Raw genomic sequence first — 56217 nt, 5'->3', positions numbered from 1 at the left:
TCTCGGTGGTGTAGTCGTACAGCGCGCGGTCGGTCTGGACCAGGTGCCGGTCGGGATAGCGGCGCGCCAAGTGGTCGCCCAGCGTGCCGGCCGCCATCGCGGCGCGCACCTGGTCGAGCACGTTGGGCGGATAGCCGCCCAGGAATCGCATCGGGTCCTTGGCGCCCGGCCGCCAGTCCTGGTTCACGGCCGGGTCAGTGGTGGTGATGGTGGTGGTGCATCCAGCCGTTGTCCAGCGAGTTCACGAAGGAATCGACGGCGTCCTTGTCGCCGGTGGCGTGGCGCATCATCTCGCCACACTTGCAGAAGCCCTGGTACGGCGTGATGTGCGAGCAGGCGGACGTCTTCTGCAGGTACAGCGTGACGGGTTTGGTGCACTTCTTGCACTTGAACTTCAGGGTCAGGGCGGGTTTGCTCATGGGATTCGGCTGATAACGGCGCGCGAGGCGGAACCCGGCATTGTACCGGCGCCGCCCGGCCGGCGTGGGACGCCCCATCGCCCGCCGGCCCGTTTGCTACACTGCCGCCATTCCCCGAATCCCAACCGAATCCAAACCGAACAGGTCCTCATGGCACAGTACGTTTTCACCATGAACCGCGTGGGCAAGATCGTTCCGCCCAAGCGTCACATTCTCAAGGACATCTCGCTGTCGTTCTTCCCCGGCGCCAAGATCGGCGTGCTGGGCCTGAACGGCTCGGGCAAGTCCACGCTGCTGAAGATCATGGCCGGCCTCGACAAGGAGATCGAGGGCGAAGCCACGCCGATGCCGAACCTGAACATCGGCTACCTGCCGCAGGAGCCGCAGCTCGACCCCGAGCAGACCGTGCGCGAATCGGTCGAAGAGGCCCTGGGCGGCGTGTTCGAGGCGCGCAAGAAGCTCGACGAGATCTACGCGGCCTACGCCGAGCCGGACGCCGACTTTGACGCGCTGGCCGCCGACCAGGCCAAGTACGAGGCGATCCTGGCCGCCAGCGACGGCAACAACGCCGAGCTCCAGCTCGACATCGCCGCCGATGCGCTGCGCCTGCCGCCGTGGGACGCCAAGATCGGCCACCTGTCGGGCGGCGAGAAGCGCCGCGTGGCGCTGTGCCGCCTGCTGCTGTCGCGCCCCGACATGCTGCTGCTCGACGAACCCACCAACCACCTCGACGCCGAATCGGTGGACTGGCTCGAACAGTTCCTCACGCGCTTCCCCGGCACCGTGGTGGCCGTCACCCACGACCGCTACTTCCTGGACAACGCCGCCGAGTGGATCCTGGAACTGGACCGCGGCCACGGCATTCCGTGGAAGGGCAACTACAGCTCGTGGCTGGAGCAGAAGGAAAACCGCCTGAAGCAGGAAGAGGCCAGCGAATCGGCCCGCCAGAAGGCGCTGAACAAGGAACTGGAATGGGTGCGCCAGAACCCGAAGGGCCGCCAGGCCAAGTCCAAGGCGCGTCTGGCCCGCTTTGACGAGCTGAACAGCCAGGAATACCAGAAGCGCAACGAAACCCAGGAAATCTTCATCCCGGTGGGCGAGCGCCTGGGCAACGAGGTGATCGAGTTCGACAACGTCAGCAAGGGGTTTGGCGACCGCATGCTGATCGAGAACCTGAGCTTCAAGGTGCCGCCGGGCGCCATCGTCGGCATCATCGGCCCGAACGGCGCCGGCAAGTCCACCTTCTTCAAGATGCTGACCGGCAAGGAACAGCCGGATAGCGGCGAGATCAAGATCGGGCCGACGGTCAAGATGGCGTTCGTCGACCAGAGCCGCGACGCGCTGGACGGCAACAAGACCGTGTTCGAGGAAATCTCGGGCGGGTCGGACATCCTGACCGTGGGCAAGTACGAGACGCCGTCGCGCGCCTACATCGGCCGCTTCAACTTCAAGGGCGGCGACCAGCAGAAGACCGTGGGCACGCTGTCAGGCGGCGAGCGCGGCCGGCTGCACATGGCCAAGACGCTGATCGCGGGCGGCAACGTGCTGCTGCTGGATGAACCGTCGAACGACCTCGACGTGGAAACGCTGCGCGCGCTGGAAGACGCGCTGCTGGAGTTCGCCGGCTGCGTCATGGTGATCTCCCACGACCGCTGGTTCCTGGACCGTATCGCCACCCACATCCTGGCGTTCGAAGGCGATTCGCACGTGGAGTTCTTCCCGGGCAACTACCAGGAATACGAAGCCGACAAGAAGAAGCGCCTGGGCGAGGAAGCCGCCAAGCCGAAGCGCATCCGCTACAAGCCGATCTCGCGCTGATCGGCGAAACCGGCGTCTCCCGCCCTGCGGGAGCGGGAGACACCGGCACCGCCTTGCCCCTCCGCCTTACCCCTTCACCAGCCGTACCAGCGTGATCTCGGACGGCGCCCCGAACCGCTTCGGCGGACCCCAGTAGCCCGTTCCGCGGCTCACGTAGATCCACATGTTGTCGTGCCGGTTCAGCCCATGCACATAGGGCTGCTGCATCGGCACGAACAGGTTCCAGGGCCAGAACTGGCCGCCATGGGTGTGTCCCGACAACTGCAGGTCGAAGCCAGCCGCCGCCGCCGCCGGGGCCGAGCGCGGCTGGTGGGCAAACAGCACGCGGGCCGCGGCGCCGGCCGGGGCGCCGTCCAGCGCCTTTGCCGGGTCGCTGCGATGGCTCTCGATGAAGCCGCCCGCCGTGAAATCGGTCACGCCCCCGAGCACCAGCGACGCCTCGCCGCGCGCCACCACCACGTGCTCGTTCATCAGCACCCGCAGTCCCAGCCGCGTCAGTTCCTCGATCCACGACTCCGCGCCCGAGTAGTACTCATGGTTGCCGGTCACCACGTACGCGCCATGCGGGGCCGACAGCCGCGCGAACGGCGCCGTGTGGGGCGCCAGCTCGCGTACCGACCCGTCCACCAGGTCGCCGGTCACGGCGATGGCGTCGGGCTTGAGCCCGTTTACGGTGTCGACAATGCGGTCCAGGTAGGGCGCCTTGATCGTCGGCCCCACGTGGATGTCGCTGATCTGGGCAATCGTGAAGCCGTGGAACGCCTCGGGCAGCCCGGCGATCGGCACGTCCACCCGCTTGACCCGCGCCAGCCCGCGCGCGTTGAAGTAACCGATGACCGACACGGCGACGGACAGCCCGACCACGGCCGTGGCGCTGTAGAACGCCAGCCCGGCCGGCTGCCAGCCCGCCAGCATCGCCACCAGCAGGAACAGGTCGCGCGCAAAGGTCAGGACCAGCAGCGATGAGAAAAATCCCATCGCCAGCATGCCGGTCCAGCTCAGCTTGTCGGCCCAGCCGCCGGCCAGGCGCCGCGCCATCAGCGCGGCCGGGATCAACAGGGCCGACGCCACCAGCCACAGCACGGCCAGCGCGTGGACGGCCATCGGCAGTGGCAGGGCGGGCAGCAGCCGGGCGCCGATATAGGCGTGCAGCAGGCCAACAATGGCGGTGGGAACGAGCAGGGAACGGCGGGAGCGCCTGGTACTCATGGCAGGGGGGGGGCGGAGTCGGATTCGGGTGTAGGTGAGGCTGTGCCGGGCAGGCTTCAAGGGCCGGATGACGAATTCGCAACCTGGCCCCGGGACGATACCGGCGCTCCCCGCCCTCGGACAGCCCAAAAGTGATCTGTCCGTTTTACGGAAAGCTCCTGAATGTTTTCGTCCCACATTGTTCCGGCAACCCCACTAATTTAGATTGAGTTGTCGCCGATTGCCGGAGCTTCCATGTCTTTTGCCACGCCTCGCCCGCTTGGCCGGGTCCTGATTGCCGTCGCGCTGCTCGCGGCCGCCGCGCCGCCCACACTGGCCACGCGGCCGGCCTCCCAGGCCGGGGCCGCCCAGAAGCTGGCCCCGCTCACGTGGCCGCGCCACTTCGAGGCCGCCGGCGAACAGGTGGAGCTGTACCAGCCCGAGATCGAGAAATGGGAAGGCAACCGGCTCTCCGGCCGCGCCGCCGTGGCAATCGGGCCCCGCGAAGGCACGCCGGTCTACGGCGTGGCGCGGTTCTCGGCCCTGGCCGACATCGACAAGCCGTCGTCGCTGGTCCAGCTGTCGAACATCCGCATCGACAGCGTGGACGTGCCCACCCGCCCCCAAGCCGCCGACAAGCTGCGCCAGGCACTGATCGACCGCGTGGCCGCGCCCGGCCTGACCGTGCCGCTGGAAGAACTGCAGGCCAGCTACGCCGTCTCGCAGCAACTGGCCCGGGCGGCGCGCGTGCCGGTCAAGAACGACGCGCCGCAGATCCTGTTCGCCACCACGCCCACCCTGCTGGTGCATGTCGATGGCGATCCGGCCTGGCGCGACGTACCCGGCACCCCGTTCGAGCGCGCCATCAACAGCCGCGCGCTGCTGCTGCGCGACGGCGGCGGCGAGCTGTGGCTGCAGGCGGCCGGCTACTGGTACCGCTCGGAATCGGCCGGCGGCACGTGGGAATCGGTGCAGAACCCGCCCGCCCCGGTGCTGGGCGCCGCCAGCCGCATCAAGGCCGCCAAGGACGGGGCCCGGCCCGATCCGATGCTGCCCGCCGACGGCAAGACGCCGCCGCGCCCGCCCGCCGTGCTGATGGCCACGCGCCCGGCCGAGCTGATCCTGACCTCGGGCGAGCCGCAGATGACGCCGGTGGCCGGCACCGGGCTGCTGGCGATGTCGAACGCCGACCACGCGGTCTTCATCGACCCGTCGAGCAACCAGACCTACGTGCTGCTGTCGGGCCGCTGGTTCCGCGCGGCCATGCTCAACGGCCCGTGGGAATTCGTGCCGGGCGCCCAGTTGCCGGCCGAATTCGCGCGGATCTCGCCGCAGGACCCCAAGGCCAACGTGCTGGTGTCGGTGCCGGGCACGCCGCAGGCGCGCGAGGCCGAGATTGCCGCGACGATCCCGCAGACCGCGTCGGTCTCGCGCAGCAAGGCCGTGGCGGCCATCACCTACGACGGCACCCCCAGATTCGAGTCGATCCCGGGCACGTCGCTGCGCTACGCGGCCAACACCGGCACCCCGGTAATCGAGGTCGACCCGTCGCACTACTACGCCGTGGTCAACGGCGTCTGGTTCACCGCCAGCGTGCCCGGCGGCCCGTGGCAGGTGGCCACCGAGGTCCCGTCGGCCATCTACACGATCCCGCCCAGCTCGCCGCTGTACTACGTGACCTACGTGCGGATCTACTCGGTCACGCCCACGACCGTGGTGGTGGGCTACACGCCCGGCTACCTGGGCGTGGTGGTCAATCCCGACGGCACCGTGGTCTACGGCACCGGCTACGTCTACCCGCCCTACGTCGGCACCTATTACTACGGCTATCCGGTGACGTACGGCTATGGGGCCGGCTTTGGCATCGGCGTGGCCGAAGGGTTTGCGTTCGGCTTCGCGGCCGGCGCCATCTGGGGCACGGCAGTGCCGTACTGGGGTCCGTTCTGGTACGGCGGCGCCAGCTTCGTCAACATCAACCAGGCCAATTTCTATGGCCGATGGGGGCAGGGCACCGTGACCCATGCGGAAGGCTGGAACGCGTGGACGGGTACCCAGTGGCGCGGCACCGCCGGCGCCGGCTACAACGCCGCCACCGGCGCCCGCTTCCAGGGCAGCCAGGGCGCCGCCTTCAACCCGTACTCGGGCAACTACGCGGCGGGGCGCCAGGGGTCGTTCGCCAACCCGTCCACGGGCCGCGAGGGGGCGGCGCGCGGCGGCGTGGTGGGCAACGAATACACCGGCAACGTGGCGGCCGGCCGGCAGGCGGCGGGCTACAACGCGCAGACCGGCCGCGTGGCCGCCGGCGAGGCCGGCATCGCGGGCAATACGCAGACCGGCCAGTACGCGGCCGGCAGCCGTGGTTTCGTGGCCAATCCGAACAAGGACAACGCCGTGGTATGGAACAACGGCAATGTCTATGCTGGTCATGACGGCAACGTCTACCAGCACACCGACGACGGCTGGCAGAAGCACACCGGCAACGGCTGGGAGCCGGTGCAGCCCAACCAGGACATGCAGGGCCGGCTGGACCAGCAGCGGCAGGCGCGCCAGCTTGGCCAGCAGCGCTTTGGCAACGCGGCGGCGCAGCAATGGCAGGGCCGCTTCGCGGGCGGCGGGCGGTTTGGCGGAGGTGGCGGCCGGTTCCACGGGTTCCGGCGCTAGGCGGCAGGCGCGGAAGGCGCGGAAGGGGAGGGGGCGAAGACGGCGCCCGGGGCCGCGGCGGAATCGACGATTTCCCTTAACGTCCCGAATAAAAGATTCATTGGCCGCAGACTTTGTGCGGACATAACCTGCCGACTACACGGGCGCGGTCCGCGTGCCTGGTCCACAGGGGAGCGGCGGATGACTAGGGCAGTGCAGGCGGCGCGCGTGCGCCGGTTCGCGGGTCTGGTAACGACGATGGTCTTGCTGGCGGCGTGCGGCAAGTCCGAGCCGCCGCCCGCGGCGCAGCAGCCGGTGCCGGTGCAGGTCTTCCAGACCCGCGCGCAGGACCTGCCCGTGACGTTCGACTTCGTCGGCCAGACGCAGAGCGACCAGGCCGTCGACATCCGCGCCCGCGTGGCGGGCTTCCTGGTCAAGCGCAACTACACCGAAGGCTCGGTGGTCAAGGCCAACCAGCTGCTGTTCGAGATCGACCACAAGCCGTTCCAGGCCCAGCTCGACGCGGCCCGCGCGCAGTTGCAGCAGCAGAAGGCCCGGCTGGAGGTGGCGCGCGCCAACCTGTCGCGCGTGAAGCCGCTGGCCGAGCGCAACGCGCTGTCGCAGAAAGACCTGGACGACGCCACCGGCAACTTCCACGAGGCGTCGGCCGGCGTGGAGCAGGCCACCGCCGAGGTGGAGACCCAGCAGCTCAACCTGTCGTACACCTACGTGCGCTCGCCCGTGGACGGCGTGTCCAGCTTCGCGGTGCTGCCCGAAGGCGCCTACGTCAGCACCACCAACAGCCTGCTGACGACGGTATCGACGCTGCAGCCGATGCGGATCAACTTCAGCGTGTCGGAGCCGCAGACGCTGCAGTTCCGCGCCCAGCGCCAGGACAAGTCGCTGGTCGTGCCCGATGACCAGCACTACACCGTGACCGTGGTCATGGCCGACGGCAGCGCGTACCCGCACAAGGGCCGCATCACGTTTGCCGACGCCACCTACAACGAGAAGACCGGCACGTTCCTGGTGCGCGCGCTGATGCCCAACCCGGACGGCGTGCTGCGCCCCGGCCAGTTCGTGCGCGTGCTGGTGGAAGGCGCGCGGCGGCCCGGTGCCATCGTGGTGCCGCAGCGCGCGGTCATGCACGGGCCCAAGGGCGACGTCGTGTTCGTCGTCGACAAGGACAACAAGGCGTTGCCGCGCCCGGTGATGGTGGGCGAGCTGTCCGGGTCGATGTGGCGCATCGCCAAGGGCCTGCAGCCGGGCGAGGTGGTGGTGGTGGACGGCGCCGGCAAGCTGACCGAGGGCGCGCCGGTGCGCGTGACCGGCGAGGCGCCGCTGGCGGCCGTGGGCGAGGGCAGCCGGCCCGCGTCGGGCGCATCGGGTGCGTCGGGCGCGCCGGGCGTGCCCGGTGCGTCGGCGCCCGGTGCCGCCCCGGCCTCGGCGCCGGCCGCCAGGACCTGAGCCGGAGGCCGCCATGCTCTCAGCCTTCTGCGTCAACCGGCCCATCTTCGCGATGGTGGTGTCGCTGATCATCGTCATCGGCGGCGGGGTGGCGATGTTCGCGCTGCCCATCGCCCAGTACCCGGACATCACGCCGCCCCAGGTGACGGTCAGCGCCACCTACGCGGGCGCCGACTCCGACACCGTGGCCCAGACCGTGGCCGCGCCGATCGAGACCCAGGTCAACGGCGCGGACAACATGATCTACATGCAGTCCACGTCGTCGCCCACGGGGTCGATGACCCTAAACGTCTATTTCGACATCGGCACGGACCCGGACACCGCGCAGGTGCAGGTGCAGAACCGCGTGAACCTGGCGCTGCCGCAGTTGCCCGACACGGTGCAGAAGACCGGCATCAACGTGCAGAAGCGGTCGTCGAGCTTCCTGCTGCTGATCGCCGTGTACTCGCCGGACGGCCGCTTCGACCAGCAGTACATCAACAACTACGCCAACCTGTACGTGCTGGACGCCATCAAGCGCGTGAACGGCGCCAACCAGGCGCAGATCATGGGCTCGGCGGACCTGGCCATGCGGATCTGGCTGCGCCCGGACCGCATGGCCGCGCTGGGCATCACCGCGCAGGACGTGCAGCGCGCCGTGCAGAGCCAAAACGAGCAGTTCGGCGCCGGCAGCGTGGGGCAGGCGCCCAACGCGCGCCCGGTGGAGCTGTCGTTCCCGCTGGTCACGCCGGGGCGGCTGACCACGCCCGAGCAGTTCGACAACATCATCCTGCGCGCCGACAGCCAGGGCGCGGCCATCGTGCGGCTGCGCGATGTGGGCCACGCCGAGATCGGCCAGCAGCAGTACACGCTGCGCTCGTCGCTGAACAGCAAGGCGGCGACGATCATCGCGGTCTACCAGCAGCCCGGCTCCAACGCGATACAGGTGGCCAAGGACGTCAAGCAGACGCTCGACGAGATGTCGAAGACGTTCCCGGCCGGCATGGCCTACAAGGTGTCGCTGGATACCACGGAGTTCGTCAGCGCGTCGATCGAGGAAGTGGTCCACACGCTGGTGGAGGCCGTGATCCTGGTGGTGCTGGTGGTCTTCATCTTCCTGCAGAACTTCCGCGCCACGGTGATCCCGGTGCTGGCCGTGTTCGTGTCGATCATCGGCACCTTTGCCGGGCTGCTGGCGCTAGGTTTCTCGATCAACCTGCTCACGCTGTTCGCGCTGGTGCTGGCCATCGGCATCGTGGTGGACGACGCCATCGTGGTGGTCGAGAACGTCGAGCGCAACATGTCCGAATTCCACCTGTCGCCGCGCGACGCCACGCTGCGTGCGATGGAGGAGGTGACCGGCCCGGTCATCGCCATCGTGCTGGTGCTGTCGGCCGTGTTCATCCCGGTGGCGTTCGTTTCGGGCACCACGGGCCAGCTCTACCGGCAGTTCGCGCTGACGATCGTCGTGTCGGTGGTGATTTCGGGCTTCTGCGCGCTGACGCTGTCGCCGGCGCTGGCCGCCATGATCCTCAAGCCCGGCCACCACACGCCATGGCGCGGCTTCGTCTGGTTCAACACGAAATTCGACCGGCTGGTGCACCACTACGGCAACTGGGTGCGCGGGTTCATGCGCCGCGTGGTGCTGGCGCTGGTGCTGTTCGCGGTGATGATCGTCGCGGTCTGGCAGATGTTCTCGCGCATCCCCACCGCGTTCGTGCCGGCCGAGGACCAGGGCTACGTGCTGGTGGCCGTGATCATGCCGGACTCGGCCAGCCTGGACCGGACCGAGAAGGTGACCGAGCAGGTGGCGGCCATGTTCCGCGAGCACTCGGCCGTGGAGGACGCCTCGGCGCTGTCCGGCTACAGCTTCATCGACAGCCAGTACAAGACCAACGCCGGCACGGTCTTCGTCGGCATGAAGAGCTTCAGGCAGCGTGACACGGCCGACCTGGGCGTGCCGGCCATGCTGCAGGCCATGACGCCGAAGCTGCGGGCCATTCCCGAGGCCGTCATCATCCCGGTGAACCCGCCGTCGATCCCGGGGCTGGGCTCGCAGGGCGGGTTCGAGTTCTGGGTGCAGAGCCGGGGCACCGGCAACACGGCCGAGCTGGAAGCCGCGACGCGCAACTTCATCAAGGCGGCGGCCGGTCATCCGGAGCTGGGGCGCCTGACCAGCACCATCCAGTCGGCATCGCGCCAGATGCGCGTGGAGGTGGACAAGGAAAAGGCCGAGACCATGGGCGTGCCGATTGCCGATGTCTACGGCACGCTGCAGACGCAGTTCGGATCGCTCTACGTGAGCCAGTTCTCGCAGTACAGCCGCGTCTGGCAGGTGATCCTGCAGGCCGAGCCGCAGTTCCGCGGCACGCCGAACGACCTGGAGTACCTGTACGTGCGCGGCCGCGACGACAAGATGGTGCCGGTCTCCGGCCTGCTGCTGAACCGCTACGGCAGCGGGCCAGACCTGCTGTCGCGCTTCAACAACTTCCCGGCCGCCAAGATCACCGGCGACGCCGCGCCCGGCTACAGCTCGGGCCAGGCGCTGGCCGCCATGGAGGCCGTGGCGCGCGAGACGCTGCCGGCCGGCTACGGCTTTGCGTGGAGCGGCGAGGCGTTCGAGCAGAAGAAGTCGGGCAACACTACCACCATCGTGTTCGTGTTCGGCATCGTCATGGTGTTCCTGATCCTGGCCGCGCAGTACGAGTCGTGGTCGCTGCCGCTGTCGATCCTGACCGCCGTGCCGTTCGGCATCTTCGGCGCGCTGCTGGCCATCCTGCTGCGCGGGCTGTCGAACGACGTGTACTTCCAGATCGGGCTGGTCACGCTGATCGGGCTGGCGGCCAAGAACGCGATCCTGATCGTCGAGTTCGCGGTGATGAAGCACAAGGAAGGGCTGTCGCACGCCGACGCGGCCGTGGAGGCCGCCAAGCTGCGGCTGCGCCCGATCGTGATGACGTCGCTGGCGTTCATCCTGGGCGCGGTGCCGCTGTTCATCGCGTCGGGCGCGGGCTCGAACTCGCGCCATTCCATCGGCACCGGCATCATCGGCGGCATGATTGCGGCCACCACGCTGGCGCTGCTGTTCGTACCGTTGTTCTCGTGGCTCGTCGGCACCGCAGCGGACAAGTGGGCTGCCCGCAAGCGCCGGCGCACGCCGGAAGCCGCCACCACCCCCACCACGCCGCCCACGCCTCCCGCAGGAGAACCATCATGACCAACCGTACCTGCCGCTGCGTGGCGATGGCCCTGGGCGCGGGCCTGATGACGGGCTGCGCCATCGGGCCCGACTACGAACGCCCCGAGGTGGCGCAGCCGCCGGCCTACCGGCTCGACACCGGCCTGCTGACCGTGGCCGCCGACGGCGACTGGTGGAACGCGTTCAACGACCCGGTGCTGACCGCGATGGTCGAGACCGCGCTGCGCAACAACTACGACGCGCGCATCGCCTCGGCCCGCATCGACGAGTTCCGCGCCCGGCTGATGATCGCGCGCTCGGGCCTCTATCCGCAGCTCAACGCCACGGCATCGGCGGCACGACAGAAGAGCGGATCGTTCAACGGCACGCCGTTCCAGTCGTTCGGCGGCCCGCAGAACAGCTACGAGGCGCTGCTCAACGCGAGCTGGGAGATCGACCTGTGGGGCCGCATCCGCCGCCAGGCCGAGGCCGCGCAGGCGGACCTGTGGAACGCCGAATACGCGCGGCGCGGCGTGGTGCTGTCGCTGGCGGCGGCGGTGGTGCAGGGCTACGCCACGCTGCGCGGGCTCGATGCCCAGTTGGAGGTGGCCCAGCAGACGCTGACCACGCGCGGCCAGGCGCTGGACATCTTCCGGCAACGCTACGAAGGCGGCGTGATCTCGCAGGTGGAACTGGCGCAGTCCGAGAACGACTACTACTCGGCCGAGGCGACGATCCCGTCGCTGCGCGCGTCGATCGCCCAGACCGAGAACGCGCTGTCCTACCTGCTGGGCCGCGAGCCGGGCCCGGTGGAACGCGGCGCGACCATCACCGAACTCCAGGCTCCGGCCGTGGGGGCCGACCTGCCGGCGGCGCTGCTGGCCCGGCGGCCAGACATCCTGCAGGCCGAGCAGCAGGCCGTTTCCGCCAACGCCCAGGTGGGCGCCGCGCGGGCGCTGTTCCTGCCATCGGTCAACCTGTCGGGCTTCTTCGGCGCGCTGGCAACGTCGCCAGGCGCGCTCTGGCAGAGCGCATCGCAGATCTGGGGCTTCGGCGCGGGCCTGACCCAGCCGGTGTTCCAGGGCGGCGCCATCCGCGGCCAGGTGAACGCGGCCGAGGCCGTCAGCGCGCAGGCGATGCTCGGCTACCAGTCCAGCGTCATCAACGCACTGGCCGACGTGAACACATCGCTCGCCTCGGGCGTGGAAACCCGCAACCGGCTCACCAGCCTGCGCAAGCAGGAGCAAAGCCTGACGATCTACGCCGATCAGGCGAACGCGCGCTACGAGGGCGGCTATTCGAGCTATCTCGAAGTCACCGACGCGCGGCAGAAGCTATTTACGGTGCAACTGGCCGCCATCCAGGGCCAGGTCGACGTGCTGACCAGCGCCGCAGGGCTTTACAAGTCGCTAGGCGGCGGCTGGCCCGCCGTGCCGACCGACGTGCGCGATGCCGGGATGGTCGGCGACGCACGGGCAACGCTGCCACCGTCAGCGTCGGCATCGACGAGCCCGCCGGCTGCGCAGTGAGGCCGCTCAGCCCGAACGCCGCGTTCGGTTGTCTCCCCTCTCCCGCCATGGCGGGAGAGGGGCCGGGGAGAGGGCCAGCGGTGCAATTGCGACCAGTCGGCAAGCAGACCCTCAACGCCCTCTCCCCCAACCCCTCTCCCGCAGGCGGGAGAGGGGAGCAAAACCATCGGCAAGGTCTGAAGAGGGAAGCAAAAACCAGCGGTGAGCTTGAACGCCACCGCCTGTTGTCTCCCCTCTCCCGCCACGGCGGGAGAGGGGCCGGGGGTGAGGGCCAGCGGTGCAATTTGCGACCAGTCGGCAAGCAGACGCTCAACGCCCTCACCCCAGCCCCTCTCCCGCAGGCGGGAGAGGGGAGCAAGAAACCATCGGCAAAGTCTGAAGAGGGGAGCAAAAACCAGCGGTAGAGCTTGAACGCCACCGCCTGTTGTCTCTGTAGTGGTCCAATTTCCTCAGACAGGTCGATAGGTGGAAAATCACGATCGACGAGGAAAGGACGACATGACAAAGCAACGTCGCAAGTTCGACGCCAGCTTCAAGCTGGAGGTGGTCCGGATGATCCGGGACCAGGGGCTTTCGGTGGCCGAGGTCTGCCACACGATGGCCATTGGCGAGACGGCCGTGCGGCGCTGGCTGGCGCAGTACGACGCGGAACTGGCCGGCGGCAAGGGCATTGGCCGGCCGCTGACGCCCGAGCAGCAGCGCATCCGCCAGCTGGAGGAAGAGAACCGCCGCCTGAAGGAGGACAACCTGATCCTAAAAAAGGCATCGGCCTTCTTCGCCCGCGAGCTGAAGTGATCTATCACGCAGTCAGCGCGCTGGAGAAGGAGGCCGTGGCGGTCAGCCGTGCCTGTCGGGTACTGGGAGCGAGTCGCGCGGGTTACTACGCGCACCGGCGCGGCCGGCCGGTCAACGTGGAGCGCAACCGGCAGCAGATCCACGTACGGGCGGCATTCGAGGCGAGCGGGCGCACCTACGGCAGCCGGCGCGTAGCACGGGATCTGGGCAGACAAGGCGTGAAGATCGGGCGCTATCGGGCGCGCACGCTGATGCGCCAGGCCGATCTGCGTCCGGTCTGGAAGCGCAAGTTCGTGGCGACGACCAACAGCCGGCACGACCGGCCGGTGGCGCCGAACGTGCTGGGCCGGCAGTTCAGTCCGGTGCAGCCCAACCAGGCCTGGGCGGCGGATATTACCTACGTCCGCACGGCCGAGGGCTGGCTGTATGTGGCGGTGGTGCTGGACCTGTATTCGCGCAAGGTAGTGGGATGGGCCATGGCAGCGGCCATGCCTGCATCGCTGGTGGTCACGGCGTTGAGGATGGCGATCCAGCAGCGCAATCCGTCACCGGGCCTGATCGTGCATTCGGATCGGGGCAGCCAGTACGCGAGCGAGGAATACCGGGGCTTGCTGGGACGCCACGGCCTCATTTGCAGCATGAGCCGGCTGGGCGATTGTTGGGACAATGCGGTGGCCGAGCGCTTCTTCCTGAACCTGAAGATGGAGCGCATCTGGCAAAGGCGCTACGTCGACCGGGCTGAAGCCCGGCGCGACATTACGCAGTACATCGTCGGCTTCTATAACCCGGTGCGATTGCACTCGACACTGGGATATGAGTCGCCGCAGGAGTTTGAGGACAAGTTCAAACGCCAGACAACCTTAATACCTGTCTGAAAAAACTTGACCACTACAACCTGCTCCCCTCTCCCGCGCCGCGGGAGAGGGGCCGGGGGTGAGGGCCAGCGGTGCAAATTGCGACCAGTCGGCAAGCAGACGCTCAACGCCCTCACCCCCAGCCCCTCTCCCGCAGGCGGGAGAGGGGAGCAAAAACCATCGGCAAAGTCTGAAGAAGGGGAAGCAAAACCAGCGGTAGAGCCTGAACGCCACCGCCTGTTGTCTCCCCTCTCCCGCCATGGCGGGAGAGGGGCCGGGGAGAGGGCCAGCGGTGCAAATTGCGATCAGTCCGCAAGCAGACGCTCAACGCCCTCACCCCCAACCCCTCTCCCCGCAGGCGGGAGAGGGGGAGCAAAACCATCGGCAAGGTCTGAAGAGGGGAAGCAAAAACCAGCGGTAGAGCTTGAACGCCACCGCCTGTTGTCTCCCCTCTCCCGCCATGGCGGGAGAGGGGCCGGGGGAGAGGGCCAGCGGTGCAAATTGCGACCAGTCGGCAAGCAGACGCTCAACGCCCCTCACCCCCAGCCCCTCTCCCGCAGGCGGGAGAGGGGAGCAAAACCATCGGCAAGGTCTGAAGAGGGGAAGCAAAAAACCAGCGGTAGAGCCTGAACGCCACCGCCTGTTGTCTCCCCCTCTCCCGCCATGGCGGGGAGAGGGGCCGGGGGAGAGGGCCAGCGGTGCAAATTGCGACCAGTCGGCAAGCAGACGCTCAACGCCCTCTCCCCCAACCCCTCTCCCGCAGGCGGGAGAGGGGAGCAAAAACCAGCGGCAAGGTCTGAAGAGGGAAGCAAAAACCAGCGGGAGAGGGGAGCAAGAAACCATCGGCAAATTCACCGCGCCGACCAAACCGCCTGCCGCACGCCGATCGCCGTCACCAGTCCATAAGCCGTAATCCCCAGCGCCACGCCGAGGAAATGGCCGTCCAGGCCCATGCCGGCGACGTTGGCCAGCAGCCAGCCGCCGCCGGCGGCCAGGGCGATGCGGCTCAGGCCGGCCAGCACGGGCCAGCGCATGCGGGCCGCGCCCAGCGAGGCGAAGTAGAGCGCCATCCCCAGCCCGAAGCCGCCGAACGCCGGGCCGACCCATGACAGCGCGCGCGCGGCGATGGCGGCCACTTCGGCGTCCTGCGTGAACAGGGCGGCAAAGCGGGCCGGTGCCAGCCCCACGGCGGCGCCCACCGACCCGGCCAGCAGCAGCGCCAGCAGCGCGCCGACCCACGCGGTGCGGCGCGCGGTGTGCCAGTCGCCGGCGCCCACGGCGCGGCCGACCAGCGCGGTGAGGGCCGATCCCACGCCGAATGCCAGCGGGATCATCAGGAATTCCAGCCGTGCCGAGATGCCGTAGGCCGCCACGGCCGTCGTGCCGTAGTGGCGCAACTGCGCGGTCACCAGGATCGTGGTCAGGTTGGCCACCGACGCCAGCGCGCAGGCCACCAGTCCCACGGCCAGGATGCGATGGAACAGCGCGCGCGACAGCTTCACGCGCAGCGTCGGCACGAAGCCCGCGCCGCCGCACAGCACCACCCAGGCCATCATCAGCGCCGCCGCCCAAGACGCCGCCGCAAGCCCCGCGCCGATGCCGGCCAGCCCCATCCCCAGCCGCTCCGCGAACCACCACGCCAGCACCGGAAACGCGATCCACATGCCGGCCAGCACGCGCGCGGCCAGCGCGTGGCGGCCGCCGCCACGCAGCACCGACGCCAGCGTGTTCGCCAGCCACGCCGGGATGGCGCCGGCGCCAAACAGCCAGATCGCATAGGTGGCGGCGGCCTCGGCGGCCGTGGCGCCCGCCACCGCGCCGAATACCGCGTGCGGAAAGCCGGCCAGCGCCACCGCGAACGCCAGCCCGGCGGTGATGGCGATGATGACCGCGTGCATCACCAGCGTCGATGCCTCGTCGCGCCGCCCGGCACCGAGCGCGCGGGCGATGGCCGACACCACGCCGCCGCCCATCGCACCCGCCGACATCTGCTGCAACAGCAGCGCGAACGGCAGCACCACGGCCCAGCCGGCCAGCGCCGCCGTGCCCTGGCGCGCCGCCAGCCAGGTTTCGATCAGTTGCGACGCGGCCTGCAGGAACGCCACGAGGCTCGTCGGCGCGGCCAGCACGGCAATGCGCCGCGCGATCTCGCCCGACGATACCGGCTCGGCCGGGGCGGCAGCGCCGCCCAGCGTCATCGCGTCAGGCTTGCTCATGGGCGGCCTCCGCGGGGTCCAGGCCGGCAGCGGCGGCCGGATCGCCAAAGCGCTCGCGCAGGTAGCGTCCCGCGCCGGGGCCGGGCCGCACGCGCAGGTCGTCCACCGTGATCGTGCTGCCGTCGGCCCGGGTCAGGCACCCGGCCACGATCTCGGCGCCGTCGCGCCGGTCTTCCAGCACGGTCAGCGGGCCCTTGTCGTCGGCCAGCCAGCGGTCGGCCCACGCCTTGAGCGCCACGTAGACGGGAAAGAAGTCGCGCCCCATGTCGGTCAGCCGGTACACGTGCCGCGCGCCGCCGCCGGGCGCCGGCACCTTTTCCAGCAATCCATGGCCCACCAGCGTCTTGAGCCGGGCGCTGAGGATGTTGGGCGCGATGCCCAGGTGCTTTTCGAATTCGTCGAAGCGGCTGCTGCCGTAGTAGACCTCCCGCATCAGCAGGATCGCCCAGCGCTCGCCCAGCATGGCCATCGAACGGGCCACCGGGCACGGCATGTTGGCAAAGTCGGTAGGTGCCATCGTCTCCCCTTTTTACTTTTGATATGCAAGTCACATGGATTCGATCATAGCTTGCAATTTGAAAGTTGAAAGGGGTTTAGCGCCGGACCTGTGCGAATACCGGCGGGCCGGCGCCGCGCGCGGCGGGAACGACGCTACAGTGCACAGCCATCGAAGACGCCGTGCCCACGCGCCGGCCAGCCCAAGGAGACTTTCCATGCCCGCAGACCTCTGGTTCGAATCGTTGCATCGCCCCGGCGCCGAAGTGCTTGACCGTGGCACGCGGCTGGCCGGCGGCCTGCGGCGGCTGGGGTTGGAGGCGGGCGGCGTGGTGGCCGTGCTGCTGCGCAACGACCCCGTCTTCGCCGACGTCGTGTTCGCGTGCCGCACGGCCGGCGTCTACTACTGCCCGATCAACTGGCATTTCATGGCCGACGAGGTGCGCTACCTGCTGCAGGACAGCGGCGCGCGCGTGCTGATCGTCCATGCCGACCTGCTGGCCGGCGTGCAGGCGGCCGTGCCGGCCGGGGTGACGGTGCTGACGGTGGGCGGCCCGCACGCCGGCGCCACCGACTACGAGCCGTGGCTGGCCGCGCAGGCCCGGTACGATGGCCCGCGCGTGGCGCCGCGCGGGCATCTGGCGTACACGTCCGGCACCACGGGGCGGCCCAAGGGCGTGCTGCGCGCGCCGGTGCCGCTGGCCGAGGTCGATGACCAGCAGGCGCGGCTGCGCTCGCTGATCCGGCAGGCATACGGCATCGTGCCGGGCTGCCGCGCGCTGATGTCGGCGCCGCTCTATCACAGCGCGCCCAGCGTCTACGTGCAGAACGCGCTGCAGATGGCCGAGCGGCTGGTACTGACGCCGCGCTTCGATGCCGAGCAGGTGCTGGCGCTGGTCGCGCAGCATCGCATCGACGTGCTGTACCTGGTGCCGATCATGTACGTGCGGCTGCTGAAGCTGCCGCCCGAGGTGCGCGCGCGTCATGACCTGTCGTCGATCCGCTTCGTGGCGTCCACCGGATCGCCGTGCGCGCCCGAGGTCAAGCGGGCGATGCTCGACTGGCTCGGCCCGGTGATTCACGAAACCTACGCGTCGAGCGAAGCGGGGCTCGTGACCGTGGCCACGCCCGCCGACGCCATGGCGCGGCCCGGCACGGCAGGCAGGCCCGTCGATGCCGGCAGCGTGCGGATCCTCGACGAGACCGGCCGGCCCTGCGCGCCCGGCGAGGTGGGGCTGGTCTACGTGCGCCAGCCCGCGTACCCCGATTTCACGTACCTGAACAACGACGCCGCGCGGCGCGCCATCGACGTCGACGGCCGCGTCACGCTTGGCGACATGGGCTACCTGGATGCCGACGGCTACCTGTTCATCTGCGACCGGGCGTCGGACATGGTGATTTCCGGCGGGGTCAATATCTACCCGGCCGAGATCGAGCACGTGCTGGCTGGCCACCCCGGCGTGGCCGATTGCGTGGTGTTCGGCGTGCCCGACGACGAGTACGGCGAGCGCCTGCACGGCGTGGTGCAGCCCGTGGCCGGCGCGGCCGTGGAGCCGGCGGCGCTGGTCGACTGGCTGCGCGCGCGGCTGTCCGGCTTCAAGGTGCCGCGCACCATCGAGATCGTCGACCAGTTGCCGCGCGACGAAACCGGCAAGCTGGCCAAGCGCCGGCTGCGGGACCGCCACTGGGCCGGCCGGCAGCGCCGCGTCTGACGCCGCCTCGGGGGCCGATGGCCGGGCCCCGGGCCGCACAATGCAGCGTGGGCGGGGCGTATAGTGGAGGGCGTTTTGTTTCACGCCCCGCACGCCCCCGCATGCCTACCGCATCGACGCCATGACCGATCCTGTCGAGCCGCCCGAATCCAGCCAGTCCTCCCGCCCGCCTTCGGCCGCCGATGCCCGGCCGCCGGACGGCAACCCCGACGCTTCCGCCACAGCCCCGTCAGCCGCCGACGTTGCATCACGCCGTGACAGATTGCGCGCGCTGCAACTGCGCGCGCGCCGCACCGCGCATCGCAAGAGCCGGCAGGTCGGCCGCATCTCGCGCACGTCCATGCGCTACGCCGCGTTCATGTGCGGCGCCGGCTGCGTGGCGCTGTTCTCGATCGTGTTCGCCTATATCGCCGAGGTGGCGCTGCGCTGGAACACGCAGCTCACCAGCGCCACGCCGTGGCTGGCGTTCGTGATGCTGCCGTTCGGGCTGGCCGGGCTGCGCTGGATGACGATCCGGCTCGCGCCGCAGGCGCGCGGCAGCGGCATCCCGCAGGTGATCGCGGCGGTGACGCTGCCGCCGGCCGGCACCGCGCAGACCGTGCTGGTGTCGTTCCGGCAGTCGATGTGGAAGGTGCTGCTGACCACGGGCGCGCTGCTGGCCGGTGCGTCGGTGGGCCGCGAGGGGCCGTCGGTGCAGGTGGGGGCCGCCGCGATGCTGGCCTGGGGCCAGTGGTGCCAGCAGAAGCTGCGCTTCCGCATCGGCTTTCATCCCAACGCGCTGATCGCTGCCGGGGCTGCCGGCGGGCTGGCGGCGGCGTTCAACACGCCGCTGGCGGGCGTGGTCTTCGCCATCGAGGAACTGGGCCGGGGCACGGCCGTGCGGTGGGACAGGCTGGTGCTGTCGGGCGTGCTGACGGCCGGCTTCCTGTCGCTGGCGGTGCTTGGCAACAACCCGTACTTCAGCGTCAAGGTGCCGATGCTGGTGCTGCACGACGCCTGGGGCCCGGTCATGCTCTGCGCCGTGGTCAACGGCGTGCTGGGCGGGTTGTTCGCCAAGCTGCTGATCCGCGGCGTGCCGGGGCTGGTGCCATCGGCGTGGCGCGGCTGGACGTCGGCGCATCCGGTCTGGGTGGCGTTCTGCTGCGGGCTGGTGGTGGCCGTGCTGGGCTGGGCGACGGCCGGCGCCACGTTCGGCACCGGCTACGAGCAGGCGTCGGGGCTCATCAACGGCGAGCCGCACGGCACGCTGTGGTTCGGGCTGGCCAAGTTCGTGGCCACGGTGGTGTCGTACTTCGCGGGCATCCCGGGCGGGATCTTCACGCCGTCGCTGGCTATCGGGGCCGGCATCGGCGCCAACGTGGCAGACGTCGTCACGCACGTGCTGCACATCGGCATGGCCGAGCCGCGCGTGCTGGCGCTGGTGTCGATGGCGGCGTTCCTGGCCGCCGCCACGCAGGCGCCGATCACCGCCAGCGTCATCGTCATGGAGATGACCCGCACCCAGGACCTGACGATCTACCTGCTGGCGGCGTCGCTGCTGGCGTCGTTCCTGTCGCGCCAGTTCAACCCGCACCCGTTCTACCACCACATGGGCCACGCGTTCCGGCGCGAGGCGATGGCGATCGGCCGCAAGGCGGCGGCGTAGCGACCGCGGCCGGCTGGCGTTACAGCCAGTTACAAAGTCCTGCCCGCGCCACGGGCCGAAGTGTGGGTTTGGCAGCAAAAGTCCCGTGGCGGGCACTTGGACGATGCTCTACCATGTGCCGCGCACGGACCGATGGCGGCAGATCGATCGGCGTGCCTGTGTACCGGCGGCACAGCGACGCGCCGGGCGAACTGGCAGTGCTTTTCGGGGGAGCAGGACATGGCCACGCAACGACCGGGCGGCTCGCGCCCACAACCGTCTCAACGTACGTCCCAGAACCATCCGTCGCGCCCGGCGCCGCATCGTGCCGAACGGCCGGCGGCGCCGTGGGATGGCAGCCTCAGCGCCGACACCGCGATCTGGCATACGCGCGGCCTGCAGACAGAATCGCGCCTGCGCGCGCCGGTGGCGCGGCGCACCCCGTCGCGGCAGTTGCCGCCCAGCCCGGTACCCCGGCTGATCCTCTGGGCGGTGCTGATCGGCGCGGCGCTGGTATGCTTCCAGGCCGTGAAGCATCTGCTCTGACCGGCCCTGTCGGCCCGGCATCACTCCGGTGATGACCGAGCCGCCCGGCAGGAACCCCCGGTCCGGAGCGGGCTCCAACGCGGAGCCGTTTTCCAGGAGTGTGTTTTGAGATTTGCTCTCGCCGGGCTGGCTGCTGCCGCCCTGCTGGCGACGTCCGTCGCCCATGCCGCGCCGCCGGCCAAGCCTGCCGCGGCACCCGCCCAGCCGGCGCCGGCCCCCGCCGCCACGCCGAACCTAGAAGGCAAGGACCGGTTCTCGACGATGCTCGACACGCTGGAGATCGGCAGCCCGCTGCCAGCGCTGCCCGACTGCGCCGACCACCGGACGCCCGACGGCAAGGACGTGACCGCCTACTGCGTGGAACTACGCGGCGACGGCGTGATGCGCCAGGTGGGCGTGCCGCGCGACGTGCGCCCCGCGTTCATGGACGGCCCGCGCCTCGTGGCGCTGGTCGACGGCAACGCGCTGGTGGGCCTGATAGTGCCGACCGACGGCTTCCGCTCGCAGGACGCCGCCGCGCAGGCGCTGAACGCGCGCTACGGCAAGCCGTTCCGCCAGGAAATGGCCGACATGAAGGACAAGGCCGGCAAGGCCGTCCGCACGATCCACGCGGGCTGGCTGCGCAAGCCGCTGACCGTCGAGCTGTACGCGATTCCCGAGGACCCGTCCGAAGGCACCATCGAACTGCTGCTGCCGCAGGCGCGCGCGCTGATGGCCAATCGCGACGCCGAGGTGGCGAAGTCGCTGGCGCCGCCCGCGTCCGGCGCGGCGGCCAAGGGCGCCAAGCCGGAAAAAGCCGAGAAGGCCGCCGACAAGAAGGCGCCGCCCAAGCCCGTCAATCCCGGTAGCTGGTAAGCCACCTCCCCTCCGCCTCAGCCAGCCGCGCGGCGGCGGTCGATCTTGCGTGCCAGCACGATCGACGTCGTCGTGTGGTTGACCCCGTCGAGCATGCCGATTTCGTCGAGCAGCTTGTCCAGCCGCGCGTGCGTGTCGCAGCGGATCACGGCCATGTAGTCCACCGGGCCACTCACCGAATTCAGTTCCTCCACCTCGGGCAGCCGCTGCAGCGCCTTGACCACGGCCGGCGCGGCCTTGGGCTGCACCGACAGCCCGCAGAACGCCAGGATCGCGTGGTCCTCCATCTGGCTGCCCAGCCGCACCCCATAGCCGGCCACCACGCCGGTCCGCTCCAGCCGCGCGATGCGTGCCACCACGGTGGTGCGCGCAATGCCCAGCACGCGCGCCAGGTTGGCCGCGCTCTCTCGCGCGTTGGCCTGCAGCAGCGCCAGCAGGTGCCGGTCGGTCGGGTCGAGGTCAGCCATGGTCGTCGATGACGTTTCGTCAAATTACGATGTCGATGCGACCGATTATGCCGGGCTTTCGTCAATCTTGTGGCTACAAAACGTGCGCGGCGCTGCCCATACTGAAGCCATCCCAGACGAATTCCTGACGGAGACAGCCATGCAGCCATCCACGCTGGGTCCCGCCGCCGTGCGCGACCTGACCCTCGCCCCGCGCCCGCTTTCGGTGGTCGTGCTCGGCGCCGGCAAGATCGGCCGCGTCATCGCCACGATGCTGGCCGACACCGGCGACTACCGCGTCTGCCTGGTCGACCATGACGCCCACCGGCTGGACGGCCTGCCGCGCGGCATTGCGGTGCGCGCGGGCGATCCGACCGAGCCGGGCACCTGCGCCGCGCTGCTGGCCGGCGCCGACGCGGTGCTCAACGCGCTGCCGTTCCACGCGGCCATCCACGTGGCGACGGTGGCCGCGCGGCTGGGCGTGCACTACTTCGACCTGACCGAGGACGTGGCGGCCACCCACGCCATCCGCGCGCTGGCGGCCAACGCGCGGTCGGTGCTGATGCCGCAGTGCGGGCTGGCGCCGGGGTTCATCGGCGTGGTGGGGCATGACCTCGCGCAGCGCTTCCTGCAAGGCGGCGGCGAGCTGCTGGACCTGCGCATGCGCGTGGGCGCGCTGCCGCGCTATCCCAGCAACGCGCTCAAGTACAACCTGACGTGGAGTACCGAGGGGCTGATCAACGAGTACTGCAACCCGTGCGAGGCCATCGTCGACGGCCGCCGCGTGGAACTGCCCGCGCTGGAGGGGCAGGAGACGTTTGCGCTGGACGGCGTCGAGTACGAAGCCTTTAATACATCGGGCGGCCTGGGCACGTTGCCGGACACGCTGGCGGGCCGCGCGCGGCAGGTGGACTACAAGTCGATCCGCTACCCGGGCCACTGCGCGCAGATGAAGCTGCTGCTGAACGACCTGCGGCTGCGCGAGCGGCGCGACTGGCTGCGCGAGATCTTCGAGCACGCCATTCCCGTGACCGCGCAGGACGTGGTGGTCGTGTTCGCCAGCGCCACGGGCCACCCGCCCGGCGTGCGCGGCGAGGGCCGGCGCGGGCCGCTGACGCAGGCGTCGTTCTCGGCCCGGATTGGCGGCGTCGACAACTTTGCCGGCATCGGCCACGTGAACGCGATCCAGCTCACCACGGCGGCCGGCATCTGCACCGCGCTGGACCTCGTGGCCACCGGCGTGCTGCCGCAGGCCGGCTTTGTCCGCCAGGAAGCCATGCCGCTGGACCGCTTCCTGGCCAACCGCTTCGGCCAGCATTACGCCCGGCACCCGCTACAGGAGACGCTTGCATGAACGCGCAACCCTTTGCATCGACATTCGCCACCTGCTGGCAGGACCTGGGCCTGGCCGCGCCGCCATGGACCGCCGCCGCGCCGGGCGGGGCCGGCACACTGGCCGTGCGCTCGCCCATCGACGGCGAGGTCTTCGGCCAGTTGCCGGTCTGTTCGCCGGCCGATGCCGACGCGCGCATCGCCCGCGCCCACGCGGCGCAAAGCCTGTGGGCGCTGACGCCGGCGCCGGCGCGCGGCGAGCTGGTGCGCCGGCTTGGCGAGGCGCTGCGCACGCACAAGGCCGCGCTGGGGCGGCTGGTGTCGATGGAGGCCGGCAAGATCCTGCAGGAAGGGTTGGGCGAGGTGCAGGAGATGATCGACATCTGTGACTTCGCGGTGGGGCTGTCGCGGCAACTGCATGGGCTGACCATCGCGTCCGAGCGGCCGTCGCATGCGATGCGCGAGACCTGGCATCCGTACGGCCTGTGCGGCGTGATTTCCGCGTTCAACTTCCCGGTGGCCGTGTGGGCGTGGAACGCCGCGCTGGCGCTGGTCTGCGGCAATGGCGTGGTGTGGAAGCCGTCGGAGAAGACCCCGCTCTGCGCGCTGGCCGTGCAGGGCCTGCTTGATCGCGTGATCGCCGACCATGCGCCGCAGTTTGCCGGGCTGGCCTGCGTGCTGACCGGCGGGCGGCAACTGGGCCAGGCGCTGGTCCAGCATCCGTCAGTGCGGCTGGTCAGCGCCACCGGCTCCACGCGCATGGGCCGCGAGGTGGGCATGGCCTGCGCCGCGCATTTCAAGCGGACGATCCTGGAACTGGGCGGCAACAACGCGGCCATCGTGGCGCCGTCGGCCGACCTGGAGCTGACGATCCGCGCGATGACGTTCGCGGCGGCCGGCACGGCGGGCCAGCGCTGCACCACGCTGCGCCGCGCGTTCGTCCACGCGGACCGGATCGAGACCGTCGCGCAGCGGCTGCGGCAGGTGTATGCGCGGCTGCCGGTGGGCGATCCGCTGCAGGACGGCACGCTGGTCGGGCCGCTGATCGACGCGGCCGCCGGTGATGCCATGGCCAATGCGCTGGCCAGTTGCCGCGCGCAGGGCAACGTCGTGCACGGCGGCGAACGGCTGCTGGCCGACCGCTTTCCGCGCGCCTGCTACGTGCGGCCGGCGCTGGTGCTGACCGACACCCAGCACGACACGATGCTGACCGAAACCTTCGCGCCGATCCTCTACCTGATGCCGTACACGTCGCTGGACGAGGCCATCGCGCTGAACAACGCGGCGTCGCACGGGCTGTCGTCGTGCATCTTCACCGAATCGCTGCGCGAGGCCGAGCGGTTCCTGTCGGCGGCGGGCAGCGACTGCGGCATCGCCAACGTCAACATCGGCACCAGCGGCGCCGAGATCGGCGGCGCGTTCGGCGGGGAAAAGGCCACCGGCGGCGGGCGGGAATCGGGCTCCGATGCGTGGAAGGGCTACATGCGGCGCGCCACCAATACCGTCAACTACGGCGACACGCTGCCGCTGGCGCAGGGTATCCGTTTCGACGTCTGAGCGGCCGCCGGACTTACATCCACGCAGGCGTTGCGAATCGTAACAAGGGTTACAGCGCCTTGACGCTGTATTACCAGACCCGCCCGTATAACGTTCTCAAGAACAGTGCATTGCCATGCGTCAATGCCGAACAAGGAAACTGCAATGAGAACGAGATCGATTGTCCTGGGTCTGGCCGTGACCGGCGCCGCCATGCTGGGCGGCTGCGCGGTCTATCCCACGCCATACGGCCCCGCCGTGGCCCCCGCGCCCGTCGCCGTGGCCCCGGCCCCGGTCTACGTGCCGCCGCCCACCGTGGTGGTGCGGCCGGCGTACGGGTACTACGGCGGGTACTACGGCCGGCGGTATTACAGGCATTGGTGAGGGGGAGCGGGAGAGCCAAGGCGCGCAGCAAAGAGCCGCGGGGCAGCGCGCGCCCCAAACTGGCTCCCCTCTCCCGCTGGCGGGAGAGGGGAGCTTGCTGCTTGCCGCTCGCGCAAGCTCAGTTCCCACCCCCATTCAACCCCATCCACCCCGGCGCCAGCCGTTCGCCCACGTCGCGCAGGTCCACCAGGTCGAGCACGCGGCCGATCGTGTGGTCGACCAGTTCTTCGATGGTCTGTGGTTTCTGGTAGAAGCCCGGGACGGGCGGGAAGACGATGCCGCCCATCTCGGTGACGGCGGTCATGTTGCGCAGGTGGGCCAGGTTCAGCGGGGTTTCGCGGACCATCAGCACCAGCTTGCGGCGCTCCTTGAGCGTGACATCGGCGGCGCGCGTGATCAGGTTGTCCGAGAGGCCGTGGGCCACGGCGGCCAGCGTGCGCATGGAGCAGGGCGCCACGATCATTGCGTCGGCGCGGAATGACCCGCTGGCAATCGTCGCGCCGATGTCGCGCACGTTGTGCACCACGTCGGCCAGCGCTTCCACGTCCGCGCGGCCGATGTCGAGTTCGTGCTGCAGGTTCATGACGCCGGCGGGCGACATCAGCAGGTGGGTTTCCACCGTCGCCACGTCGCGCAGCACCTGCAGCAGCCGGACGCCGTAGATGGCGCCGGTGGCGCCCGTGATGGCGACGATCAGCCGTTGCGGCGCGCCGCCCTGGTTCACAGGCATGATGGGTCCGGCCGTGTTCAGGCCTTGAGCAGCGACTGCAGTTCGCCGTTCTGGTACATCTCCATCATGATGTCCGAGCCGCCGATGAACTCGCCGTTCACGTACAGCTGCGGAATCGTCGGCCAGTTGGCGTATTCCTTGATGCCCTGGCGGATGCCCTCGTCCTCGAGCACGTTGACCGTGGTCGGCGCGTCCACGCCGCAGGCCTTCAGGATCTGGATCGCGCGGCCCGAGAAACCGCACATCGGGAACTGCGCGGTGCCCTTCATGAACAGCACCACGGGGCTGCCCTTCACGATCTGGTCGATCTTCTGTTGTACGTCACTCATGATGAAAACGTTCCGGTTGCATGGGGATGGGCGGATTTTACCGGAATCGCGTCCCGGCATCAGGGTGCGGCTCGGGCCGGCAGCCGCCCGCCGCTGCACCGCTCGTTGCCGCCCAGGTCGCGTGCGGTAAAGACCTCGGCAAAGCCGGCCGACGTCAGCAGGTGCCGTGTGGCGTAGCCCTGGTCGTAGCCGTGCTCCATCAGCAACCAGCCGCCCGGCACCAGGTGCGCCGGGGCGCCGGCCACCAGGATGCGCAGGTCGGCCAGGCCGTCCTCGTGGTCGGTCAGCGCGTCGATGGGCTCGAAGCGCAGGTCGCCTTCGGCCAGATGGGGATCGCCCGCGGCGATGTACGGCGGGTTGCTGACGATCAGGTGGAAGTGCTGCGCCGGTGGCAGCCCCTGGTACCAGTCGGATACCAGGAAGCGGATGTTGTCGGCCTGCAGCGCGCGCGCGTTGTCCTGCGCCACCATCAGCGCGCCGCGCGAGATGTCGGTGGCCCAGACCTCGGCGTCGGGCCGCTCGCGGGCGATGGTCACGGCCAGCACGCCCGAGCCGGTGCCCATGTCCAGCACGCGCGGCGCCGGCACGCCGGCCAGCCGGGCCAGCGCGGCCTCGGCGGCCACCTCGGTGTCGGGGCGGGGAATCAGCACGTCGGGCGTCACGCGGAACGTGCGGCCGAAGAATTCGCGCTCGCCCAGCAGGTAGGCCATCGGCTCGCCCGACAGCCGCCGCGCCAGCAGCGTGGAGAATGCATCATGTTGTGCGTCATTGAGGTGCTCTGCGTCGCGCGTGATCAACTGCGTGCGCGTGTAGCCGGTGACGTGGGACAGCAGCATGCGGCCCTCCAGCATCGGCAGGCCGGCCATCGCAGCCAGCGACAGCGCCTCGCGCAGCGTGGGAGTGGAGGGGAGGGGCGGCGGGTCGCCCGGTGCATTCGAGGACATCGGCGGTACTGGCGGTACGTCTGGGATTTCCGGCCATTCGCAAAAAACCCCGCCGGGCGGGAGCCAGACGGGGTTCTTGCGCGGCGCTGCATTCAGGCGCCAGTGTAAGCCGTTTTCAGCGGCCGGCGCTGGCGCGCGAGCGATTACTTGTTGACGGCGTCCTTGGCCTTGTCGGCCGTGGTGTTGACGGCGTCCTTGGTCGCTTCCTTGGCGTTGGCCATGGCGTTGCCGGCATCGATGCGGGCCTTCTCGGCGGCGGCCGAGACGTCCGAGGCGACACCGCTGGCGGCGGCCTTGGCGGCGTCGGCGGCATTCGCGGCGGCGGCAGCGGCGTCGCTGGCGGCGGCCTTGGCCGATTCGGCGGCGCTTTGCATCGCGCTGTCGGCATTGGTTTGCGGAGCCTCTTCCTTCTTGCCGCAGGCGGCGACGGAAATGGCGGCGGTGAGCATCAGCACGGCGAGCAGCTTGTTCATGATTTCATCCTTAGTGTCTGTTGGAGGAGTGGACATCCAATCCAGACTTCGAGGCCCCCGGGCGTCCGACACCGGAAAGTGACGTATCGGGGTGGTCTGGTCGAAATCGATTATAGACAGCGCGTTATGACAGGCCAGTGCTGTTTCAAGCATTTACCTCGGTTACAAAGTCGCCCGTTCAGCCCTCGTCGCCCAGCGCGGCAAGCTGGTCGGCCTGGTGCTCGGCGGCCAGCGTCGACACCAGTTCGTCGAGGTCGCCGTCCATGATCATGTCGATCTTGTACAGCGTCAGGTTGATGCGATGGTCGGTCACGCGGCCCTGCGGGAAGTTGTACGTGCGGATGCGGTCGCTGCGGTCGCCCGAACCGATCAGGTTGCGCCGCGTGCTGGCCTCCTTGGCCTGCGCCGCGCGAAGCTGCCCGTCCTTGATGCGCGCGGCCAGCACCTTCATGGCCTTTTCCTTGTTGCGATGCTGGCTGCGGTCGTCCTGGCATTCGACGACGATGCCGGTCGGCAGGTGGGTCAGGCGCACGGCCGAATCGGTCTTGTTGACGTGCTGGCCGCCGGCACCGGACGCGCGAAAGGTGTCGACGCGCAGGTCCGACGGATTGATCTCCACCTCGCCCACCTCGTCGGCCTCGGGCATCACGGCCACGGTGCAGGCCGACGTGTGGATGCGGCCCTGCGCCTCGGTGGCCGGCACGCGCTGCACGCGGTGGCCACCCGATTCGAACTTGAGCTTCGAGAACGCGGCGGCGCCGGCAATGCGGACGATCACCTCCTTGTAGCCGCCCAGGTCCGAGCCCGATTCGCTCATGATTTCCACCTGCCAGCGCTGGCGTTCCGCATAGCGCGTGTACATGCGCAGCAGGTCGGCCGCGAACAGCGCGCTTTCCTCGCCGCCGGTGCCGGCGCGGATTTCCAGCAGCAGGTTGCGGTCGTCGTTGGGGTCTTTGGGCAGCAGCAGCGTCTGCAGCGACGTTTCCAGCGTCTCCAGCCGGGCGCGCGCGGCGCCGATCTCGTCGGCCGCGAAGTCTTTCATCTCGGGGTCATCCAGCAGCGCCTGCGCGGTGGCCAGGTCTTCCTGCGCCTGGCGATACTGGCCGTACTGCTCGGCCACCGGCGACAGCTCGGCATGCTCGCGCGACAGCCGGCGGTACTGGTCCATGTCCGACGCCGCCTTTTCGCTGGCGAGCAGGGCGCTGACTTCGTCGAGTCGCTCGGCCAACTGGTCGAGCTTGTGGAGCATGCTGGGTTTCATCGGTAGCGGAATCGGGATGCTGGGACGCCGGTGGCGGGGCCGGGGCGCTGGAAAGGGGGACGGGCGGAGACGACAGCCCGGCGCTGGCAGGCCAGCGCGGCAGGGACGGCGCGGCTAGCGCTCGGAGTGGCTGCTGTGGCGGAACAGACCGGGCACCAGGCGCAGCAGCGCCTCGCGGTCTTCGCCCTGGGTGTGGTTCAGCGCGTGCGTGGGGCCGTGCAGGAACTTGCGCGTCAGCGCGCCGGACAGCGCCTCCAGCACGGCGGCGGGGTCGTCGCCCCGGGCCAGCATTTTGCGTGCGCGTTCCAGCTCGGCCTGGCGGATGGCCTCGCCGCTGGACTGCAGTTCGCGGATCACCGGCACCACGCTGCGCGTTTCCAGCCAGTGCATGAAGTTCTGCACGCGCGATTCGATGATGGCCTCGGCCTGGGCCACGGCGGCCTGGCGCAGCGCGTTGCCCTCGCGGACCACGGCGCCGAGGTCGTCGACGGTGTACAGGAAGACGTCGTTCAGCCGGGCGACTTCGGGCTCCACGTCGCGCGGCACGGCCAGGTCGACCATCATGATCGGGCGGTGCTTGCGGCGCTTGACCGCGCGCTCCACGGCGCCCAGGCCGATGATCGGCAGCGAACTGGCCGTGCACGACACGACGATGTCGAACTCGTGCAGCCGCTCGCCCAGGTCCTGCAGGCGGATGGCCTGCGTGGTCAGGCCCTGCTCGGCCAGTTGTTCCGCCAGTTTCTCGCCGCGTTCGACGGTGCGGTTGGCCACCACTACCTGGCGCGGCTTCTGCGCGGCGAAATGCGTGGCGCACAGCTCGATCATCTCGCCGGCGCCGATGAACAGCACCCGCTGCGTGGACACGCTTTCGAAAATCCGCTGCGCCAGCCGGACCGCCGCGGCGGCCATCGACACCGAATGCGCGCCGATCTCGGTCTGGCCGCGCACTTCCTTGGCCACCGCGAACGTGCGCTGGAAGAGCTGGTTCAGGTACGTGCCCAGCGCGCCGGCCTCGCCAGCGGTGCGCACGGCGTCCTTCAACTGGCCGAGAATCTGGGTTTCGCCCAGCACCATCGAGTCAAGCCCGCTGGCTACGCGGAACGCATGGCGCACGGCTTCGGACTGGGGCAGGGCGTACAAATGCGGGGCCAGTTCACCGGCAGGCACGTTGTGATGCTGGGCCAGCCAGCGCAGCGTGTGCTCGAAACCGTCCTGGCCCGGCTGCAGCACGTCGGTGGCGCAGTAGATCTCGGTACGGTTGCAGGTGGACAGGATGGCGGCCTCGGTGCCGCTGCGGCCCGCCAGATGGGTACGCAGCGTACCCAGGGCCGGTTTGATCTGCTCAAGCGGAAACGCCACACGTTCGCGGAGCGAGACGGGTGCCGTGGTGTGATTGATACCGATCGCGAGCAGTTGCATTTGTGGGGTTGGGTTGCCATCCGGAACGGTGCCGGAAGCGATGGCCATTATACCGCCCCGTTACAAAGTTGCAGGGAACCGCGGCACCCGGAGCGCGGTGCAGTATCGTTACGACCGGTCCACATTTGCGGTGGATCAAACGACACGGGAGGAAGGATGTTCGGATTGGTTTTTGTCGGCGCCGTGGTGGGCCTGGCCGGCCGATGGTTGCACCCGGCCGGCCGCGTCGTGACCGTGCCGGCCGCGCTGGGCCTGGGGATCGGCGGCGCGCTGGTCGCGTTCTACGCCGGGCGCACGGCCCACCTGTTCACCGACGGCCAGATCGTCGGATGGGGCGCGGCCATTGCCGGCGCGGCGCTGGCCGTGGGCATCTACGGCGTTGTGCGGCCGCGACGGTAACGGCAAAACTACATAAAAATCAGCAATCTGCGATGCGCCGGCGCGCCTGATCGTCGAGGAATCGCGCCAGGATCGCGCTGGAATAGTGGCTGGCGATGTCCCGAAGGAAGGCCGGGAAATCCACATGTGCCGTATCGTCCGCCCGGTCGGACACGGTGCGCAGCAGCGCGTAAGGCACGCCGTATTCGTGGCAGATCTGCGCCAGCGCCGCGCCTTCCATTTCCACGGCCTGCACGCCGGGCAGCGCCTGCCGCAGCGCGGCCACCTCGGACGGGCAATCGATGAACTGGTCGCCGCTGGCGATCATCCCGACATGCAGCCGGGGCGTCTCGATGCCGAAGCGGGCCAGCACGCTGGCCGGCACCTCGGTGGCCAGGTCGTCACGCAGGAAATCGGACGCCGCTGTCCGCAGGGCGGCCGTCAGCGCCGGGTCGGCCGGAAACGTGGCGCGGCCCAGCAGCGGCACCTCGTGGCGCGGAAACAGCGGCCGGGCGTCCATGTCGTGCTGGATGGCCTGGTCGGCCACGACGATGTCGCCGACCCGCACGCCATCGCCGACGCCACCGGCCAGCCCGGTGAAGACGATCCCATCCACCCCGAACTCGCGGATCAGCGTCACCGTGGTCGCCGCCGCGGCCACCTTGCCCACGCGCGACAGCACCAGCACCACCGGCTGGCCGTGCAGCGTGCCGCGGTAGTAGTCGCGCATGCCGATGGTGGTGCAGGTGGCGCGGGCGTCTTCATGGCGCATGGCGGCGATCAGGCCGTCCACTTCGTCGTGCAGCGCGGCAAGGATGCCAAGGGTCATGGTGCTGGGGGGGCGGGATGCGGAAGGCCGCCAGCATACCGGCGCGCCGGGCGCGGCGAAAGTCGGCCGCCACTGTGGGAATCGCGCGACAAGATTGCTTACAACCGTGACCAATTGTGTTGTCAGCAATACAAGACGCTACAATCTCGCTCTTTATTGAAATGCGAGTCATTCGCATTCCCGTTTCCAAAAGCAAGAGAGAGAAGAGATCCATGTCTGTCCGCGCCCGGGGCCGCATCCGCCGCTCGCACGCCATTCCGTTGACCACGCTCGTCCTGAGCCTGCAAGCCGCCAGCCTGGCCAGCGCCCAGGAACAGCCGCCCGCCGGCGAGGCCGCCCACCACAGCCTGCCGGTGGTCACGGTCAGCGGCAGCAATGCGCCGGAATCGCCCACCGGGCCGGTCCATGGCTTTGTCGCCCGGCAGGCCGTGACGGCCACCAAGACCGACACGCCGATCGTCGAGACGCCGCAGTCCATCACGGTCATCACGCGCGACCGCATCGAGATGCTGGGCGCGCAGTCGGTGGCGCAGGCGTCCGGCTACACGGCTGGCGTGACGACGGCCGGGTTTGCCAACGACAACCGGACCGACACGATCAAGATTCGCGGCACCGATTCCACCCAGTACCTGGACGGCCTGCTCAACGCCGTGAGCTTCTACAACAACACGCGCCCGGACCCGTACTCGCTGGAGCGCATGGAAATCCTGAAGGGCCCGTCCGGCATGCTGTACGGGCAGGGCGCGGTGGGCGGCATCGTGAACCTCGTGTCCAAGCGCCCGCAGGCCGAGGCGGCGCGCGAGATCGGCGTGAGCTTTGGCAACTACAACCGCAAGCAGATCCAGGCCGACTTCACGGGCCCGATCGACGCCGACGGCAAGTGGCTGTACCGCTTCGTGGCGATGGCGCGCGACAGCGACACCTCGGTGGACTACGCCAAGGACAACCGCTACTTCATCGCCCCGTCGCTGACCTACCGGCCCAACGCCGACACGTCGTTCACGCTGCTGGCCAACTTCCAGAAGGACGACAGCAACACGATGATCGGCTTCTTTCCGTGGCGCGGCACGCTGCTGGGCAACCCGGCCGGGCAGATCCCGCAGAGCTTCTTCGTGAGCGAGCCGGGCTTTGACAAGTACACGGCCGAGCAGCACGCCATCGGCTACCAGTTCTCGCACCAGTTCAACGACACCTTCACGGTGCGCCAGAACCTGCGCTACTCGCACAGCAGCGTCGACTACCGCAGCATCTACACCACCGGCTTCACCGGCGCCACGCACGGCTGGGTGCCCGGCAGCGACACGCTGCTGCGCCGCGTGGTCTACCTGAACCAGCCGACGCTGAACCAGCTTGCCATCGATACCCAGGGCCAGGCCAAGTTCCGGACCGGCACGGTCGGCCACACGCTGCTGGCCGGCTTCGACTACCAGAACAACGAGATCACCGGCCGCACCGGCGTGGGCGGCGTGGCCGCGCCGATCAACGTGTTCAACCCGGTGTACGGCAACTACACGGCGCCCGCGTCCACGCGCGACCTGGACCCGGCCAAGCAGATCCAGACCGGCATCTACCTGCAGGACCAGCTCGAATGGAACAAGTGGCTGCTGATGCTGGGCCTGCGCTACGACTGGTCGCGCGCGTCGCAGGACAACCAGCCGCAGGGATCGCGCGACGACAACCAGCTCACCAAGCGCTTCGGGCTGATGTACCGCACGGACATGGGCCTGAACCCGTACGTCAGCTATGCCGAGTCGTTCCAGGGCCAGGCGGGCTTCAACAACGCCGGCCAGGCGTTCAAGCCGCTGGAAGGCAAGCAGTGGGAAGTGGGCGTCAAGTACCAGCCGCCCGGCAAGAACATGACGCTGACGGCCGCGCTGTTCGACATGCGCGAGCAGAACCGCAAGGTGGCCGGCGTGGTCAATGGCCGCCCGGACACCGTGCAGGCCGGTGAAGCCCGCACGCGCGGCGCCGAACTGGAGGCGCTGGTGTCGCTGGGCCGGCTGGACCTGATCGCCGCGTACACGTTCCTGAACGCCAAGGTGATCGAGGGCTCGCCGGCCGAGCAGGGCCAGCGGCTGGCCAGCATCCCGACCAACACGGCGTCGCTGTGGGCCAACTACCGCTTCAGCCTGTTCGAGATCCCCGGATTCCTGGCCGGCGCGGGCATGCGCTACAACGGCCCCAGCACCGACGGCACCGGCAACAACCGCGTGGGCGGCTTCACCGTGTTCGACGCCGTGCTGGCCTACGACCGCGGCCCGGTGCGCGTGTCGCTGAACGTCAACAACCTGTTCGGCAAGGAATACGTCTATAGCTGCATCGCGCGCGGCGACTGCTTCTTCGGCACGGCGCGGACGATCGTCGGCAACGTGACCTACCGCTTCTGACCGGCGCGATCTGGCCGGCGGATTCCCCGGGGAGACTTTGGCGCACCGGTTTGCTAGCATGCAGGCCATGCCGATTACCCGGGGGAACGCTGGTTGGACACCTTCACTTCTCGCCGCACCATCCAGCAGGCGCTGGCCGACTGGCGCAGCCGGGGCCGGCTCGGCGCCGACGACCTGCTGGCCGCCTGGGCCCCCACGCTGCCCGGGCGCGCGCACTGGCACCACTGGCTGGACCGCGCGCTGCTGATCCTCGGCACGGCGCTGCTCTGCGCCGGCGTGATCGTCTTCTTCGCCTTCAACTGGGCGGCCCTGCACAAGTTCACGAAATTCGGCCTCGTCGGCGGTCTGCTGACGGGGCTGGCGGCGCTGGCGCTGCTGCGGCCGGCGGGCGACCCCATCGGGCGCGCCGCGCTGGCCGGCGCGCAGATCGTGTCCGGCGTGCTGATGGCCGTGATCGGCCAGACCTACCAGACCGGCGCCGATGCGTGGCAGCTCTTCGCGCTGTGGACGCTGCTGGCGGTGCCCTGGGCGCTGGCGGCGCGCGCGGCGCCGCACTGGTGGATCGTGCTGGTCGTCGGCAACGTGGCGCTGCTGCGTTACTGCAGCGTGCAGCTTGGCATCGGCGGCATGCTGGACCTGCTGTTCTCGGGCCGGGATGCGCGCGCGACGGTGCTGTTCCTGCTGGCGATGTCGATCGTCCAGCTTGCGGCGTGGTATGTGCTGGCCGCGCGCGCGGGCCGCTGGGGCTTTGCCGGCGTGGCCGGGCCGCGGCTGATCGGCCTGATGGCCTGCGGCTACGCGGGCTGGCTGGGCGTGATGAGCGTGCTGACGTCGCAGCCCAGCGTGCCGGTGCTGCTGGCCAGTTGCGTGGCACTGGCGGGCCTGGGCGCGTGGTTCCGCTGGCGCGCGTTCGATATCGTGGTGCTGAGCCTGGCCTGCCTGACCGGCATTGGCGTCATCGTCACGGCGGCCGGGCGCTGGCTGGCTGACCTGCATGGGGACTTTGGCACCTTCCTGCTGCTGGCCCTGCTGACCATCGGGCTGGCCGTGGCGGCGGCCACCTGGCTGCTGCGCGCGTGGCGGTCGACGTCGGGGAGCGCGGCATGAATCCGGACCAGATCGAACGCTCGCTTTGGCAGCGGCTGGCCGCGCGCGGCGCGGTGCAGGGCGATTTCACGCCGACGCTGCGCACGCCGTGGCCCATCCGCCTGCTGATGGGCGGCGCGGGCTGGCTGGGCGCGCTGTTCTTCCAGATGTTCCTGATCGGCACCGTGTTCGCCGCCGCGCGCGGCAACGGGCCGGCCATGGCCATCACCGGGCTGGTGATGATCGGCATCGCCATCGTGCTGTACCGCCTGACCGCGCGCGACGGCGGCCGCATTGCGCTGGGACAGTTCGCGCTGGCGCTGAGCCTGGGCGGGCAGGGTCTGGCGATTGCCGGCGTGGGCGAGGCCATCGGCTTCCACAGCTTCCTGCAGGTGGCGCCGTTCTGGCTCGGCATCGCCGTGTTCGAGGCGGTGCTGTTCGCGGCCGTGCCGGACCGGCTGCACCGCTTTCTGGCCGCGCTGGGGGCCTGGGTGGCGCTGGCCGTGGCCGCGTGCATCGGGCTGGGCGACGTCGTCGCGCCGCGCTGGACGGCGGTGCCGATTGCGCTGGCGCCGCTGTCGGCCGCCGCGTTCGCGCTGGTGCTGGCGTTCGTGCTGCGCGAGGACGCCATCGCGGCGCGCGGCCGCCACGACCTCTGGGAACCGGCCGCCGACGCCACGCTGCTGGGCGCGCTGGCCGCCGCGCTGGTGGTCACCGGGCTCGCGCATCCGGCCGACCTGCTGTTCGGCACCAGCACGGTCTGGCGCGGCCACGGCGCGTGGCTGGCTGGCGCGCTGCTGGGCGCCGTGCTCGTGTCGCTGGTATTGATCGAATGCAAGCGGCTGGCCTGCGCGCCGCCGCTGTGCGCCGCGCTGCTGGGGCTGGCCATTGCGTTCAGCGCGCTGATGGTGTACGCGCCGGCCGTCACGGCCGGGGTGCTGGCGCTGGCCCTGGCGTTGCGGCGCGGGTCCCGGCCCTGGCTCGGTCTGGCCATCGCCACGGTGCTGATCGGCTTTGCCTGGTACTACGGCACGCTGCACTGGACGCTGCTGGCCAAGTCCATCACGCTGGCGGCGGCAGGGGCGCTGCCGCTGGCCGCCCGGGCCGTGCTTGCCCGCCTGCCGCGCAAGGAGACCGCCGCATGAAACGCTGGATCATCGTCGGATGGCTGCTGGCCATGGGCGTGGCGCTGGCTGGCATCGTCGGCAAGGAACGCCTGATCGCGCGCGGCGAGGTGGTCTACCTGCGGCTGGCGCCGGTGGACCCGCGCTCGCTGATGCAGGGCGACTACATGGCGCTCCACTTTTCGGTGGCCGACGCGGTGCGCGTGGCACACGGCTCCGAACAGACCCGGCTGGCGCGCGAGGAACGCATCGTGATCCGCCGCGACGACCGCCAGGAGGGCCACTTCGTCCGGCTGGACAAGGGCGAGCCGCTGGCGCCCGGCGAACTGCTGCTGCGCGTGCAGAACGTGCCCACGCGCTGGGGCGGCAACGGCGTGCAGGTATCGACCGATGCATGGTTCTTCCAGGAAGGCCAGGCCGACCGCTACGCCCGCGCCCGCTTCGGCGAATTTCGCGTGGACGCCAGCGGCCAGGCGCTGCTGGTGGGAATGCGGGATGAACGGCTGGCGCCGATGTAGGCGCGCCGGCCGCCAGCGCGACGCAAAAGAAAAATGCCCGGGAAGACCGGGCATTCTTGCTGGCGCGGAGTGTGGCGCGGATCAGACGTTGAACAGGAAGTTCATCACGTCGCCGTCGTGCACGACGTATTCCTTGCCTTCGGCGCGCATCTTGCCGGCTTCCTTGGCGCCGTTTTCGCCCTTGTACTGGATGTAGTCGTCGTAGGCGATGGTCTGGGCGCGGATGAAGCCGCGTTCGAAGTCGGTGTGGATCACGCCGGCCGCCTTCGGGGCGGTGTCGCCCACGTGGATGGTCCAGGCGCGCACTTCCTTCACGCCGGCCGTGAAGTACGTCTGCAGGCCCAGCAGCTTGAAGCCGGCGCGGATCACGCGGTCCAGGCCCGGCTCTTCCATGCCCAGGTCGGCCAGGAATTCGGCCTTGTCGGCGTCGTCCAGGTCGGCGATCTCGGCCTCGATGGCGGCGCAGACGGCCACCACGGGCGAGCCGGTGGTCTTGGCGTGCTCGCGCACGGCGTCCAGGTGCGGGTTGTTCTCGAAGCCGTCCTCGCGCACGTTGGCCACGTACATCGTCGGCTTGGCGGTGATCAGGCAGAACGGGCGCAGGGCGTCCCATTCCTCGGGTGCCAGGTCCAGCGTGCGCACGGCCTTGGCCTGGTCCAGCACCGACTGTGCCTTTTCCAGCACGGCCACCAGGCGCTGGGCTTCCTTGTCGCCGGCGCGGGCCGGCTTGATGTAGCGGGCCAGCGCCTTCTCGACGGTGGTCAGGTCGGCCAGCGCCAGTTCGGTGTTGATGACCTCGATGTCGGACAGCGGGTCGACCTTGCCGGCCACGTGGATCACATTGTCATCCTCGAAGCAGCGCACCACGTGCGTGATGGCGTCGGTCTCGCGGATGTTGGCCAGGAACTGGTTGCCCAGCCCTTCGCCCTTGGACGCGCCGGCCACCAGGCCCGCGATGTCGACGAACTCGACCGTCGCCGGCAGGATGCGCTCGGGCTTGACGATCTCGGCCAGCCTGGCAAGCCTCGGATCCGGCACTTCCACCACGCCCACGTTGGGCTCGATGGTGCAGAACGGATAGTTTTCGGCGGCGATGCCGGCTTTCGTCAGGGCATTGAACAGCGTGGACTTGCCGACGTTGGGCAGGCCGACGATGCCGCATTTGAGGCTCATGGTGTCAGGCGGGAAATGGCGAAACCCGTATTCTAGCGGATGGCCGGCGCCGGCCGAGGCCGCGATGCACGCCGGCGCGCCCGGCCGGGGGCGCCCGAAGGCCCGGGGGCAGCGCGGCCGATGCCGCCGCGGTCACGTCGCTATAATCCAGCCATCCGCACCCGCCGCGCCGTCGCCCAAGCGACGCCGCCATATCGATGTCGTCGAATCCTTCCTCCCGCTTCCAGATCGCCGTGGTCGGCGGTGGCATTGTCGGCAAGGCCTGCGCGCTGCTGCTGGCGCAGCAGGGCATGCAGGTGGCGCTGGTGGCGCCCCGGCCCGCCGCCGACACCGCCCGCACCGGCGACGACGACTGGGACAGCCGCATCTACGCCTTCTCCGCCAGCTCGCAGGCCCTGCTGGACCGCCTGCGCGTGTGGGAGGCGCTGGACCCCGCCCGCGTGCAGCCGGTGCGCGACATGCGCGTGTTCGGCGACCAAAGCGCGTCGGAGTCAGACCCCTCGCCCGATGGCGACCTCCATTTCTCGGCCTACGCCGCCGCCGTGCCGCAACTGGCCTGGATCGTCGAATCGGGGCATGTCGAGCGGGTGCTGGACACCGCGCTGCGCTTCCAGCACCAGGTGACGTGGTTCGACGACACCGCCGAACGGCTCGACCGCGACCTCGACGGCGTGACGCTGACGCTGGCCGATGGCCGCCGCGTGCGCGCCAGCTGCCTGGTCGGCGCCGACGGGGCGCGGTCCTGGGTGCGCCAGCAGTGCCATATCGGCACCACCCAGCGGCGTTACCGCCAGCTTGGCGTGGTGGCCAACTTCCGCTGCGAACTGCCGCACCAGGAAACCGCCTGGCAGTGGTTCCTGGGCGCCCCGGAAAAGCTGATGGCCGACGAGGAACCCGCCAACGGCGAGATCCTGGCCATGCTGCCGCTGCCCGGCAACCGCGTGTCGATGGTCTGGTCCGCCGACGAGGCCCACGCCCGCGACCTGCTGGCGCTGACGCCCGAGGCACTGGCCGCCACGGTGGCGCAGGTGGCCAGCGGCGCCGTGGGCGCCCGCTTCGGCACCCTGCGCTGCATCACGCCGGCGCAGGGCTTTCCGCTGATGCTGCAACGGGCCGATCACTTCGCCCAGCCGCACGTGGCGCTGGTGGGCGACGCGGCGCACGTCGTGCATCCGCTGGCCGGGCAGGGCATGAACCTGGGCCTGCGCGACGTGGTGGAGCTGGGCCGCGTGATGGCCGACAAGGAGCCGTTCCGCCACGAGGGCGACCTGCGGCTGCTGCGCCGCTACGAGCGCGCGCGCGCCACCGACCTGCTGTCGCTGACGGCCGCCACGGACGGCCTGCACCGGCTGTTCTCGCTGCCGGGCACGCCGGCCCGCATGGTGCGCAACCTCGGCATGCGCGCCGTGGGCGGCCAGGGGCTGCTCAAGCGGCTGCTGATCAGCCGCGCACTGGGCTAGGCCGCCGATGCCCACAATTGCGCGTTCCACGATTTACCGATGACATCGCCGCCGGCACACTGACCGGCAAACCGCTACCTGGAGTCAATATGTTGCAACTGTTCCGCCGCCGACCCGCCCGCCTTGCCGCGATCGTCGCCTGCGTCGGCGGCCTGGGCGCCGCCGGCTACGCCCTGCACGCGCTGGCCGCGGACGAGCCGGGCACGGACAAGATCAAGGCGTCGATCCAGCGCATGCTGGGCGGCCGCGCCGAGGTGAAGAGCGTGACCAAGGCGCCGGTGCCGGGGCTGTACGAGGTCAACGTCGGCGGCCAGCTCGTCTACACCGATGCCACGGGCCGCTACATCCTCAATGGCGAGCTGATCGACACCAGGACGAACACCAACCTGACCGAGGAACGGCTGGCCGAGATCAACAAGATCAAGTGGTCGGACCTGCCGCTGTCGCGCGCCATCAAGTGGACCAAGGGCGACGGCAGCCGCACCGTGGCGGTGTTCTCGGACCCGAACTGCGGCTACTGCAAGAAGATCGAGCAGACGTTCCAGCAAATGGACAACATCACGGTCTACACCTTCCTGTACCCGGTGCTGTCGCCGGACTCGGCGGTCAAGTCCAGGCAGGTCTGGTGCGCCACCGACCGCACCAAGGCGTGGCGCGACTGGATGCTCAACCACACGGCGCTGACCGGCAACGGCAGCTGCAAGACGCCGGTGGACGAGAACCTGGCGCTGGGCCAGAGCCTGAACATCACGGGCACGCCGGCCGTCTTCTTTACCGACGGCACGCGCATTCCGGGCGCGGCGGACGCCGCCACGCTGGAACGCAAGCTCGCCAGTCTCAAGAAATAACGACGACGCCGGACCCCGCCGGCTGACGCGAACGGCCGGCCCAGTCCGGCCGTTTTGCATGGCCGGATCGACCTACGACAATCGGGAGACACCCCATCATGACCTTCCAGGCGCTGCTGCTGACCCAGGCCGACGACAAATCCACGCAGGCGCAGATGGCCCAGCTCGACGAGAGCCAGTTGCCCGCCGACGGCAACGTGCTGGTGGCCGTGGACTATTCGACGATCAACTTCAAGGACGGGCTGGCCATCACGGGCCGCTCGCCGGTGGTGCGCAAGTGGCCGATGGTGGCCGGCATCGACGGCGCGGGCACCGTGCTCGATTCCAGCGACCCGCGCTGGAAGACCGGCGACCGCGTGGTGCTGAACGGCCACGGCGTGGGCGAGACGCACTGGGGCTGCCTGGCGCAGCGCGCGCGGCTCAAGGGCGAATGGCTGGTCAAGGTGCCCGATGCGTTCACGACGCGGCAGGCCATGGCGATCGGCACGGCTGGCTACACGGCCATGCTGTCGGTGCTGGCGCTGGAACGCGGCGGCGTGAACGGTCCGGTGCGGCCCGGCGATGGCGATGTGCTGGTGACCGGCGCGTCGGGCGGCGTGGGGTCGGTGGCCATCGCCATCCTGTCCAAGCTGGGCTACCGCGTGACGGCGTCCACGGGCAAGACGGCCGAGGCCGACTTCCTGCGCGCGCTGGGCGCGGCCGACGTGATTGACCGCGCCGAACTGGGCGCGCCGGGCAAGCCGCTGCAGAAGGAACGCTGGGCCGCCGTGGTGGATTCGGTCGGCTCGCACACGCTGGTCAACGCCTGCGCCCAGGTGCGCTACGGCGGCGTGGTCACGGCGTGCGGGCTGGCGCAGGGCATGGATTTCCCGGCGTCGGTGGCGCCGTTCATCCTGCGCGGCGTGACGCTGGCCGGCATCGACAGCGTGATGGCCGCGATGCCGCTGCGCGAGACGGCCTGGAAGCGGCTGGCGCAGGACCTGGCGCCAGACCGGCTGCAGGCCATCACGCAGGAGATCCGGCTGGCCGATGCCATCGACGCCGGCCGGCGCATCGTGGAAGGGGGCATGCGCGGCCGCGTGGTCGTCGACGTGAACGGCTGACCCCGGCGGCCGGCCGCACCGCCCGTCCCCGGGCGCCCCGGGGCGTGACGCTACAATCGAGACCATGACGCCGATCCGCTACGCCATCGCCCCGCTTCAACCGGAAGCCCACCTGTTCGCCGTGACCGTGACGGTGGACGTCCCCGACCCGGCCGGCCAGGTCTTCACGCTGCCCGCGTGGATCCCGGGCAGCTACATGATCAGAGATTTCGCACGCAATATCGTCCGCATCCGCGCCGATGCCGGCCGCGTGCGCGTGCCGCTGACCAAGCTGGACAAGCAGACCTGGCTGGCCGCGCCGTTGCCGGCCGACGCCGGCCCGCTGACACTGAGCTACGAAGTCTATGCGTGGGACCTGTCCGTGCGCAGCGCGCACCTGGACACCACGCACGGCTTCTTCAACGGCAGCTCGGTGTTCCTGCGCGTGGTGGGGCAGGACGACCGGCCGTGCCTGGTCGATATCCACCCGCCGGCCGGCGACGCCTATGCCGGCTGGCGCGTGGCCACGGCGCTGCCCGAGGCGCGCGGCCCCGGCGGCGCGCGCCGCTACGGCTTTGGCCGCTACCAGGCCAGCGACTACGACGAGCTGATCGACCATCCCGTGGAAATGGGCACGTTCGCGCTGGGCAGCTTCCGCGCCTGCGGCGTGCAGCACGACGTGGTGTTCACGGGCCGCGTGCCGCAGCTCGACATGCCGCGCATCTGCCGCGACCTCAAGCGCATCTGCGAGGCGCAGATCCGGCTGTTCGAGCCCCGCTCGGCCCGCGCGCCGTTCCTGGACAGCAACCGCCGCTACGTCTTCATGACGATGGTCACGACCGACGGCTACGGCGGGCTGGAACACCGTGCCAGCACCGCGCTGATGTGCGCGCGCAGCGACCTGCCCGTGCGCGGCAACGCCGAGACCAGCGAGGGCTACCGCACGTTCCTGGGCCTGTGCAGCCACGAGTATTTCCACACCTGGAACGTCAAGCGCATCAAGCCGGCCGCGTTCGTGCCGTACCGGCTGGAGGCGGAAAGCTACACGCCGCTGCTGTGGCTGTTCGAGGGCTTCACCAGCTACTACGACGACCTGATCCTGGTGCGCACCGGGCTGGTCACCGAGCAGCAGTACGTCGACATGCTGGCCAAGACCTGGAACGGCGTGCTGCGCGGCACGGGCCGCACCAAGCAGAGCGTGGCCGACAGCGCGTTCGACGCCTGGACCAAGTACTACCGCCAGGACGAGAACGCGCCGAACGCCATCGTCAGCTACTACACCAAGGGGTCGCTGGTGGCGCTGGCGCTGGACCTGACCATCCGCGAGAAGACCCGCGGCCGCCGCTCGCTGGACGACGTCATGCGCGCGCTGTGGCAGCGCTACGGGCGCGACTTCTACGCGCCGGGCGCCACGCAGCGGGGCGTGACCGAGGCCGAGGTGTACGCGCTGATCGACGAGGTCAGCGGCCTGAAGCTGGGCGGCCTGCTGCGCGCGCTGACCGAGGGCACGGGCGAGATCGGCCTGCCGGCGCTGTTCCGCGGCGTGGGGCTGGTGGCCGAGCCGCAGAAGCCGAACGGCGCCGCCGCGCTGGGCATCAAGACCCGTGGCGACGATGGCTGGGTGCGCGTGAGCCAGGTGCTGGACGGCGGGGCCGGGCAGCGCGCGGGGCTGTCGGCCGGCGACCTGATCGCCGCCGTGGATGGCCTGCGCGTGGCGCCGGGGCAGCTCGACAAGCTGCTGGCGCGCTACCGCCCCGGCGACCGGGCCGAGCTGCACGTGTTCCGCCGCGACGAACTGCAGGTGCTGCCCGTGACGCTGGCGCGCGAGCCGGCCACGCAGTACAAGGTCAAGGTCGAGGCCGGCAGGCATGCCGGGCGGGCGCGCTGGCTCGGCCAGTAGCCGCCCCGTCACCGCGCCGTGGCCATGATGGCGACGGCGCCGCCGCCTCTCCACCCGCCCCCATCGCCCCATGGAATACGCGCACGACCCCCGCACATTCCTGTTTTCGCACTACATCTACCGTGGCCTGCGCTCGGCCACGGGCGTGATCGGCCTGACGCTGCTGGCCATGCCGTTCATGGACCTGCCCAGCGCCATGGTGGTGTCCGTGGGCGCGCTGTGCACGAGCCTGATGGACCTGCCGAGCCCGCTGCCGCACAAGTTCAACGAGATGCTGGCGAGCGTGCTGCTGTGCACCGCCGTCACGGCCATCGTGGCGCTGGCCACGCCGTTCCCGCAGGTGCAGCCGTTCGTGCTGGTGCTGGTCACGTTCCTGGCCGGCATGATGACGGTCTACGGCAACAAGACCATGCCGCTGCAGTTCTCGATGCTGTTCGTCATGACGCTGACGATCAACGAGGAATTCGTGGTGCGCAAGGCGCTGTCGCACGCCGCGCTGTTCGGCATCGGCGCGTTCGGCTACCTGGTCTACGCGATGGCCGTGAGCTGGCTGATGGAGCGCCGCACGCGGCAGCAGATCCTGGCCGAATCGCTCTACGAGATGGCCGGCTACCTGGAGATCAAGGCCGCCTTCTACGACGCCGGCACCGACTACGACGAGCAGTTCAACCGGCTGGTGCGCCAGCAGATCGTGGTGGCCGAGCGCCAGCAGGCCGCCCGCGACATGGTGCTGCGCGGCAACAAGACCCCGCACGACGGCCTGCTGGTGCAGGTGCACCTGCGCATGCTGGACCTCTACGAATACCTGCTGTCGACCAACACCGAGTACGCCCTGCTGCGCCAGACGTTCGGCGGCACGCCGGTGCTGGACGGCCTGCGCCGGCTGGTGCTGGGCCTGGGCAAGGACCTGGAGGAGATTGCCTACGACGTGACGCGCGGCAGGCCGTCGTACAGCGCGTTCGACTACCGGCCCGACCTGAAGAAGGTAGAGGACGAGATCGACCAGCTTCGCCACCATCACGTCTCGCCGGCGGCCATGAACGCGCTGCGCGACACGCTGGAGATGATCCGCGGCGCCATCACGCTGGTCGGCCAGTTGCACGAGGCGTCGCGCACGCCGGTGGAGCCGGCCAAGGTGCTGCCCGGATCGGACATGACGCCGTTCCTGACGCGCCAGAAGTACGAGTTCGCCGTGGTGCGCGACAACCTGCACTGGCGCTCGCCGGCGTTCCGCTTCGCGCTGCGGATCACGCTGGCCGTGGCCGTGGGGCTCTGGATCGGCGACCGCCTGCCATATGCGTCGCACAGCTACTGGATACTGCTGACCATCGTCGTGATCCTGAAGCCGAACTTCAGCATGACCAAGCAGCGCTACAACGACCGCCTGATCGGCACGCTGATCGGCTGCATCATCAGCGTGGGTATCCTGCGCTGGGTGCACGAGCCGCTGGCGCTGATCGCCATCCTGTACCTGGCGCTGGTGGCCAGCGCCGCGTTCGTGACCATCAAGTACCGCTACACGGCCATCGCCGCGTGCGTCCAGGTGCTGATCCAGATTAATCTGCTGATCCCGGGCAGCCAGACCGTGGTGGGCGAGCGGCTGGTGGACACGGTCATCGGCGGCATCATCGCGTCGATCTTCAGCTTCGTGCTGCCGAGCTGGGAGTACCGGTCGATCCCCAAGCTGGTGGAGAACGTGCTGCAGGCCAACCGCCGCTACATCGCCGCCACGCGCGACCTGCTGACGCGCAAGGCATCGGACGACTTTGCCTACCGCGTGCAGCGCAAGCAGTTCATGGACAACCTGTCGGCGCTGATCGGGTCGTTCCAGCGCATGCTCGACGAACCGCGCAGCCGGCACCGCGCCGTGGACAACCTGAGCCGCTTCATCGTCCAGAACTACCTGGTGGCCGCCCACGTGGCCGCCGCGCGCATCCAGGTGCGGCAGCACTATGGCGAGCTGGATGTGCCCGCGGCCGAGGCCGCCATCGACCAGGCCACCGACGCCGCGCTGCGCTCGCTGACGCTGGCCAGCGAACGCCTGGCCGGCGAGGAGCGCCACGGCCCGCGCGGGGCAGGCTTCATCCGCACCCCGGTGGAGGCCGCCGTGGCGGGCGTGGAACTGGCCCCCGAGCCGGCCACGGCGGAAAAGCCCGAGGCAACCGCGCCAGCCGAAGAGGACGCCAGCGAACGCCGCGCCCGCATCGCCGACTCGGCCGACCGCCGCAAGGCCGACGTCCTGGCCCAGGCCGCCGCCGCCGGCGAGATCGGCGCCAACGAACCGCTGCAGAAATCGCAGGACCAGCACGCCGCCACATCGGCCAGCGCCTCGGGCCGCCCCGCCAACGCCCTGCTGGAAAGGCGCCTGCGCGCGCTACGCGAAGACGCAGCCAAGATCGCGCTGCGCACCGGGGCAATCGGACGGGCCGTGCGCATGCCGTTGAAGGGGTGATGGCGTACGGATTGGCTGGGGGTTTGCAATCCAGCGGGCCGCCTGAGCCATCGCGCGGTTTGGCGGAGCAAACCAGCGGGGCCGCCTGAGCCATCGCACTGTTTTCGCTCCCCTCTCCCACAACGTGGGAGAGGGGCTGGGGGAGAGGGCGTTGAGGATCTGCTTGCCGACCAGGTCGCAATTAGAGCCGCCGGCCCTCTCCCCCAACCCCCTCTCCCGCAAGCGGGAGAGGGGAGAAAACCAGCAGCGACGCCTGAGCCATCGTACTGTTTCGCTCCCCTCTCCCACAACGTGGGAGAGGGGCTGGGGGTGAGGGCGTTGAGGATCTGCTTGCCGAGTACGTCGCAATTAGAGCCGCCGGCCCTCACCCCCACCCCCTCTCCCGCAAGCGGGAGAGGGGAGCAAACAAGCAGCGACGCCTGAGCCATCGCAAGCTTTAGCGGAGCATCACCCCGTCCCCATCCCCTCCGGCAGCGTCAGCATGCCGCTGTGAAACGAGTACCCGTACACCTCGCCATAGCGTCCCCAGTCGATGGCGATCTTGAGCACGCGGGTGGCTTCGTCCGGTTTCAGGAAGGCTTCCAGTTCGCGCAGGATCGCTTCCTCGCCGATTTCGCCGTCGGGGCTGCGTTCCAGTTCGCGGCGGATCTGGGCGGACAGGGCGATGTGAGTCAGGAGCTGGTGGCCGAACAGGACCTTGCGCTCGGGCGGCGCGGTCTCGTAGTAGCGGCGGCCCAGCGGCGTGGCGGAGATGTCGCCGCCGGCGATCTGGGCCAGGCCCAGCAGCTGCATGGCCTCGCAGGCGGGCAGCAGGTCGTCGTCGGTCAGGCCCGCCTCGCTGGCCAGGTGGGGCAGGTCGGCGCGGCCGAAGAACGGGGATTCGTGCGGCAGGTCCAGCACGGCTTCCATCTGGCCGATGTCGGCGTCGGGCAGCCGGTAGCCAATCTGCTGCGCGGCGGCCATGGCGGGCACGCGCGGGCCCAGTGCGGCCGGCGATGTCATCAGCGCGTAGACCTCGTCCACCAGCGCCCGCACCTGCGGGTCGTCGCGGTTGCGCGGGCGCGGGAACGGCACGGGCACCTCGGCGCGCACGCGGCCCGGGTCGCTCGACAGGATCACGATCCGGTCGGCCATCATCACGGCTTCCTCGATGTTGTGCGACACGATCAGGATGCTGCGGATGTTGGCGCGGCCCGATTCCCACAGGGCCAGCATCTCGTCGCGCAGCGTCTCGCCGGTCAGCACGTCCAGCGCGGAGAACGCCTCGTCCATCAGCAGCAGGTCCGGCTCGGTCACCAGCGCCCGCGCAATGCCCACGCGCTGGCGCATGCCGCCCGACAGCTCGCGTGGCAGCGCGCTGTTGAAGCCCGACAGGCCGATCATGTCGATGGCCGACTCTGCCCGGCGCGCGCGCTCGGCGCGGCCCACGCCCTGCGCTTCCAGCCCCAGCTCCACGTTCTGCTGCACCGTCAGCCACGGAAACAGCGCGAACGACTGGAACACCATCGCGATGCCCTCGGCGGTGCCGGTCAGCGGCCGGCCCCGGAAGCGCACCTCGCCACGGTCGGCGCCGACCAGGCCGGCCATGATCCGCAGCAGCGTGGACTTGCCCGAGCCGGACTTGCCCAGCATCGCCACGATCTCGCCCGCGCGCAGCGTCAGGTCCACGCCCTCCAGCACGGCGCGGTCGGTATGGTCGGCGGTGCGGAACATCTTGCCCACGCCGCGCAGGTCGATCACCGGGGTGGTGTCTTGCGGTGTCATCGTCATTTCCTCAAAGCCGCGTGCGCGACTGCGCCAGGTCATAGAGCCGGTTCCAGAACAGCCGGTTGCAGCCCACCACGAACAGCGCCATCACGGCGATGCCCAGCGCGATGCGCGGAAAGTCGCCGCGCGCGGTCATCTCGGCGATGTAGCTGCCCAGGCCCGTGGCCACCAGCGTGCGGTCGCCCCAGGTCACGTATTCAGACACGATGCTGGCATTCCACGACCCGCCCGCCGCCGTGACCAGCCCGGTCAGCAGGCTCGGGAACACGGCCGGCACCAGAAAGCGCCGCCACAGCAGCCAGCCGCGCAGCCCCATGTTGCGCGCCGCCAGCCGCAGTTCCATGGGGATGCCCGACGCGCCGGCCACCACGTTGAACAGGATGTACCACTGCGTGCCCAGGATCATCAGCGGGCTGAGCCAGATTTCCGGGTTCAGCCCGAACCGGGCAATCGCCATCACGGCCAGCGGGAACATCAGGTTGGCCGGAAACGCGGCCAGGAACTGGGCGATGGGCTGCGCCACGCGCGCGGCGGCCGGGTTCAGGCCGATGCGGATGCCGATCGGCACCCAGACCAGCGCGGCCAGCGCGATCAGCACCATCACGCGCGCCATGGTCAGCGTGCCGAGCCAGAGCACGTGGGCCGCCTCCGCCCAGCCCACCTCGCCATGCACGAAGTGGAACACGCGATAGAGGGCGGCCAGCGCCACGGCCACGATCAGCGCGTCGCGCAGGCGGTCTGGCCACGGCGCCCAGCGCGCCGGCGCGGCCGGCAGCGCCACGGTGCCGCGATGGCGGGCGCTCCAGGCCAGCGTGCGGCCGGCCAGCGCGGCGGCGTGGCCCAGCAGCGCGTGCACCCACGCCGAGCGGCGCAGCAGGCCCAGCAGCCACGACTGCGGCACGGCGTCCTGCGCGAGCGTGTCGAAGCGGAAGCGTTCCGCCCACGCCACCAGCGGGCGGAACAGCAACTGGTCGTAGAGCACGATGCCGGCCAGCATGGCCAGGATCGCCCAGCCGATGGCCGCCAGGTCCTGCTGCTGGATGGCAAGCGCGATGTACGAGCCGATGCCGGGCAGCCGGATGTCCTGCCCGGAGACCGAGATGGCCTCGGACGCCACGACGAAAAACCAGCCGCCCGACATCGACATCATCATGTTCCAGAGCAGCCCCGGCATGGCGTACGGCACTTCCAGCCGCCAGAACCGCTGCCATGGCGACAGCCGGAACATGGCGGCCGCTTCCAGCAGGTCGCCCGGGATGGTGCGGAACGACTGGTACAGGCTGAACGCCATGTTCCACGCCTGCGACGTGAAGATGGCGAAGATGGCCGCGCATTCCACGCCGGCCAGGTTGCCCGGGAACAGTGCGATGAAGCCGGTGACCGTGATCGACAAAAAGCCCAGGACGGGGATCGACTGGAGGATGTCCAGCGCCGGCACCATGACCTTCTCGGCCGTGCGGCTGCGCGACGCCAGCGCCGCGAACGCGAACGAGAACACCAGCGACGCGGCCAGCGCGGCCAGCATGCGGATGCTGGTGCGCATCAGGTAGTAGGGCAGCCAGGCCGGGTCCAGGTGGATGGCCAGCGCCTGGCCGGGCTGGTACGGCACGTCCATCTGCCGCGCGGCGTAGGCCACGGTGACGATGACGGCCAGGATGATCGGCAGCAGCGCCAGGTCGAACCGGTTCGGCGGCGCGGTCAGCAGCGGCGCGGCGTAGCCCGGTGCTTGCCGGGTGTCTGGCGTTGGTGGCATGGCACGGGCTCCCGGTCGTCGTATGCTGACGTGCTAACGCCCGACCGGGCTAGGTAGTTTACCTAGGTGAGAGGAAAACCATGACAGCTTCGACCGAAACCTGGCGCCTCGTGGCCCATGGCCGCGTGCAAGGCGTGGGCTACCGGGGCGCGTGTGCCGACAAGGCCATGGCGCTGGGCCTGACGGGGTGGGTCCGCAACCGGATGGATGGCACGGTGGAGGTCATCGCCACCGGCTCGCGCGAGCACCTTGAGGCGCTGCGGCAGTGGATGGAGCAGGGCCCGCCGGCCGCGCAGGTGTCGCGGGTCGACATGGCGCCGGCGCCGCCCGAGACGTTCGACAGCTTCGCTTGGCGCCCGACGGCCTAGGTCCGCTAGGTCCGTTGCCAGTCGATGCCGGGCCGGCCGTGGCGTTCCAGCCAGTCATTGGCTGCCCGGAAGTGCCCGCAGCCAAGAAAGCCGCGATGCGCCGACAGCGGCGACGGATGCGGCGCTTCGAGCACACAGTGGGTCTGGCCCTCCAGCAGCGCGCGCTTGGCCTGGGCGTGGCTGCCCCAGAGCATGAAGACGAGGTTCGGGCGCGCCATGGCCAGCGCGTGGATCAGACAGTCGGTCACGGCCTCCCAGCCGCGCCGGGCGTGGCTGGCGGCGCTGCCCTGTTCGACGGTCAGCACCGTGTTCAGCAGCAGCACGCCCTGGCGCGCCCAGCCTTCCAGGTTGCCCGACGCGCGCACCGGCGCCACGCCGTATTCGGCGCCGATTTCCTTGAAGATGTTGCGCAGGCTTGGCGGCACCTTGACGCCGTCCGGCACCGAGAACGCCAGCCCGTGCGCCTGCGGCACCTCCACGCCGCCGACCACGCCCGTGCCGTGGTACGGGTCCTGGCCCAGGATAACAACCTGCACCGCGTCGGGCGGCGTCAGGTGCAGCGCGTGGAACACCGCGTGCGGAAACACCGGCTTGCCGGCGGCGCGCTCGCCATCGACAAAGTCGCACAGCGACGCCCAGTCGGCGTTGCCCAGGCATGGCTGGAGCAGGGTGCGCCAGGCGGCGGGCAGGGCGTCGACCTGGGCTTGCAGGCAGTCGATGGCGGGCGCGGCGGCCGCGGCGCCGGCGGTGTCGGTGGCGAACAGGTCGGATTGCATCAGTCGGAGCGGGTCAGTCGGTAGCCGCGCGCGGCCTTGCTGAGGTCGGAGGGTTGCAGCGGCGCCACATGGCCGATGCGTGCCGCAAACGCGCGCAGGGCCGCTTCGGCCACCGCTTCGTCGGCGTGGCTGCCGGGCAGCCATTCGAGTTCGAGTTCCTGGATGCGCTCGGTGCGGGCCGTGCCCGGCGCGCGGATCGTGCCGGTGTCGAGCGCGGCCTCGATGCGCTCGCCGTCCTGCTCGACGATCCACGTGCGGCGCACGAAATCGGTCCGGAACACCGGCGCAAGGCGGTCGGCCAGCGGCGCCAGCACCGCGCGGGCATCGGCGTCGAAGCGGTCAAGCTCGATGGCTTCGCCCGCCACTTCCACCTCCCACTCGTGGCGCGCCGCCAGCCCGCCGGCGCTGCGGCCGGCCGTCTTCAGCGTCTGCAGCCACTGGTTGCCGCGCTGGCGCAGCCGCAGCGCCGAGCTGGCCGCGGCCAGGTCGCGCGCCGGGGTGTCCAGGTAGATGTTCAGCAGCGTGGTCTCGCCGCGCGTCGCGCCATGGGCGTCGAGCCAGGCGGCCACGGCCGCCAGCGCGGCGTCCGGCACGGCCAGCTTCAGTTCGATTTCCTTGGCCATGGCGGCTCCTTTCAGTCAGCCGAACAGGCGCGCCAGTTCCACGCCGGGCTCGGGCGCGCGCATGAACGCCTCGCCCACCAGGAAGGCGTGGACGTTGGCGTCGCGCATGCGCTGCACGTCGGCCGGGCCCAGGATGCCCGATTCGGTCACCACCAGGCGGTCGGCCGGCATGCGCGGCAGCAGGTCCAGCGTGTTGTCCAGCGACACCTCGAAGGTGCGCAGGTTGCGGTTGTTCACGCCCACCAGCGGCGTCTTGAGCTTGAGCGCGGCGTCCAGTTCGTCGGCGCCATGCACTTCCACGAGCACGTCCATGCCAAGTTCCAGCGCGCAGGCTTCCAGCTCGGCCATCAGCCCGTGGTCCAGCGCGGCCACGATCAGCAGGATGCAGTCGGCGCCCCAGGTGCGGGCCTCGTAGACCTGGTACAGGTCCATCATGAAGTCCTTGCGCAGCGCCGGCAGGTCGCAGGCGGCGCGGGCGCGCTTCAGGTAGTCGGCATGGCCCTGGAAGAAATGGACGTCGGTCAGCACCGACAGGCAGGCCGCGCCGTGCGACGCGTAGCTCTCGGCGATGGCCTCCGGCACGAAGTGCTCGCGCAGCACGCCCTTGGACGGCGACGCCTTCTTCACCTCGGCGATCACCCCGGCGTGGCCGGCGGCGATCTTGGCGCGCAGCGCCTGGGCAAAGCCGCGCGGGGCCAGGCCGGGCTCGGTGCGCAGGCTTTCGGCCTCGGCACGCAGGCTGGGCAGGTCGCGCTGCTTGCGCGCCGCGTTCACTTCGTCGGCCTTGACGGCCAGAATCTTCTCAAGAATGTCTGACATGGCGATTTACTTGAATTGCTGCGTGGCGCGCACGAACTGGTCCAGCTTCTGGCGGGCGGCGCCGCTGGCGATGGCCTCGCGGGCGCGGGCGATGCCGTCCTCGATGGAGCTGGCGACGTTGGCCGCGTAGAGCGCCGTGCCGGCGTTCAGCGAGACGATCTCGCGCGGCGTGCCCGGCACGTTGTCCAGCGCTTCGAGCAGCATCTCCTTCGATTCGGCCGCATCGGCCACCTTCAGGCCCCGGTTCGAGATCATCGACAGGCCAAAGTCCTCGGGATGGATCTCGTACTCGCGCACCTCGCCGTCCTTGAGCTCGCCGACCAGCGTGGCGGCGCCCAGCGACACCTCGTCCATGCCGTCCTTGCCGTAGACCACGATGGCGTGCCGGGCGCCCAGCCGCTGCATCACGCGCACCTGGATGCCCACGAGGTCAGGGTGGAACACGCCCATCAGGATGTTGGGCGCGTCGGCCGGGTTGGTCAGCGGGCCCAGGATGTTGAAGATCGTCCGCACGCCCATTTCCTTGCGGATCGGCGCCACGTTCTTCATGGCCGGATGGTGGGTGGGCGCGAACATGAAGCCGATGCCGGTCTGCGCGATGCATTCGCCCACCTGGTCCGGCGTCAGCATGATGTTGACGCCAAGCGCCTCCAGCACGTCGGCGCTGCCCGATTTGGACGAAACGCCACGGTTGCCGTGCTTGGCGATCTTGGCGCCGGCCGCGGCCGCCACGAACATCGACGCCGTGGAGATATTGAACGTGTGCGAGCCGTCGCCGCCGGTGCCGACGATGTCGACAAAGTGCTCGCGGTCGGCCACGGTCACGTGGTTGGCAAACTCGCGCATGACCTGGGCCGCCGCCGAGATCTCGCCAATTGTCTCCTTCTTCACGCGCAGCCCGGTCAGGATGGCCGCGGCCATCACGGGGCTGATCTGGGCCTGCATGATCTGCCGCATCAGGTGCAGCATCTCGTCGTGAAAGATCTCGCGGTGCTCGATGCAGCGGGTCAGCGCTTCCTGGGGCGTGATGGACATGGCGGATTCTTTGGTGTCGGGGGCGGGGGCGGCGTAGGCGGTAAAGTCGGCGCGCCTCATCGCGGCGCCTTGATGAAATTGGCCAGCAGCGCGTGGCCGTGCTCGGACAGGATCGATTCCGGGTGGAACTGCACGCCCTCGACGTTCAGCGTCTTGTGGCGCACCCCCATGATCTCGCCGTCCGGCGTCCAGGCCGTGACTTCCAGGCAGTCGGGCAGCGTCTCGCGCTCGATGGCCAGCGAATGATAGCGCGTCACGTCGAAGTGCTTCGGCAAGCCGGCGAACACGCCCGACTGGGTGGTCTCGATCGTGCTGACCTTGCCGTGCATCACCTGCTTGGCGCGGATCACCTTGCCGCCGAACGCCTCGCCGATGGCCTGGTGGCCCAGGCACACGCCCAGCAGCGGCTTGCGGCCGGCGAAGTGCTTGAGCACTTCCACCGAGATGCCGGCCTCGCGCGGGCTGCACGGGCCGGGCGACACACAGATGTGGTCCGGGTTCAGCGCCTCGATCTGGTCGATCGTGATCTCGTCGTTGCGGTAGGTGCGCACGTCGGCGCCGAGTTCCCCGAAGTACTGGACGAGGTTGTAGGTGAACGAGTCGTAGTTGTCGATCATCAGCAGCATGTCATCTCTCCCGGGGGCTCAGAGGTCGGCGTCCAGGCCGTCCTGGACCTGCTCCGCGGCGCGGATCACGGCGCGCGCCTTCGCCTCGGTTTCCTTCCATTCGGCCTCGGGGTCCGAGTCCGCGACGATGCCGGCGGCCGCCTGCACGTAGAGGTTGCCGTCCTTGATCACGCCGGTGCGGATGGCGATGGCCAGGTCCATCTCGCCGCCGAACGACAGGTAGCCCACCGCGCCGCCGTAGATGCCGCGCTTGCGCGGCTCCAGCTCGTCGATGATCTCCATCGCATGCACCTTGGGCGCGCCCGACAGCGTGCCGGCCGGAAACGTGGCGCGCAGCACGTCGAGGTTGGTCATGCCGTCGCGCAGCGTGCCTTCCACGGAGCTGACGATGTGCTGCACGTGCGAGTACTTCTCGATCACCATCTTGTCGGTGACCTTGACCGAGCCGGTCTCGGCAATGCGGCCGATGTCGTTGCGCGCCAGGTCGATCAGCATCACGTGCTCGGCAATCTCCTTCGGGTCGTTCAGCAGCTCGGTGGCCAGCTGGGCGTCGCGCTCGGGCGTGCTGCCGCGCGGGCGGGTGCCGGCAAGCGGGCGGATGGTGACGATGCGGGCCGTGTCCGGCTCGCCGTTGCCGGCTCCGGCGGCGCCCACCTTGCGGGTTTCCTGCCGCACCAGGATCTCGGGCGAGGCGCCCACCACCTGGAAGTCGCCAAAATTGTAGAAATACATGTACGGCGACGGGTTTAGCGACCGCAGCGCGCGGTACAGCGACAGCGGCGAGTCGCGGTACGGCTTCACCAGGCGCTGGCCGATCTGCACCTGCATCATGTCGCCGGCCATGATGTATTCCTTGGCCTTGTGCACGGCGGCCAGGTAGTCGGCCTTGGCGAATTCGCGGTAGACCTCGGTCTGCACCGACGGGCTCGTCACGGGCACGTCCACCGGCTGGCGCAGCTTCATGCGCAGCTCGCGCAGGCGCTGGCGGGCGCGGGAGTAGGCTTCGGGCAGGGTGGGGTCGGCGTAGACAATCAGGTACAGCTTGCCGGACAGGTTGTCGATGACCGCCAGTTCCTCGCACAGCAGCAGCTGGATGTCGGGCAGGCCCAGGTCGTCGGGCATCTGCGTGTCGGCCAGCTTCTTCTCGATGTAGCGCACGGCGTCGTAGCCGAAGTACCCGGCCAGGCCGCCGCAGAAGCGCGGCAGGCCCGGGCGCAGCGCCACCTTGAAGCGGGTCTCGAACGCGGCGATGAAGTCCAGCGGGTTGCCTTCGTGGGTTTCCACGACCTTGCCGTCGGTCACCACCTCGGCGCGCTGGCCGTAGGCGCGGATCAGCGTGCGGGCGTGCAAGCCGATGAACGAGTAGCGGCCAAAGCGCTCGCCGCCGACCACCGATTCCAGCAGGAACGTGTTCACGCCGCGCGTCTGCGACTGGGCCAGCTTCAGGTACAGCGACAGCGGCGTTTCCAGGTCGGCCAGCGCCTCGGCGATGATCGGAATGCGGTTGTAGCCCTGGTCGGCCAGCGATTTGAATTCCAGTTCGGTCATGTCGATCCTCTTCTTGCTCTGCGGCGCCGGCCAGTGCGGTCGGGTCGGGGCGGCACCATGATGGACGTCGGCATGAGGCGGGGGACAACCTGCGTCAACCCGCCCCGGCCCGTTCGTTGGGGCGGACCGTGGTGCACACGCGCAATTGGGGCAGGGCAGCACACGGCCGGGTGGCGCGTGGTGCGTTCTCGAGGCTAACCGTAGCACAGGCGCAAGCGGGAGCAACCGGAACTACGGCGCTGGCGGAAGGATCTGCCGGGGAGGCCGGTCGACAGGGAGCCTGGACCGGTCCGGCGGAGCTTGGGGGCGGGGGATCGGCGGAAGACCGCGCGGATCGGGTGCCCCGGCAAGCCCGTCAGGAAACTCGCGAACGCACTTTACGCCTGTTCAAAGGCGCGCCAGCGACGCCAGGGCCAGGCCTGCCGATCACTGCCAAAAAAGTTGCGTTTGCGGTTGAGGAACATTGAAAAGTGTTCTGCTGGAAGTCAGCGGGGAATTGGCCGGTGGTCGGCAAGCAGGGCCGCCACGCGGGCAATGTCGGCGACTATACCATCGGCGTCGACGCCTTGTACAGGGTTCCCATGGTTGTAGCCATAGGGCATCAGCAGCACACCCATGCCCGCCGCGCGCGCCGCGCGGGCGTCGTTTTCCGAGTCGCCGATGGCCAGCACGGCCGACGGCTCCACCCGGAACGCCTCGGCCACCCGCAGCAGCGGATACGGGTCGGGCTTGCGCAGCGCAAAGGCGTCGCCGCCGTAGACCAGTTCGAAATACTGCGCCAGGCCGGTCTTGGCCAGCAGCGGCTCGGTGAAGTTCCAGGGCTTGTTGGTCACGCACGCCATGCGCAGTCCAAGCCGCTTGAGCGCCGCCAGGCCCTCGCGCACGTTGGGGTACACGTCCGAGAACTGGCCGTTGATGCGCACGTACTCGCGGTCGTACAGCGCGTAGGCATCGGCAAACAGGCCGTTGGCGTGCAGCGGGCTGAAGCGGGCGTCCAGCACGCGGCGGATCAGGTTTTCCGACCCCTTGCCGACGAAGCCGACGATCTCCCCGGCCGACATCGGCTGAACCGGCCCCAGGTCAGGATGCTGGTGCGCCAGCGCCAGCAGCATCGCGTTGACGGCCGCGTGGAAGTCGCCGGCGGTGTCGACCATGGTGCCGTCCAGGTCGACGATGACCGCCTCGATGCCGCGCCAGTCGGTGCGGCGCAGGATTTCCGTCGTCATCTGGCCGTCCTTACTGGCCGACCGTCGCGAGCTTGTCGCGGAACGTCTGGATGATGCCGCGGTAGCCGCCGTCGGCATCCGGCTTGCCGAACACGGCCGATCCGGCGACGAAGGTGTCGGCGCCCGCGGCGGCGATCTCGGCGATGTTGTCCGGCTTCACGCCGCCGTCCACCTCCAGCAGGATCTGGCGGCCGGTGCGGGCCGTGTAGGCGTCGATCCGGGCGCGCACGGCGCGCAGCTTGTTCAGCGTCTCGGGGATGAACGACTGGC

General features: G+C 69.6%; 48 protein-coding genes (2 of these 48 cut by a window edge). 24 read left to right on the top strand and 24 right to left on the bottom strand.

The features are described from left to right. A protein-coding gene (locus EPAKOI_RS14655; protein WP_124685024.1) for a M48 family metallopeptidase crosses the window boundary here: on the bottom strand, positions 1 to 151 show its start. Its footprint begins 350 nt before the window's first position; 151 of the gene's 501 nt are visible here — the first part of the coding sequence; the start codon lies at positions 149 to 151; its stop codon lies beyond the left edge, outside the window. Between the two features lie 43 nt (positions 152 to 194). Further along, the gene (locus tag EPAKOI_RS14650) at positions 195 to 419 is read right to left on the bottom strand and encodes a hypothetical protein (protein WP_423192501.1); all 225 of its coding nucleotides are present in this window, start codon (positions 417 to 419) and stop codon (positions 195 to 197) included. A 150-nt stretch (positions 420 to 569) separates the two neighbouring features. Here EPAKOI_RS14650 and ettA point away from each other — a divergent pair, with 150 nt between their 5' ends. Continuing rightward, positions 570 to 2237: an energy-dependent translational throttle protein EttA gene (gene ettA, locus EPAKOI_RS14645; protein WP_313839958.1), complete on the top strand. Its 1668-nt coding sequence runs from the start codon at positions 570 to 572 to the stop codon at positions 2235 to 2237. Between the two features lie 66 nt (positions 2238 to 2303). Here ettA and EPAKOI_RS14640 read toward each other — a convergent pair whose 3' ends face one another. Beyond that, positions 2304 to 3446 (bottom strand): metallophosphoesterase, encoded by a 1143-nt coding sequence (locus tag EPAKOI_RS14640; RefSeq protein ID WP_423192500.1) that lies wholly within the window; start codon positions 3444 to 3446, stop codon positions 2304 to 2306. 234 nt (positions 3447 to 3680) lie between these two features. On the opposite strand from EPAKOI_RS14640, the gene EPAKOI_RS14635 reads away from it, so the two are divergent. From EPAKOI_RS14635 to EPAKOI_RS14615, 5 genes are all read left to right on the top strand, one after another. Then, positions 3681 to 6086 (top strand): carbohydrate-binding family V/XII, encoded by a 2406-nt coding sequence (locus EPAKOI_RS14635; RefSeq protein WP_423192499.1) that lies wholly within the window; start codon positions 3681 to 3683, stop codon positions 6084 to 6086. 180 nt (positions 6087 to 6266) lie between these two features. Then, on the top strand, positions 6267 to 7532 hold the full coding sequence (locus EPAKOI_RS14630; protein WP_124683117.1) for an efflux RND transporter periplasmic adaptor subunit: 1266 nt from the start codon (positions 6267 to 6269) through the stop codon (positions 7530 to 7532). Between the two features lie 13 nt (positions 7533 to 7545). Further along, positions 7546 to 10728, top strand: a complete 3183-nt coding sequence (locus EPAKOI_RS14625; RefSeq protein ID WP_423192498.1) for an efflux RND transporter permease subunit — start codon at positions 7546 to 7548, stop codon at positions 10726 to 10728. Beyond that, positions 10725 to 12218, top strand: coding sequence for an efflux transporter outer membrane subunit (locus EPAKOI_RS14620; protein WP_124683119.1), 1494 nt, complete (start codon positions 10725 to 10727; stop codon positions 12216 to 12218). The genes EPAKOI_RS14625 and EPAKOI_RS14620 overlap by 4 nt, the downstream gene beginning before the upstream one ends. Before the next feature lie 498 nt (positions 12219 to 12716). Beyond that, a protein-coding gene (locus EPAKOI_RS14615) for an IS3 family transposase (protein WP_423192497.1) occupies positions 12717 to 13888 on the top strand; the annotation gives its coding sequence in 2 pieces (ribosomal slippage) (positions 12717 to 12984 and positions 12984 to 13888; 1173 coding nt in all). 830 nt (positions 13889 to 14718) lie between these two features. Here EPAKOI_RS14615 and EPAKOI_RS14610 read toward each other — a convergent pair. Next, the gene (locus tag EPAKOI_RS14610) at positions 14719 to 16083 is read right to left on the bottom strand and encodes an MATE family efflux transporter (protein ID WP_423192496.1); all 1365 of its coding nucleotides are present in this window, start codon (positions 16081 to 16083) and stop codon (positions 14719 to 14721) included. Further along, the gene (locus EPAKOI_RS14605; protein ID WP_124683121.1) at positions 16070 to 16600 is read right to left on the bottom strand and encodes a winged helix-turn-helix transcriptional regulator; all 531 of its coding nucleotides are present in this window, start codon (positions 16598 to 16600) and stop codon (positions 16070 to 16072) included. The genes EPAKOI_RS14610 and EPAKOI_RS14605 overlap by 14 nt, the downstream gene beginning before the upstream one ends. A gap of 196 nt (positions 16601 to 16796) precedes the next feature. On the opposite strand from EPAKOI_RS14605, the gene EPAKOI_RS14600 reads away from it, so the two are divergent. The 4 genes from EPAKOI_RS14600 to EPAKOI_RS14585 all read left to right on the top strand — a co-directional run bounded on the left by EPAKOI_RS14600 (position 16797) and on the right by EPAKOI_RS14585 (position 21315). Beyond that, positions 16797 to 18290, top strand: coding sequence for an acyl-CoA synthetase (locus EPAKOI_RS14600; protein ID WP_423192495.1), 1494 nt, complete (start codon positions 16797 to 16799; stop codon positions 18288 to 18290). 121 nt (positions 18291 to 18411) lie between these two features. Further along, positions 18412 to 19935 (top strand): chloride channel protein, encoded by a 1524-nt coding sequence (locus tag EPAKOI_RS14595; protein WP_124683123.1) that lies wholly within the window; start codon positions 18412 to 18414, stop codon positions 19933 to 19935. 219 nt (positions 19936 to 20154) lie between these two features. Beyond that, positions 20155 to 20460 (top strand): hypothetical protein, encoded by a 306-nt coding sequence (locus tag EPAKOI_RS14590; protein ID WP_124683124.1) that lies wholly within the window; start codon positions 20155 to 20157, stop codon positions 20458 to 20460. Between the two features lie 105 nt (positions 20461 to 20565). Continuing rightward, complete coding sequence (locus EPAKOI_RS14585; protein WP_313840071.1) at positions 20566 to 21315, top strand: hypothetical protein; 750 nt, start codon at positions 20566 to 20568, stop codon at positions 21313 to 21315. Between the two features lie 17 nt (positions 21316 to 21332). Here the strand turns inward: EPAKOI_RS14585 and EPAKOI_RS14580 are convergent, their stop codons facing one another. Beyond that, positions 21333 to 21782 carry an Lrp/AsnC family transcriptional regulator gene (locus tag EPAKOI_RS14580; RefSeq protein WP_124683126.1) on the bottom strand — a complete coding sequence of 150 codons (450 nt, stop codon included), beginning with the start codon at positions 21780 to 21782 and terminating at the stop codon, positions 21333 to 21335. Positions 21783 to 21921: 139 nt separating this feature from the next. On the opposite strand from EPAKOI_RS14580, the gene EPAKOI_RS14575 reads away from it, so the two are divergent. The 3 genes from EPAKOI_RS14575 (at position 21922) to EPAKOI_RS14565 (ending at position 25013) form a co-directional block, all read left to right on the top strand. Further along, positions 21922 to 23115 carry a saccharopine dehydrogenase family protein gene (locus tag EPAKOI_RS14575; protein ID WP_124683127.1) on the top strand — a complete coding sequence of 398 codons (1194 nt, stop codon included), beginning with the start codon at positions 21922 to 21924 and terminating at the stop codon, positions 23113 to 23115. Beyond that, the gene (locus EPAKOI_RS14570) at positions 23112 to 24650 is read left to right on the top strand and encodes an aldehyde dehydrogenase family protein (protein WP_423192494.1); all 1539 of its coding nucleotides are present in this window, start codon (positions 23112 to 23114) and stop codon (positions 24648 to 24650) included. Before EPAKOI_RS14575 ends, EPAKOI_RS14570 begins: the two co-directional genes overlap by 4 nt. 144 nt (positions 24651 to 24794) lie before the next feature. After that, positions 24795 to 25013: a hypothetical protein gene (locus tag EPAKOI_RS14565; RefSeq protein ID WP_172966025.1), complete on the top strand. Its 219-nt coding sequence runs from the start codon at positions 24795 to 24797 to the stop codon at positions 25011 to 25013. Positions 25014 to 25131: 118 nt separating this feature from the next. Here the strand turns inward: EPAKOI_RS14565 and EPAKOI_RS14560 are convergent, their stop codons facing one another. From EPAKOI_RS14560 to hemA, 6 genes are all read right to left on the bottom strand, one after another. Beyond that, positions 25132 to 25743, bottom strand: a complete 612-nt coding sequence (locus EPAKOI_RS14560; protein ID WP_423192493.1) for a UbiX family flavin prenyltransferase — start codon at positions 25741 to 25743, stop codon at positions 25132 to 25134. A gap of 17 nt (positions 25744 to 25760) precedes the next feature. Beyond that, positions 25761 to 26072: a Grx4 family monothiol glutaredoxin gene (grxD, locus tag EPAKOI_RS14555; RefSeq protein ID WP_008650878.1), complete on the bottom strand. Its 312-nt coding sequence runs from the start codon at positions 26070 to 26072 to the stop codon at positions 25761 to 25763. A gap of 59 nt (positions 26073 to 26131) precedes the next feature. Then, positions 26132 to 27016, bottom strand: coding sequence for a peptide chain release factor N(5)-glutamine methyltransferase (gene prmC, locus EPAKOI_RS14550; protein WP_423192492.1), 885 nt, complete (start codon positions 27014 to 27016; stop codon positions 26132 to 26134). A 143-nt stretch (positions 27017 to 27159) separates the two neighbouring features. Beyond that, the gene (locus tag EPAKOI_RS14545; RefSeq protein ID WP_124683132.1) at positions 27160 to 27489 is read right to left on the bottom strand and encodes a hypothetical protein; all 330 of its coding nucleotides are present in this window, start codon (positions 27487 to 27489) and stop codon (positions 27160 to 27162) included. A gap of 178 nt (positions 27490 to 27667) precedes the next feature. Next, positions 27668 to 28750 carry a peptide chain release factor 1 gene (prfA, locus tag EPAKOI_RS14540; protein ID WP_124683133.1) on the bottom strand — a complete coding sequence of 361 codons (1083 nt, stop codon included), beginning with the start codon at positions 28748 to 28750 and terminating at the stop codon, positions 27668 to 27670. Positions 28751 to 28864: 114 nt separating this feature from the next. Then, on the bottom strand, positions 28865 to 30169 hold the full coding sequence (hemA, locus tag EPAKOI_RS14535; RefSeq protein ID WP_124683134.1) for a glutamyl-tRNA reductase: 1305 nt from the start codon (positions 30167 to 30169) through the stop codon (positions 28865 to 28867). Between the two features lie 156 nt (positions 30170 to 30325). Between hemA and EPAKOI_RS14530 the strand changes: the two genes are divergently transcribed. Further along, complete coding sequence (locus tag EPAKOI_RS14530) at positions 30326 to 30568, top strand: hypothetical protein (RefSeq protein WP_423192491.1); 243 nt, start codon at positions 30326 to 30328, stop codon at positions 30566 to 30568. 19 nt (positions 30569 to 30587) lie between these two features. Here EPAKOI_RS14530 and EPAKOI_RS14525 read toward each other — a convergent pair whose 3' ends face one another. Then, positions 30588 to 31376, bottom strand: a complete 789-nt coding sequence (locus tag EPAKOI_RS14525; RefSeq protein ID WP_423192490.1) for a 5'-methylthioadenosine/adenosylhomocysteine nucleosidase — start codon at positions 31374 to 31376, stop codon at positions 30588 to 30590. A gap of 212 nt (positions 31377 to 31588) precedes the next feature. Between EPAKOI_RS14525 and EPAKOI_RS14520 the strand changes: the two genes are divergently transcribed. The 4 genes from EPAKOI_RS14520 to EPAKOI_RS14505 all read left to right on the top strand — a co-directional run bounded on the left by EPAKOI_RS14520 (position 31589) and on the right by EPAKOI_RS14505 (position 36491). After that, positions 31589 to 33763, top strand: coding sequence for a TonB-dependent siderophore receptor (locus EPAKOI_RS14520; RefSeq protein WP_124683137.1), 2175 nt, complete (start codon positions 31589 to 31591; stop codon positions 33761 to 33763). Between the two features lie 93 nt (positions 33764 to 33856). Beyond that, positions 33857 to 34870, top strand: coding sequence for a DUF2157 domain-containing protein (locus EPAKOI_RS14515; RefSeq protein ID WP_423192489.1), 1014 nt, complete (start codon positions 33857 to 33859; stop codon positions 34868 to 34870). Beyond that, positions 34867 to 35994, top strand: coding sequence for a DUF4401 domain-containing protein (locus tag EPAKOI_RS14510; protein WP_423192488.1), 1128 nt, complete (start codon positions 34867 to 34869; stop codon positions 35992 to 35994). The genes EPAKOI_RS14515 and EPAKOI_RS14510 overlap by 4 nt, the downstream gene beginning before the upstream one ends. Further along, positions 35991 to 36491, top strand: a complete 501-nt coding sequence (locus tag EPAKOI_RS14505; protein WP_124683140.1) for a GDYXXLXY domain-containing protein — start codon at positions 35991 to 35993, stop codon at positions 36489 to 36491. Before EPAKOI_RS14510 ends, EPAKOI_RS14505 begins: the two co-directional genes overlap by 4 nt. Before the next feature lie 81 nt (positions 36492 to 36572). On the opposite strand, the gene ychF is transcribed toward EPAKOI_RS14505, so the two are convergent. Continuing rightward, positions 36573 to 37664, bottom strand: a complete 1092-nt coding sequence (gene ychF, locus EPAKOI_RS14500) for a redox-regulated ATPase YchF (RefSeq protein WP_423192487.1) — start codon at positions 37662 to 37664, stop codon at positions 36573 to 36575. A gap of 197 nt (positions 37665 to 37861) precedes the next feature. On the opposite strand from ychF, the gene EPAKOI_RS14495 reads away from it, so the two are divergent. The 5 genes from EPAKOI_RS14495 (at position 37862) to EPAKOI_RS14475 (ending at position 45406) form a co-directional block, all read left to right on the top strand. Then, on the top strand, positions 37862 to 39124 hold the full coding sequence (locus EPAKOI_RS14495; RefSeq protein WP_423192486.1) for a UbiH/UbiF family hydroxylase: 1263 nt from the start codon (positions 37862 to 37864) through the stop codon (positions 39122 to 39124). Positions 39125 to 39213: 89 nt separating this feature from the next. Further along, entirely contained in the window at positions 39214 to 39972 is a 759-nt protein-coding gene (locus tag EPAKOI_RS14490; RefSeq protein WP_124683143.1) for a DsbC family protein, read from the top strand. Positions 39973 to 40070: 98 nt separating this feature from the next. After that, the gene (locus EPAKOI_RS14485) at positions 40071 to 41075 is read left to right on the top strand and encodes an MDR family oxidoreductase (RefSeq protein ID WP_423192485.1); all 1005 of its coding nucleotides are present in this window, start codon (positions 40071 to 40073) and stop codon (positions 41073 to 41075) included. A gap of 64 nt (positions 41076 to 41139) precedes the next feature. Beyond that, positions 41140 to 42954, top strand: coding sequence for a M61 family metallopeptidase (locus EPAKOI_RS14480; protein ID WP_423192484.1), 1815 nt, complete (start codon positions 41140 to 41142; stop codon positions 42952 to 42954). Positions 42955 to 43024: 70 nt separating this feature from the next. After that, positions 43025 to 45406 carry an FUSC family protein gene (locus EPAKOI_RS14475; RefSeq protein WP_423192483.1) on the top strand — a complete coding sequence of 794 codons (2382 nt, stop codon included), beginning with the start codon at positions 43025 to 43027 and terminating at the stop codon, positions 45404 to 45406. A 447-nt stretch (positions 45407 to 45853) separates the two neighbouring features. Here the strand turns inward: EPAKOI_RS14475 and EPAKOI_RS14470 are convergent, their stop codons facing one another. Then, the gene (locus tag EPAKOI_RS14470) at positions 45854 to 47170 is read right to left on the bottom strand and encodes a nitrate/sulfonate/bicarbonate ABC transporter ATP-binding protein (RefSeq protein WP_423192482.1); all 1317 of its coding nucleotides are present in this window, start codon (positions 47168 to 47170) and stop codon (positions 45854 to 45856) included. Between the two features lie 10 nt (positions 47171 to 47180). Then, on the bottom strand, positions 47181 to 48926 hold the full coding sequence (locus tag EPAKOI_RS14465) for an ABC transporter permease (protein ID WP_423192481.1): 1746 nt from the start codon (positions 48924 to 48926) through the stop codon (positions 47181 to 47183). 80 nt (positions 48927 to 49006) lie between these two features. Between EPAKOI_RS14465 and EPAKOI_RS14460 the strand changes: the two genes are divergently transcribed. After that, on the top strand, positions 49007 to 49294 hold the full coding sequence (locus EPAKOI_RS14460; RefSeq protein ID WP_423192480.1) for an acylphosphatase: 288 nt from the start codon (positions 49007 to 49009) through the stop codon (positions 49292 to 49294). Positions 49295 to 49299: 5 nt separating this feature from the next. Here EPAKOI_RS14460 and EPAKOI_RS14455 read toward each other — a convergent pair whose 3' ends face one another. The 8 genes from EPAKOI_RS14455 to rpe all read right to left on the bottom strand — a co-directional run. Then, positions 49300 to 50070, bottom strand: a complete 771-nt coding sequence (locus tag EPAKOI_RS14455) for a uracil-DNA glycosylase (RefSeq protein WP_423192479.1) — start codon at positions 50068 to 50070, stop codon at positions 49300 to 49302. Beyond that, on the bottom strand, positions 50070 to 50693 hold the full coding sequence (locus tag EPAKOI_RS14450; RefSeq protein WP_423192478.1) for a CYTH domain-containing protein: 624 nt from the start codon (positions 50691 to 50693) through the stop codon (positions 50070 to 50072). The genes EPAKOI_RS14455 and EPAKOI_RS14450 overlap by 1 nt, the downstream gene beginning before the upstream one ends. A 15-nt stretch (positions 50694 to 50708) precedes the next feature. After that, positions 50709 to 51512, bottom strand: a complete 804-nt coding sequence (gene trpC, locus EPAKOI_RS14445) for an indole-3-glycerol phosphate synthase TrpC (protein ID WP_124683151.1) — start codon at positions 51510 to 51512, stop codon at positions 50709 to 50711. A gap of 6 nt (positions 51513 to 51518) precedes the next feature. Further along, a complete protein-coding gene (gene trpD / locus EPAKOI_RS14440) occupies positions 51519 to 52547 on the bottom strand; it encodes an anthranilate phosphoribosyltransferase (RefSeq protein ID WP_124683152.1) in 1029 nt (342 codons plus the stop codon). A 56-nt stretch (positions 52548 to 52603) separates the two neighbouring features. Next, positions 52604 to 53173, bottom strand: a complete 570-nt coding sequence (locus EPAKOI_RS14435) for an aminodeoxychorismate/anthranilate synthase component II (RefSeq protein WP_124683153.1) — start codon at positions 53171 to 53173, stop codon at positions 52604 to 52606. Positions 53174 to 53191: 18 nt separating this feature from the next. Then, on the bottom strand, positions 53192 to 54721 hold the full coding sequence (gene trpE, locus EPAKOI_RS14430; RefSeq protein WP_124683154.1) for an anthranilate synthase component I: 1530 nt from the start codon (positions 54719 to 54721) through the stop codon (positions 53192 to 53194). 485 nt (positions 54722 to 55206) lie between these two features. Then, positions 55207 to 55947 (bottom strand): phosphoglycolate phosphatase, encoded by a 741-nt coding sequence (gph, locus tag EPAKOI_RS14425; protein WP_124683155.1) that lies wholly within the window; start codon positions 55945 to 55947, stop codon positions 55207 to 55209. A gap of 10 nt (positions 55948 to 55957) precedes the next feature. After that, a protein-coding gene (gene rpe / locus EPAKOI_RS14420; RefSeq protein WP_124683156.1) for a ribulose-phosphate 3-epimerase crosses the window boundary here: on the bottom strand, positions 55958 to 56217 show its 3' portion. Its footprint extends 442 nt past the window's final position; the window shows 260 of its 702 coding nt (coding positions 443-702); its start codon lies beyond the right edge, outside the window — the gene reads right to left on this strand; its stop codon occupies positions 55958 to 55960.

It is taken from the genome of Cupriavidus sp. H18C2, from assembly GCF_049393795.1.
GTDB lineage: Bacteria > Pseudomonadota > Gammaproteobacteria > Burkholderiales > Burkholderiaceae > Cupriavidus > Cupriavidus pauculus_C.
The sequence above is the reverse complement of the archived record's forward strand: the minus strand, read 5'-3'. Positions and strand labels throughout refer to the sequence as shown.

Coding starts and splice junctions, on each gene's coding strand:
- EPAKOI_RS14650 (WP_423192501.1), bottom strand. CDS start 419: ATGAGCAAACCCGCCCTGACCCTGAAGTTCAAGTGCAAGAAGTGCACC.
- ettA (WP_313839958.1), top strand. CDS start 570: ATGGCACAGTACGTTTTCACCATGAACCGCGTGGGCAAGATCGTTCCG.
- EPAKOI_RS14640 (WP_423192500.1), bottom strand. CDS start 3,446: ATGAGTACCAGGCGCTCCCGCCGTTCCCTGCTCGTTCCCACCGCCATT.
- EPAKOI_RS14635 (WP_423192499.1), top strand. CDS start 3,681: ATGTCTTTTGCCACGCCTCGCCCGCTTGGCCGGGTCCTGATTGCCGTC.
- EPAKOI_RS14630 (WP_124683117.1), top strand. CDS start 6,267: ATGACTAGGGCAGTGCAGGCGGCGCGCGTGCGCCGGTTCGCGGGTCTG.
- EPAKOI_RS14625 (WP_423192498.1), top strand. CDS start 7,546: ATGCTCTCAGCCTTCTGCGTCAACCGGCCCATCTTCGCGATGGTGGTG.
- EPAKOI_RS14620 (WP_124683119.1), top strand. CDS start 10,725: ATGACCAACCGTACCTGCCGCTGCGTGGCGATGGCCCTGGGCGCGGGC.
- EPAKOI_RS14610 (WP_423192496.1), bottom strand. CDS start 16,083: ATGAGCAAGCCTGACGCGATGACGCTGGGCGGCGCTGCCGCCCCGGCC.
- EPAKOI_RS14605 (WP_124683121.1), bottom strand. CDS start 16,600: ATGGCACCTACCGACTTTGCCAACATGCCGTGCCCGGTGGCCCGTTCG.
- EPAKOI_RS14600 (WP_423192495.1), top strand. CDS start 16,797: ATGCCCGCAGACCTCTGGTTCGAATCGTTGCATCGCCCCGGCGCCGAA.
- EPAKOI_RS14595 (WP_124683123.1), top strand. CDS start 18,412: ATGACCGATCCTGTCGAGCCGCCCGAATCCAGCCAGTCCTCCCGCCCG.
- EPAKOI_RS14590 (WP_124683124.1), top strand. CDS start 20,155: ATGGCCACGCAACGACCGGGCGGCTCGCGCCCACAACCGTCTCAACGT.
- EPAKOI_RS14580 (WP_124683126.1), bottom strand. CDS start 21,782: ATGGCTGACCTCGACCCGACCGACCGGCACCTGCTGGCGCTGCTGCAG.
- EPAKOI_RS14575 (WP_124683127.1), top strand. CDS start 21,922: ATGCAGCCATCCACGCTGGGTCCCGCCGCCGTGCGCGACCTGACCCTC.
- EPAKOI_RS14570 (WP_423192494.1), top strand. CDS start 23,112: ATGAACGCGCAACCCTTTGCATCGACATTCGCCACCTGCTGGCAGGAC.
- EPAKOI_RS14565 (WP_172966025.1), top strand. CDS start 24,795: ATGAGAACGAGATCGATTGTCCTGGGTCTGGCCGTGACCGGCGCCGCC.
- EPAKOI_RS14560 (WP_423192493.1), bottom strand. CDS start 25,743: ATGCCTGTGAACCAGGGCGGCGCGCCGCAACGGCTGATCGTCGCCATC.
- grxD (WP_008650878.1), bottom strand. CDS start 26,072: ATGAGTGACGTACAACAGAAGATCGACCAGATCGTGAAGGGCAGCCCC.
- prmC (WP_423192492.1), bottom strand. CDS start 27,016: ATGTCCTCGAATGCACCGGGCGACCCGCCGCCCCTCCCCTCCACTCCC.
- EPAKOI_RS14545 (WP_124683132.1), bottom strand. CDS start 27,489: ATGAACAAGCTGCTCGCCGTGCTGATGCTCACCGCCGCCATTTCCGTC.
- prfA (WP_124683133.1), bottom strand. CDS start 28,750: ATGAAACCCAGCATGCTCCACAAGCTCGACCAGTTGGCCGAGCGACTC.
- hemA (WP_124683134.1), bottom strand. CDS start 30,169: ATGCAACTGCTCGCGATCGGTATCAATCACACCACGGCACCCGTCTCG.
- EPAKOI_RS14530 (WP_423192491.1), top strand. CDS start 30,326: ATGTTCGGATTGGTTTTTGTCGGCGCCGTGGTGGGCCTGGCCGGCCGA.
- EPAKOI_RS14525 (WP_423192490.1), bottom strand. CDS start 31,376: ATGACCCTTGGCATCCTTGCCGCGCTGCACGACGAAGTGGACGGCCTG.
- EPAKOI_RS14520 (WP_124683137.1), top strand. CDS start 31,589: ATGTCTGTCCGCGCCCGGGGCCGCATCCGCCGCTCGCACGCCATTCCG.
- EPAKOI_RS14510 (WP_423192488.1), top strand. CDS start 34,867: ATGAATCCGGACCAGATCGAACGCTCGCTTTGGCAGCGGCTGGCCGCG.
- EPAKOI_RS14505 (WP_124683140.1), top strand. CDS start 35,991: ATGAAACGCTGGATCATCGTCGGATGGCTGCTGGCCATGGGCGTGGCG.
- ychF (WP_423192487.1), bottom strand. CDS start 37,664: ATGAGCCTCAAATGCGGCATCGTCGGCCTGCCCAACGTCGGCAAGTCC.
- EPAKOI_RS14495 (WP_423192486.1), top strand. CDS start 37,862: ATGTCGTCGAATCCTTCCTCCCGCTTCCAGATCGCCGTGGTCGGCGGT.
- EPAKOI_RS14490 (WP_124683143.1), top strand. CDS start 39,214: ATGTTGCAACTGTTCCGCCGCCGACCCGCCCGCCTTGCCGCGATCGTC.
- EPAKOI_RS14485 (WP_423192485.1), top strand. CDS start 40,071: ATGACCTTCCAGGCGCTGCTGCTGACCCAGGCCGACGACAAATCCACG.
- EPAKOI_RS14480 (WP_423192484.1), top strand. CDS start 41,140: ATGACGCCGATCCGCTACGCCATCGCCCCGCTTCAACCGGAAGCCCAC.
- EPAKOI_RS14475 (WP_423192483.1), top strand. CDS start 43,025: ATGGAATACGCGCACGACCCCCGCACATTCCTGTTTTCGCACTACATC.
- EPAKOI_RS14470 (WP_423192482.1), bottom strand. CDS start 47,170: ATGACACCGCAAGACACCACCCCGGTGATCGACCTGCGCGGCGTGGGC.
- EPAKOI_RS14465 (WP_423192481.1), bottom strand. CDS start 48,926: ATGCCACCAACGCCAGACACCCGGCAAGCACCGGGCTACGCCGCGCCG.
- EPAKOI_RS14460 (WP_423192480.1), top strand. CDS start 49,007: ATGACAGCTTCGACCGAAACCTGGCGCCTCGTGGCCCATGGCCGCGTG.
- EPAKOI_RS14455 (WP_423192479.1), bottom strand. CDS start 50,070: ATGCAATCCGACCTGTTCGCCACCGACACCGCCGGCGCCGCGGCCGCC.
- EPAKOI_RS14450 (WP_423192478.1), bottom strand. CDS start 50,693: ATGGCCAAGGAAATCGAACTGAAGCTGGCCGTGCCGGACGCCGCGCTG.
- trpC (WP_124683151.1), bottom strand. CDS start 51,512: ATGTCAGACATTCTTGAGAAGATTCTGGCCGTCAAGGCCGACGAAGTG.
- trpD (WP_124683152.1), bottom strand. CDS start 52,547: ATGTCCATCACGCCCCAGGAAGCGCTGACCCGCTGCATCGAGCACCGC.
- EPAKOI_RS14435 (WP_124683153.1), bottom strand. CDS start 53,173: ATGCTGCTGATGATCGACAACTACGACTCGTTCACCTACAACCTCGTC.
- trpE (WP_124683154.1), bottom strand. CDS start 54,721: ATGACCGAACTGGAATTCAAATCGCTGGCCGACCAGGGCTACAACCGC.
- gph (WP_124683155.1), bottom strand. CDS start 55,947: ATGACGACGGAAATCCTGCGCCGCACCGACTGGCGCGGCATCGAGGCG.